47 protein-coding genes, 1 riboswitch and 1 other annotated feature (1 of these 49 only partly in view) are annotated in these 51,434 nt (G+C 39.4%); of the genes, 31 read left to right on the top strand and 16 right to left on the bottom strand.

The annotated features are described in order from the left end of the window. A protein-coding gene (gene ribD / locus KI363_RS09935) for a bifunctional diaminohydroxyphosphoribosylaminopyrimidine deaminase/5-amino-6-(5-phosphoribosylamino)uracil reductase RibD (RefSeq protein ID WP_212966241.1) crosses the window boundary here: on the bottom strand, positions 1–9 show its 5' end (the start). It extends 1,107 nt beyond the left edge of the window; 9 of the gene's 1,116 nt are visible here — the first part of the coding sequence; the start codon lies at positions 7–9; its stop codon lies beyond the left edge, outside the window. Between the two features lie 191 nt (positions 10–200). Further along, positions 201–349: riboswitch (FMN riboswitch) on the bottom strand. A 102-nt stretch (positions 350–451) separates the two neighbouring features. Next, complete coding sequence (locus KI363_RS09940; protein WP_212966242.1) at positions 452–892, bottom strand: YtoQ family protein; 441 nt, start codon at positions 890–892, stop codon at positions 452–454. Positions 893–1,040: 148 nt separating this feature from the next. Between KI363_RS09940 and KI363_RS09945 the strand changes: the two genes are divergently transcribed. The 7 genes from KI363_RS09945 to KI363_RS09975 all read left to right on the top strand — a co-directional run bounded on the left by KI363_RS09945 (position 1,041) and on the right by KI363_RS09975 (position 5,466). Further along, positions 1,041–1,553: a hypothetical protein gene (locus KI363_RS09945; protein WP_212966243.1), complete on the top strand. Its 513-nt coding sequence runs from the start codon at positions 1,041–1,043 to the stop codon at positions 1,551–1,553. A 134-nt stretch (positions 1,554–1,687) separates the two neighbouring features. Further along, the gene (locus tag KI363_RS09950) at positions 1,688–2,704 is read left to right on the top strand and encodes a PTS sugar transporter subunit IIC (protein WP_212966244.1); all 1,017 of its coding nucleotides are present in this window, start codon (positions 1,688–1,690) and stop codon (positions 2,702–2,704) included. 1 nt (position 2,705) lies between these two features. Then, complete coding sequence (locus KI363_RS09955) at positions 2,706–3,020, top strand: thioredoxin family protein (protein WP_212966245.1); 315 nt, start codon at positions 2,706–2,708, stop codon at positions 3,018–3,020. A 141-nt stretch (positions 3,021–3,161) separates the two neighbouring features. Then, a complete protein-coding gene (locus KI363_RS09960; RefSeq protein WP_212966267.1) occupies positions 3,162–3,968 on the top strand; it encodes a DUF1444 domain-containing protein in 807 nt (268 codons plus the stop codon). Continuing rightward, positions 3,969–4,571 carry a YtpR family tRNA-binding protein gene (gene ytpR / locus KI363_RS09965; protein ID WP_158321393.1) on the top strand — a complete coding sequence of 201 codons (603 nt, stop codon included), beginning with the start codon at positions 3,969–3,971 and terminating at the stop codon, positions 4,569–4,571. A 263-nt stretch (positions 4,572–4,834) separates the two neighbouring features. Further along, positions 4,835–5,008 (top strand): hypothetical protein, encoded by a 174-nt coding sequence (locus tag KI363_RS09970; RefSeq protein WP_246516827.1) that lies wholly within the window; start codon positions 4,835–4,837, stop codon positions 5,006–5,008. 38 nt (positions 5,009–5,046) lie between these two features. Then, the gene (locus KI363_RS09975) at positions 5,047–5,466 is read left to right on the top strand and encodes a universal stress protein (RefSeq protein ID WP_158321392.1); all 420 of its coding nucleotides are present in this window, start codon (positions 5,047–5,049) and stop codon (positions 5,464–5,466) included. 65 nt (positions 5,467–5,531) lie between these two features. On the opposite strand, the gene KI363_RS09980 is transcribed toward KI363_RS09975, so the two are convergent. Then, positions 5,532–5,993, bottom strand: coding sequence for a DinB family protein (locus KI363_RS09980; protein ID WP_158321391.1), 462 nt, complete (start codon positions 5,991–5,993; stop codon positions 5,532–5,534). A gap of 377 nt (positions 5,994–6,370) precedes the next feature. On the opposite strand from KI363_RS09980, the gene KI363_RS09985 reads away from it, so the two are divergent. From KI363_RS09985 to KI363_RS09995, 3 genes are all read left to right on the top strand, one after another. Then, complete coding sequence (locus tag KI363_RS09985) at positions 6,371–6,856, top strand: NUDIX hydrolase (RefSeq protein ID WP_212966246.1); 486 nt, start codon at positions 6,371–6,373, stop codon at positions 6,854–6,856. Positions 6,857–6,949: 93 nt separating this feature from the next. After that, the gene (locus tag KI363_RS09990) at positions 6,950–7,117 is read left to right on the top strand and encodes a hypothetical protein (RefSeq protein WP_191967387.1); all 168 of its coding nucleotides are present in this window, start codon (positions 6,950–6,952) and stop codon (positions 7,115–7,117) included. 99 nt (positions 7,118–7,216) lie between these two features. Next, positions 7,217–8,062, top strand: a complete 846-nt coding sequence (locus KI363_RS09995) for a cytochrome c oxidase assembly protein (protein WP_212966247.1) — start codon at positions 7,217–7,219, stop codon at positions 8,060–8,062. A gap of 50 nt (positions 8,063–8,112) precedes the next feature. Here KI363_RS09995 and KI363_RS10000 read toward each other — a convergent pair whose 3' ends face one another. Beyond that, a complete protein-coding gene (locus tag KI363_RS10000; RefSeq protein WP_212966248.1) occupies positions 8,113–8,730 on the bottom strand; it encodes a YhcN/YlaJ family sporulation lipoprotein in 618 nt (205 codons plus the stop codon). A 171-nt stretch (positions 8,731–8,901) separates the two neighbouring features. On the opposite strand from KI363_RS10000, the gene KI363_RS10005 reads away from it, so the two are divergent. The 4 genes from KI363_RS10005 (at position 8,902) to KI363_RS10020 (ending at position 14,236) form a co-directional block, all read left to right on the top strand. After that, on the top strand, positions 8,902–11,394 hold the full coding sequence (locus tag KI363_RS10005) for a DNA translocase FtsK (RefSeq protein WP_212966249.1): 2,493 nt from the start codon (positions 8,902–8,904) through the stop codon (positions 11,392–11,394). Between the two features lie 269 nt (positions 11,395–11,663). Further along, a complete protein-coding gene (murC, locus tag KI363_RS10010; protein WP_158321387.1) occupies positions 11,664–12,983 on the top strand; it encodes a UDP-N-acetylmuramate--L-alanine ligase in 1,320 nt (439 codons plus the stop codon). A gap of 218 nt (positions 12,984–13,201) precedes the next feature. Continuing rightward, a complete protein-coding gene (locus KI363_RS10015) occupies positions 13,202–13,690 on the top strand; it encodes a DUF948 domain-containing protein (protein ID WP_158321386.1) in 489 nt (162 codons plus the stop codon). A 21-nt stretch (positions 13,691–13,711) separates the two neighbouring features. Then, the gene (locus KI363_RS10020; RefSeq protein ID WP_212966251.1) at positions 13,712–14,236 is read left to right on the top strand and encodes a YtxH domain-containing protein; all 525 of its coding nucleotides are present in this window, start codon (positions 13,712–13,714) and stop codon (positions 14,234–14,236) included. A 346-nt stretch (positions 14,237–14,582) separates the two neighbouring features. Here the strand turns inward: KI363_RS10020 and KI363_RS10025 are convergent, their stop codons facing one another. Continuing rightward, the gene (locus KI363_RS10025; RefSeq protein WP_158321384.1) at positions 14,583–16,769 is read right to left on the bottom strand and encodes a cell division protein FtsA; all 2,187 of its coding nucleotides are present in this window, start codon (positions 16,767–16,769) and stop codon (positions 14,583–14,585) included. 363 nt (positions 16,770–17,132) lie between these two features. On the opposite strand from KI363_RS10025, the gene ccpA reads away from it, so the two are divergent. Beyond that, positions 17,133–18,131 carry a catabolite control protein A gene (ccpA, locus tag KI363_RS10030; RefSeq protein ID WP_158321383.1) on the top strand — a complete coding sequence of 333 codons (999 nt, stop codon included), beginning with the start codon at positions 17,133–17,135 and terminating at the stop codon, positions 18,129–18,131. 136 nt (positions 18,132–18,267) lie between these two features. Here ccpA and KI363_RS10035 read toward each other — a convergent pair whose 3' ends face one another. From KI363_RS10035 to KI363_RS10045, 3 genes are read right to left on the bottom strand one after another with little or no spacing between them, the layout of a single operon-like run. Then, on the bottom strand, positions 18,268–19,446 hold the full coding sequence (locus KI363_RS10035) for an acetoin utilization protein AcuC (protein WP_158321382.1): 1,179 nt from the start codon (positions 19,444–19,446) through the stop codon (positions 18,268–18,270). 1 nt (position 19,447) lies between these two features. Further along, a complete protein-coding gene (locus KI363_RS10040) occupies positions 19,448–20,095 on the bottom strand; it encodes an acetoin utilization AcuB family protein (RefSeq protein ID WP_158321381.1) in 648 nt (215 codons plus the stop codon). 29 nt (positions 20,096–20,124) lie between these two features. Further along, positions 20,125–20,757: a GNAT family N-acetyltransferase gene (locus tag KI363_RS10045; protein WP_158321380.1), complete on the bottom strand. Its 633-nt coding sequence runs from the start codon at positions 20,755–20,757 to the stop codon at positions 20,125–20,127. Between the two features lie 216 nt (positions 20,758–20,973). Between KI363_RS10045 and acsA the strand changes: the two genes are divergently transcribed. Next, the gene (gene acsA, locus KI363_RS10050; protein WP_158321379.1) at positions 20,974–22,692 is read left to right on the top strand and encodes an acetate--CoA ligase; all 1,719 of its coding nucleotides are present in this window, start codon (positions 20,974–20,976) and stop codon (positions 22,690–22,692) included. Positions 22,693–23,535: 843 nt separating this feature from the next. Here the strand turns inward: acsA and KI363_RS10055 are convergent. Next, a complete protein-coding gene (locus tag KI363_RS10055) occupies positions 23,536–24,465 on the bottom strand; it encodes a nuclease-related domain-containing protein (protein ID WP_158321378.1) in 930 nt (309 codons plus the stop codon). A gap of 144 nt (positions 24,466–24,609) precedes the next feature. After that, positions 24,610–27,564 (bottom strand): transglycosylase domain-containing protein, encoded by a 2,955-nt coding sequence (locus KI363_RS10060; RefSeq protein WP_212966252.1) that lies wholly within the window; start codon positions 27,562–27,564, stop codon positions 24,610–24,612. A 138-nt stretch (positions 27,565–27,702) separates the two neighbouring features. Then, positions 27,703–27,922 (top strand) — a binding site (T-box leader). Between the two features lie 47 nt (positions 27,923–27,969). Here KI363_RS10060 and tyrS point away from each other — a divergent pair. Both tyrS and KI363_RS10070 read left to right on the top strand, forming a co-directional pair. Further along, positions 27,970–29,235 (top strand): tyrosine--tRNA ligase, encoded by a 1,266-nt coding sequence (tyrS, locus tag KI363_RS10065; protein WP_158321376.1) that lies wholly within the window; start codon positions 27,970–27,972, stop codon positions 29,233–29,235. A gap of 200 nt (positions 29,236–29,435) precedes the next feature. Further along, a complete protein-coding gene (locus KI363_RS10070) occupies positions 29,436–30,359 on the top strand; it encodes a S66 peptidase family protein (RefSeq protein WP_212966253.1) in 924 nt (307 codons plus the stop codon). A gap of 96 nt (positions 30,360–30,455) precedes the next feature. On the opposite strand, the gene KI363_RS10075 is transcribed toward KI363_RS10070, so the two are convergent. The 3 genes from KI363_RS10075 to KI363_RS10085 all read right to left on the bottom strand — a co-directional run bounded on the left by KI363_RS10075 (position 30,456) and on the right by KI363_RS10085 (position 33,865). Further along, positions 30,456–31,817 (bottom strand): ABC transporter substrate-binding protein, encoded by a 1,362-nt coding sequence (locus tag KI363_RS10075; protein WP_212966254.1) that lies wholly within the window; start codon positions 31,815–31,817, stop codon positions 30,456–30,458. Positions 31,818–31,954: 137 nt separating this feature from the next. Beyond that, positions 31,955–32,779: a sugar phosphate isomerase/epimerase family protein gene (locus KI363_RS10080; protein WP_212966255.1), complete on the bottom strand. Its 825-nt coding sequence runs from the start codon at positions 32,777–32,779 to the stop codon at positions 31,955–31,957. 3 nt (positions 32,780–32,782) lie between these two features. Further along, the gene (locus tag KI363_RS10085; protein ID WP_212966256.1) at positions 32,783–33,865 is read right to left on the bottom strand and encodes an oxidoreductase; all 1,083 of its coding nucleotides are present in this window, start codon (positions 33,863–33,865) and stop codon (positions 32,783–32,785) included. 714 nt (positions 33,866–34,579) lie between these two features. Here KI363_RS10085 and KI363_RS10090 point away from each other — a divergent pair. From KI363_RS10090 to KI363_RS10100, 3 genes are all read left to right on the top strand, one after another. After that, complete coding sequence (locus KI363_RS10090; protein ID WP_158321371.1) at positions 34,580–35,449, top strand: sugar phosphate isomerase/epimerase family protein; 870 nt, start codon at positions 34,580–34,582, stop codon at positions 35,447–35,449. A gap of 414 nt (positions 35,450–35,863) precedes the next feature. After that, positions 35,864–36,844, top strand: coding sequence for a Gfo/Idh/MocA family protein (locus KI363_RS10095; protein ID WP_158324023.1), 981 nt, complete (start codon positions 35,864–35,866; stop codon positions 36,842–36,844). A 291-nt stretch (positions 36,845–37,135) separates the two neighbouring features. Further along, on the top strand, positions 37,136–38,218 hold the full coding sequence (locus KI363_RS10100) for a Gfo/Idh/MocA family protein (RefSeq protein WP_158324022.1): 1,083 nt from the start codon (positions 37,136–37,138) through the stop codon (positions 38,216–38,218). A gap of 270 nt (positions 38,219–38,488) precedes the next feature. On the opposite strand, the gene rpsD is transcribed toward KI363_RS10100, so the two are convergent. After that, positions 38,489–39,091: a 30S ribosomal protein S4 gene (gene rpsD, locus KI363_RS10105; RefSeq protein ID WP_158324021.1), complete on the bottom strand. Its 603-nt coding sequence runs from the start codon at positions 39,089–39,091 to the stop codon at positions 38,489–38,491. Between the two features lie 345 nt (positions 39,092–39,436). On the opposite strand from rpsD, the gene KI363_RS10110 reads away from it, so the two are divergent. Continuing rightward, the gene (locus KI363_RS10110) at positions 39,437–40,834 is read left to right on the top strand and encodes a sensor domain-containing diguanylate cyclase (protein WP_212966257.1); all 1,398 of its coding nucleotides are present in this window, start codon (positions 39,437–39,439) and stop codon (positions 40,832–40,834) included. A gap of 393 nt (positions 40,835–41,227) precedes the next feature. Here KI363_RS10110 and msrC read toward each other — a convergent pair whose 3' ends face one another. Beyond that, complete coding sequence (gene msrC, locus KI363_RS10115; RefSeq protein WP_246516828.1) at positions 41,228–41,707, bottom strand: free L-methionine (R)-S-oxide reductase MsrC; 480 nt, start codon at positions 41,705–41,707, stop codon at positions 41,228–41,230. 197 nt (positions 41,708–41,904) lie between these two features. Between msrC and refZ the strand changes: the two genes are divergently transcribed. The 5 genes from refZ to KI363_RS10140 all read left to right on the top strand — a co-directional run bounded on the left by refZ (position 41,905) and on the right by KI363_RS10140 (position 47,445). After that, positions 41,905–42,558 carry a forespore capture DNA-binding protein RefZ gene (refZ, locus tag KI363_RS10120; protein ID WP_212966259.1) on the top strand — a complete coding sequence of 218 codons (654 nt, stop codon included), beginning with the start codon at positions 41,905–41,907 and terminating at the stop codon, positions 42,556–42,558. Between the two features lie 262 nt (positions 42,559–42,820). Continuing rightward, positions 42,821–44,536: a septation ring formation regulator EzrA gene (gene ezrA, locus KI363_RS10125; RefSeq protein ID WP_158324017.1), complete on the top strand. Its 1,716-nt coding sequence runs from the start codon at positions 42,821–42,823 to the stop codon at positions 44,534–44,536. Between the two features lie 125 nt (positions 44,537–44,661). Further along, positions 44,662–45,804: a cysteine desulfurase family protein gene (locus KI363_RS10130; protein ID WP_158324016.1), complete on the top strand. Its 1,143-nt coding sequence runs from the start codon at positions 44,662–44,664 to the stop codon at positions 45,802–45,804. 4 nt (positions 45,805–45,808) lie between these two features. Beyond that, positions 45,809–47,017 (top strand): tRNA uracil 4-sulfurtransferase ThiI, encoded by a 1,209-nt coding sequence (thiI, locus tag KI363_RS10135; protein WP_158324015.1) that lies wholly within the window; start codon positions 45,809–45,811, stop codon positions 47,015–47,017. A gap of 227 nt (positions 47,018–47,244) precedes the next feature. Next, positions 47,245–47,445 carry an alpha/beta-type small acid-soluble spore protein gene (locus tag KI363_RS10140; RefSeq protein ID WP_158324014.1) on the top strand — a complete coding sequence of 67 codons (201 nt, stop codon included), beginning with the start codon at positions 47,245–47,247 and terminating at the stop codon, positions 47,443–47,445. Positions 47,446–47,563: 118 nt separating this feature from the next. On the opposite strand, the gene KI363_RS10145 is transcribed toward KI363_RS10140, so the two are convergent. After that, complete coding sequence (locus KI363_RS10145; protein ID WP_158324013.1) at positions 47,564–48,367, bottom strand: NAD kinase; 804 nt, start codon at positions 48,365–48,367, stop codon at positions 47,564–47,566. 128 nt (positions 48,368–48,495) lie between these two features. Between KI363_RS10145 and sppA the strand changes: the two genes are divergently transcribed. The 4 genes from sppA to ytfJ all read left to right on the top strand — a co-directional run bounded on the left by sppA (position 48,496) and on the right by ytfJ (position 51,210). Beyond that, a complete protein-coding gene (gene sppA, locus KI363_RS10150) occupies positions 48,496–49,500 on the top strand; it encodes a signal peptide peptidase SppA (RefSeq protein ID WP_158324012.1) in 1,005 nt (334 codons plus the stop codon). Between the two features lie 15 nt (positions 49,501–49,515). Then, positions 49,516–50,004, top strand: coding sequence for an RDD family protein (locus tag KI363_RS10155; RefSeq protein WP_212966260.1), 489 nt, complete (start codon positions 49,516–49,518; stop codon positions 50,002–50,004). Positions 50,005–50,114: 110 nt separating this feature from the next. Further along, positions 50,115–50,750, top strand: coding sequence for a DUF2953 domain-containing protein (locus KI363_RS10160; RefSeq protein ID WP_158324010.1), 636 nt, complete (start codon positions 50,115–50,117; stop codon positions 50,748–50,750). Further along, positions 50,743–51,210 (top strand): GerW family sporulation protein, encoded by a 468-nt coding sequence (gene ytfJ / locus KI363_RS10165; protein WP_212966261.1) that lies wholly within the window; start codon positions 50,743–50,745, stop codon positions 51,208–51,210. The genes KI363_RS10160 and ytfJ overlap by 8 nt, the downstream gene beginning before the upstream one ends. Positions 51,211–51,434 lie beyond the last annotated feature (224 nt).

The following is a 51,434-nucleotide window of genomic DNA, read 5'->3' on the forward strand; positions in this document are numbered from 1 at the left end:
CTTTAACACAACCTGTCAACACTCCAATATCTGTATTCCTTACGAACGAATGAAAATAAATAAGCCCCGCAAACATAGTAGCGGGGCTTTTAGACATACTTAAATAAACATAGGTCTACAAATGACTTTTAGAGTTTCCTAATAAAACAGAAAACTTCTAAATATATGCGTAAGAACGCATAGAAAAAAGACTTTGTTAGATTCTCCTTCTCCCATCCAGACTTTCACTGTCGGCTTTGGAATTTCACCAAATCCACCTTCTGCTTATCAAAAGCATCCGGGTCACGGACTAAGAGCATAATTGCTCATCACCGCCGGTAGGGAATTTCACCCTGCCCCGAAGGAATATATTCGATTGCAAATTAGTGTATCATAATATTGCTCAAAGAAGCAAAAGAAAAATGAACAGATCGTTACTTAGGTTCTTAAAAGGACAGAAAGACCTATTCGCTTATTCAAAAATATAAGACAAAGCTTTCACAGCTTGATCTACAGTTGCGACCGTTACATTGGCTTTCTCTGACAACTCTTTTAACGGGTGATGTAATTCTTCTGGTCGTATGAGGATAAGCGGTTTATTCATCGCTATCGCTGCACTTGCATCCATCGCGGTATTCCATTGTCGATACTTCTCACCAAGAAGAGCAACCACGATATCTGCTTTTTTCAATAAGACCTCTGTTCGGAGGTTATTAAAACTTGAAGCCGCGGCATCACGAAACACCGCATTTGGTTGTTCGCCAAGAATTTCCTCACCAATACCATCTGATCGATCATGATCCTCCATTGGTCCGACGAAATCAATTGGCAGCTTTAAAGCTTGTGCCTTCGCCTTTATTTCTGACCGCCATTCACTGTGAATTTCACCGGCAAGATAAACGGTTAATCTCACATTGATTCCCTCCTTATTTGGTATAACTTCCATTTTAGCAGTTTTTTAACAGCTATGCCTTCAAAAGGAATTTATCAATAAGGGGTTGTCAAGCTAATTTTACTAAGAGTATGATGGAACTAGATTTTTAGGTTTGGGGGGAAACAACATGTTTAAAAAAGCAATGACTGGCGCATGGATAATGGTTAGTATGCTACTCATTGCCGCTTGCGGAGCATCCATTGAAAAAGAACAGACTAAAGCCGTAGAACAAGTAGAAAAGGCTTTCAACGGAGATCCAGAAGTGGCAAATCAGGAGATCCAGTCGATTCAATTTTATTTACCTTCCGATATGACCATAAAGGACGATAAACCAAATAATATTATTCTCGATAAAAAAGACCATCCGTATATCCTTTTTTATAATCCAAACGAAAAAGAGGACAGTAAAGCATTATATAATCAGTTAATAGACTCAGAGAATCCTCTTATTGTCAATCAGACTTTTACGAAAGATCAGCGCTTTGGCTATCTCGTAATTACCGAAATCGAAGAAGCGGAGACTTACGAAGTAACAGCTGGAATTGGTGGAACAAAAGCAACGACAGAATCAGCTGTAAAGAATGTATCCGAAGACGCGAAAATCTTAATGGATATTGTTCGGTCAAGCCGGGTAGAATAGAGATGTTTACGGGGGAGGGCCTAATCGGAGGCCCTCTTTACGCATTCTAAAATGATTTTTTTAAAAAAAGATAGACAAAAACGGAAACTGTCTTTACACTAGTTAAGTATAATGGTTGACAAGGGGGCAGGGAGATGAGTTTTTTAGAAAAGAAGGGTATACGAATATCGGCTAAAACATATTTAGTGGATGCTTTAAGTTATATGGCGTTAGGGCTTTTTTCGTCCTTAATTATTGGCTTAATTATAAAAACGATTGGAGAACAATTACACTGGCCACTGTTTGTGGAAATGGGCAAACTGGCGATGGAACTTATGGGACCGGCAATTGGAGCGGCGATTGCGGTCGGGCTTGGCGCACCACCACTTGTGATCTTTGCCGCAGTTGCCACTGGGGCGGCAGGAGCTGCTCTTGGAGGAGGGCCAGCAGGGAGTTATGTGGCGGCTTTGATCTCGATTGAATTAGGTAAGCTCGTTAGCAAAGAAACAAAAGTGGATATTATTGTGACTCCTTTTGTGACGATTTTCACAGGTTTTCTTGTCGCCAAATTTATTGGTCCGACGATCGGCAAATTCCTAACCGTGTTTGGCAGCTGGATTGTCTGGGCAACAGAGCAGAAACCGATTTTAATGGGTATTCTTGTTGCGACTTTAATGGGGCTTGCTTTAACAGCTCCGATTTCAAGTGCAGCCATCGCCCTTATGTTAGATTTAAGTGGTTTGGCAGCAGGAGCAGCTACGATTGGTTGTTGTGCACAAATGGTGGGCTTTGCCGTTTCTAGCTATCGTGAGAACAAGATAGGTGGATTGTTAGCGATTGGAATTGGTACTTCGATGCTTCAAGTACCAAATATTATTCGCTACCCCTTGATTTTAATTCCGCCAACCGTTGCGGGGATTATCATCGCACCGTTTGCCACAACAATCTGGCCGATGACCAGTAATGCAGCAGGAGCTGGCATGGGTACAAGTGGATTTGTTGGTCAAATTATGACCTTCCAGACGATGGGATTTTCTGCAACAGTACTTGTCCAAGTCATTGTATTGCATATTTTAGCTCCAGCTATGATAAGCTTATGTTTATCAGAAATAATGAGGAAATTGGGCTGGATCAAACCAGGCCAAATGCTAATCAATACTGGAGGGAAATAAAATGGAAAAACTACAATCAATGGAACAATTTGATCAATTAAAAAAGGAAGAGCGTACAATCTTTATGTTCTCTGCTGATTGGTGCCCAGATTGCAAATTTATTGAGCCGTTCTTACCAAGACTAGAAGCCGATTATCCGGAATACACTTTTATTTATGTAGACCGTGATCAATTTTTGGATCTTTGCAGTCAATTGGACATCTTCGGAATCCCAAGCTTTATTGCCTTCCATAATGGCGAAGAAGCAGGCCGTTTCGTTAGCAAAGATCGGAAGACATTGGAAGAAATTGAAGACTTTATTAATGGACTTTCTTAGTAATTAAAATAGCGAAAGCCTGTATTCTCTTTCAGGGGATACAGGTTTTTACTATTTTATCCCTCAAACTTTGAGACTCTGCCTCATTTTGTGTAAAATAACAATAGTGTATTTTTCCCAAAGGAGGGGAGTGGTTTGAAAATGGATGAAAAGAAAATGAGGAGAGCATTGGAAGAGCGCCTCAAACAGCCAGGGCGTTCGCTCAAATATGATCGAGAAACGGAAACCGTGCGTGTTGAGAATGAAGAAACGGGCAAGGGAATGGATATCGCCTTATCTCCTTTAGTTGCGAAATGGCATGAGCGCAAGGATAAAGCACTGGATGAAGTGGTTTATTATGTGGAAGAGGCGCTCAAAGTGATGGGGAAAGACCAAGAAGTTGCGGGTCAGGAAAAGAAAATCTATCCCGTAATTCGTTCCACCTCATTTCCAAAAGAAACAGGGGATGGTGTGCCGTTTTTTACAGATGATCATACAGCAGAAACAAGAATTTATTATGCGCTCGATCTTGGTAAGACGTATCGTCTTTTAGATGAGCAAATCATTGAAAAAGAAGGACTTGATCCCCAAAAAGTGCGGGAAATTGCTCGTTTTAATGTTCGATCCCTTCCTGTGAAACTGAAAAAAGATACATTGCGTGGGAATGATTTTTACTTTTTGAATACCAATGATGGCTATGATGCTAGTCGTATTTTAAATGAAAAGTTTTTGCAGGAAAAAGCGGAAACAATTGAGGGAGACATGATTGTCGCTGTTCCGCATCAGGATGTCTTAATCATTGGCGACATTCGCAATTCCACGGGATATGATATTTTAGCGGAATTAACGATGAGCTTTTTCACTACGGGGAAAGTGCCGATTACGGCGTTATCCTTTACATATGAGGATGGAAAATTAGAGCCTATCTTTATATTGGCTCATGATCAAAAGAAGAAGGAGAAGGAATAAATGAATGTTTTTTATAATTTAAAAGGGGTGGGCGATACCTTATTAATCGCCATTCAAGATATCGAGCATCCAACATTTGAAAGAAAAGGCGATGTGGCGCGAATTTTTGATGAAAAGACCAAGCAAACAAGCGGCTTCAATCTCTTTCATGCTTCACAATATGTGCAAGTGGAAGCCAATGGCCAAGTGGAATTAACGGAAGAGCTGGTGGAAAAAATCAATGCTGCGCTTATGAAAAATGGCTTTGACGAACAGCTTGAAGCAGATTTCTCGCCAAAATTTGTCGTTGGTTACGTAAAGGAAAAAGCAAAACATCCGAATGCCGATAAATTAAGTATTTGTAAAGTCGATGTAGGAACAGAGGAACTACAAATCGTCTGTGGCGCACCGAATGTTGAGGCTGGGCAAAAAGTGGTGGTGGCGAAAGTCGGAGCTGTCATGCCAAGTGGAATGGTGATTAAAGATGCCGAGCTTCGTGGTGTTCCATCGAGTGGGATGATCTGTTCCGCGAAAGAATTGGATCTGCCGAATGCTCCTCAGGAAAAGGGGATACTCGTACTAGAAGCAGATACTTATGAAATTGGCCAAGCATTTCATCAATAATTACAAAGGGGGGCGTGTAGATTGCGCTTCTCTTTTTTAGTGTTGAATAAATATATAGAAAAGAGTTGCGAAGCTCTCTATTAGAGGATGTTCAAAAAGTCCGGTAAAAATGACACTGCGAATTTCTTCGTTGGCTTGTTTCTGTGCTGCTCATGTATTTAAAAGCATACATTCCGCTGCTCGAAACTGCGCCGCCTCGAACTTCTTGGTCCTTTTTATCCTCCTTTTTGAACACGCACTATTATGATGAAATTTTGAATTTCATGGTCGAATACAAGGTCATTGACTTTGGACAAGCTCATGTTTGGGATGACTCAGGAGTTGCGGCCATTGATAAAATTGTATTAAAATTGGAAGAAAGTGGTAAAAATATTCAGTTAACCGGTTTGAATAAACCGAGTTCAAATCTAGTTAACCGCTTGGCCATTCACAGTTAAGTGGATGTTTGAGTCTCATTTTGGAGGAGGAGAAGCACATGTATAATAGAATTTTATTAGCCGCAGACGGATCCGAATACTCGCTGCGCGCAGCCGGAGAAACGGTAAAAATAGCGATGCTCGCAAAAGAAGTTGAAGTCGAAATTGTGTTTGTGATGGATTATTCCAAAGTTAAATCTGAAGTCCTTCAAAGCAAAGATCCCGAAGTTTTAGAATTTGAAAGACGGCAAAAATTACTGCCTATAGAAGAATATTTTAGTAGAGAAGGCATTCAATATAAAATAACTATGTTGCATGGAGATCCGGGCCCTGTGATTGTCGAATATGCCAATAAGCAAGCCTGCGACCTAGTCGTTGTCGGAAGTCGCGGATTAAATAGTTTACAAGAAATGGTGCTTGGTAGTGTCAGTCATAAAATTGCGAAGCGGGTTGAATGTCCTGTGTTGATTGTGAAATAAACAAGATAGAAAAACTCTTCCGGCCTAAGCTAGAAGAGTTTTTGTGGTTATATATGTAGAGTATTCTATTCTGCGATCACTTTATCCATCGCTTGAATGATCCCAAGATGAGTCCCTTCATGCCATGTACCAAATTGAATCAATGCTCCAACGGTATCCATTAAATGCGATCCAATTGAAAAGGATTCTGAAGCTACTTGGCTTGTTTTTCCAAAAAAGTCTTCTCTTATTTTCGCTTTCTGATCCTTTAAAGCCTCGAGAACAGCACTAGGGAGAGGCGGCTTTTCGGTCCAGTCAGCTGGGGAAGTGCCTGGTGCAAAAAAAGCGGTCCATTCGGGATTTTTGATTGCATAGCTTGAATCGGATTTATTTAATAGAATTTCCGTCACGACAAAAATATGGCCGGCATTCCAAAGAATGGTATTGGAAAAGCCATCAGGTTGTTGACCCCATTTGTTTTCAGCAATTTTTTCTAATGTCCTAAGTGTGCTTGAGCGAGCAAAATTAAATTGTCGCAAAGTACCCAATTATCATCACTCCTATAAATTTCCTTATATTTCCATCATAGGCTAAATTTCAATTTATTGCTACAATAATTCAATTACAGTATGTTAACATTTTCAATATTAGTAAAATTAAGGGGAGAAAATGAAAAGGATGTCTTCGATTCTTGCTTGTGAAATCAATCCAAGAAATAAATATGCTAAAATATTCATAGATTCATACGGATTTATATGTCGAAAAATATTATGGGGATCAAGCACATTACATACCATCCAAGACGAGGGTTTAACATTTAATTCTATATTGGAAAAAAGAAGTGATTGAACGATTATTGATTTTGCTGAAGCACTTTGTGACGGTGAACAACCCCTTTTTGGGGGAATAGAAAGGAAGAAAGATGATGACAGTTTCCTACGTAGATTGGGGAGGAAGAGTAAAACTTACCTGGCTTCCTACTACTGAACTTCCAGAAAGAAAGTTAATTACAAGTGTTCACGCCTTTTGCTTTGATCATGATCAACTCCTTATGGTGGATCTGGAAGATAGGGGCTGGGATTTTCCGGGTGGGCATATAGAAGTAGGGGAAACCCCCGTAGAATGTGTGATGCGTGAAGTGATGGAAGAAGCGTATGCGAAGGGATTGTGTACGCTGCTTGGCGTGATTGAGGTCAATCACTCAGAAAATGATCAATGGAATGAAAAAAGTCTTTATCCTTTAATCGGCTATCAAGTTTTTTATCGAATTGATCTAACGGAGCTTCTTCCATTTGCGGGAAAATATGAATCGAATAGAAGAATGTTGATTGATCCCGGAAAGGTAGCTGACTATTTTAAGGGGTGGAATAAAACGTATCAGGCGATTATGGAATCAGCCTTATCATGCTGAGCCGAGGCAATAGGTGGAAACTGTTTGAATCTTTTTTATCCTTTCATTCGTATCTGTAAATAAGGAATTTCTTTTGGAAAAGGAGCGAATCGTATGGAAGGCTATTTCGTTGGCTGGGGAACACTAGCGTTAATTAATGCAGGGTTAGCACAAGGGAAAAATAGAAGTGGATTAGGCTGGTTTTTACTTTCCCTTTTATTAGGACCGATCGCAACCTTTCTGATCGTGGTCCTAGGGAAAAATCAGGCCTACAGGGAGTAGGTCACAAAGGCGATTTCCATTTTTTGCGTTAGAATAAGGTTAACACCTTGGAAAAATATAATAACATACCCAATAGCATTAGGCGAAGGAGCGAATAACTTGTTTACGGAACTTTATTCCCTATATTCGTGGTATGAATTATGGAACCCAGTCTTGCTTATGCTTCTCATTCTTTTGACATGGTTATATAAAAAAGCTGTAAGATCTGTTCGGAAAAATGTAACGAAAAGACATTTATTCTGTTATTTTGCTTGTATTGGCCTTTTGTATATAGTCAAAGGTAGTCCAATAAGAATAATTGGAAAAGATTTTTTATTTACTGCACATGTGTTAGAGCTTGCTGTTATGTATTTTGGAGTGATTCCTTTATTTGTTTTAAGTTTACCCACTCCTTTATTACAGAAGCTTTTCTGGGGCTACCGACTTCGGAAAGGGATGCAACTATTTGCCCACCCTTGGATGGCCGCTTTGATTTTTAATGGGCTTTTAACATTTTATTTGCTTCCGGTCTTTTTTAATGAAATTCATAGGCATAGTATATTATCATGGATTCTTCAATTCCTTTTAGCGGTGGCGGCCTTGCTTATGTGGTGGACGATTATCACCCCGGTGAAAAGCGTAGGGAGCTATTCTTATTTTGTACGGGTTGCTTACGTATTTCTAAATTCTCTTTTACTAATGCCATTGGGGATTTTCTTAATTCTTAGCATGTCACACGCTCATTACATGGTCTACGATCCAGCCCAATATCAACTCTTTTCTAACATAAATGGCATTGTCGATCAACAACTCGCTGGGGCTACATTAAAGTTTCTACAATTACTCGGGTACGGAACAGCTCTTTTCTTTTTGATTGTACGTTGGGGAAAAGAAGAAGAGCGAGAAGACGAAAACATTCGTGTGGTACAGGGAATTGTCATTCAATTGCCGGAAAAACATTCATAAATAAAACAGCCGACCATTGCAATCATAAAATTGCATAGTCGGCTATTGTTCTATCTTGACGATGGAAAAACGCGTTGTACGGTATCAGTAAATTGATCAAAGAAACCACTAACTGGGTTACCGTTATTAAGTTCATCACGGTATCCACGCATTTGTCCGAAGAAATCTGGGTTTTCGGAAACAAATACATTATCTAGATTGCGATCTGCTTTTCGAGCTTGGTCAGCAATTTTGTTTTTCACATCATTACTTAAATTGTCATTTTGATCATCCGTTAATTTTACGGCCACATACGCATTATTTCCTGTTGTTAGGACATAAGCACGATCGACTTCTTTCAAGTCTGCTACTTGATCAGCGATGTCATCTGCCACATCAACACGGCGATCATCGTTATTCATGTTGTTATCATTTCCGTCATTATTGCCAACATGATCGCGGTTATCTCTAACATTGGTTGCGCCAAATCCATCTTGGGTCCCATTATTTCTATCGGTTAGATTATTTCTTGTGTTATCCCAATCACGTGTATTGCGCGTATCATAATTAACATCAAGAGGGCCGTTATTATTATCTGCGACCCGATCTTTATTGTTATTATTTGCTCCACAGCCCATAAGCATCATCGAAGCGATACCGGCAACGGCAATTGATTTGACAATCTTCACTTGAAAACCTCCTTATTAATGTGATTCTTTTATAATGTTCCTTTTTCCTCAATTTTTATGCGTGAGATTTGTTATAATGGAACAGGCAGATTTTTTTAAAATAAGAAAGAAATTGGCTATATCAGCTCCGCGCTTACGCTTTTCTTATAATGACAGTGAAAGAGGGATAGGATGTCCTGGCTTAAAAGATTTATTTCAAAATTTATGACTGAAGAGATCGATGAACAAGAACAACCTAGAAAAATGGACAATAAGAGTCATTCCCCATCCACAATGGAGACAAGGATGACTTATCAATATCCGAAAGGTAATTTTCGTTTTCCATTAATGCAAGACCCATCTGACAAACAAGTTCCTCCTAACAAAGGAACTCCAAAAAGTGAACAAAGAAATCGAAATGATCGAAAATATGAAAAGCCCTTTGTGACGGAGACAGAAAAAGAAGTTCCAAGGAAGAAAATCAGTCGGGAGAAAGTGGAAGACAAGAAAAATAAAAAAGTGGAAAGTCAATTAAAACAACCTTTCCGTCCAACTCATATACCATCACCCATTTTTGGTTATCAACGACCTGAAAAAAGTAGTACGGAATATGAGTTACAGGATTCTTTTTTAAAGAAACCAACCGAAAATAAAATAAAAGCGGAAAAGTTTTTTGATACAGAGGAGAAGGAAAAAGTAATCCCATTAACATTTTTATATCCTGAAACAGAACCACAAGTGGAGGATAAAGAGAAGGCAACAAAGGATAAACAAGAAGGGTTCGAAGTCCTAGATCCTGTACAGCACCAAGTAGAAGAGGATTCTGTAGGAGAGATAGAAGCTCCGGAGCTTTATATCGAAGAAGATCCTATCGAGGAGCAAATTTTTGAAGAGGCAGAGGATGAAAAGCTAGAAGAGACTATAGAACCAGAGCGACAGGAACAAGCGTCAGATGAACAGGGACCAAATCGTTCTGAAGAGGAGCCGAGTAGACCATCTTCTAGGAAAGAAAAGGCTCGTGCTGCTATGCCGTTTAATGTACTTATGTTAAAAAATGACCGGAAAAATTGGCAGGAAAGACAAGCAAAGAAGATGGAGCAGCCATTAAATGAAAAAGAAAGCGAGCCAAAGGAACAATCTTCGTCGCAAGATGTGAGGGGAGATGTGGAAGACCGTCAAATAGAAACAGTGGATCATTCAAAGGAGAGAGACACCATCCAAAGGTCGCCTATTTTGCCAGAGGATGAACAGAGAAAATATCAAGAAACCTATGATTACCCTGATTTATCTCTCCTCCATCCACCTGTAACAAAGGCGGACAATGGGAAATGGCTTGAGGAACAGAAGGATTTGTTAAATGAAACACTCGCGAATTTTAATGTTCAAGCACAAGTAGTTCAAGTCAGCCAAGGCCCCTCTGTGACAAGATTTGAAGTCCAACCTGAACGGGGTGTAAAAGTAAATAAAATCACAAATCTCAGTGATGACATTAAGCTAAGTATGGCGGCGCGGGATATTCGTATGGAGGCGCCAATCCCAGGGAAAAGATCGATTGGAATCGAGATCCCCAACCAAGATAGTAGGCCGGTGCAATTAAGTGAAATCATTGGTGATCCTATCTTTTTAGAATCTGAATCGCCCTTGACTGCTGCACTTGGGTTAGACATTTCAGGGAATTCGATTGTCACGGATTTACAAAAAATGCCACATGGCTTAATTGCAGGTGCCACAGGTTCAGGTAAAAGTGTTTGTATCAACTCGATTTTGGTTAGTTTGTTGTATAAAGCAAGACCCGATGAACTAAAATTGCTTCTAATCGATCCGAAAATGGTTGAATTGGCACCATATAACCATATTCCGCATTTAGTCAGTCCAGTTATTACAGATGTTAAGGCCGCTACAGCTTCTCTTAAATGGGCTGTCGAGGAAATGGAGCGAAGATATGAATTATTTGCTCATACTTCTGTTCGTAATATCGGCCGTTTTAATGAATTGGCTGAAGAAAATCGTCGCTTTAATGAAAAGTTACCTTATATCGTCATTATTATTGACGAACTTGCAGATTTAATGATGATGGCGCCACATGATGTAGAAGAATCGATTTGCCGAATCGCTCAAAAGGCGAGAGCTTGTGGAATCCATTTAATTATTGCGACACAGAGACCATCTGTCGATGTGATTACCGGACTGATCAAAGCAAATGTACCAACAAGAATTGCCTTTTCTGTTTCATCCCAAGTCGATTCAAGAACCATTATTGATATTAGTGGTGCTGAAAAATTACTTGGCCGTGGGGATATGTTATTTTTAGGAAGTGGCTCGTCTAAGCCAGTTCGACTCCAAGGGACTTTTGTATCTGATGGAGAAATCGATCGTGTGATTGAACATGTTCGTTCACAAGGTGATCCCGATTATCTTTTTGAGCAGGAGGAATTATTAAAGAAAACACAAACTCAAGATGAAGAAGATGAATTATATCTTGAATCTTGTGAGTTCGTGGTCAAACAAGGTAGTGCTTCAACTTCTATGATTCAGCGGCAATTTCGGATCGGCTATAATCGAGCAGCAAGATTGATTGATATGATGGAACAGCAAGGTGTGATTTCAGGGGCGAAGGGCAGTAAACCTCGAGATGTTTTAATAACAGAGAGTGAATTGGAATCCTTGCAAGAATCTATTTCATAGCTTTTTGAACATCCTCTTATATAGGGATACGTGGATTTTTGTTGTGATAGTCATCTACAATGAATAATGTTATAATGTTGGAATGGAAATGAATTTCATGACGGTTTTTTACATACAACCTAATGAACAGTTGGATAATAATAAGTAAATAAAACGGGAAATTTGTTGTTTGTCTAATTGGCTAATCGAGAAGAGCGTGAAAGATTTTAGCCAATTTAGGTTTTAGTTCATATGATAAGAATAGAGATACGTATGTTGGAGGTTCTAAAATGACGATATACCATTTTGTAGGTATTAAAGGCTCAGGTATGAGCGCACTCGCACAAATCCTTCATGATAAGGGATATCATGTACAGGGTTCAGATGTGGAGAAGTATTTCTTTACTCAAGCATCTTTGGAAAAATCAAATATTACTATTTTACCCTTTAGTCGTAAAAATATTAAACCGGGGATGAGAGTGATTGCAGGAAATGCTTTTCCGGACACGCATGAAGAAATCGAAGAAGCGGAAAGGTTAGGAATCCCTGTGATTCGCTATCATGCGTTTTTAGGGGAATTTTTAGAAAAGTTTACAAGTATTGCGGTGACCGGTTCACATGGAAAAACATCGACAACGGGATTGATGGCCCATGTGATGGGGGGTGCTAAACCAACTTCGTTTTTGATTGGGGATGGAACAGGATCTGGGGTGAAGGAAGCAGAATATTTTGTGTTCGAGGCATGCGAATATCGCAGACATTTTCTAGCCTATCATCCGGATTATGCGATTATGACCAATATTGATTTCGATCATCCAGACTATTTCACGAATATAGACGATGTATTCTCAGCATTCCAAGAAATGGCTATGCAAGTGAACAAAGCGATTATTGCTTATGGGGATGACGATTACTTACAAAAGATCCAAGCGAAAGCACCTGTCTTATATTATGGTTTTAGAGAAGAAAATGATTTTCAAGCTCGCAATGTACAGACGTCATCGAACGGCACATCCTTTGATGTTTATGTAAGAAACAATTTTTATGCAAATTTTGAAATTCCTTTGTACGGTGAACATAATGTATTAAATGCCCTATCTGTTATTGCTTTATGTCAATACGAGGATATTGATGTCAATATTTTGAAGGAACAATTCAAAGCTTTCAAAGGGGTTAAAAGACGGTTTACAGAGAAAAAGGTAGGGAATCAGGTTTTGGTGGATGACTACGCCCATCACCCAGCAGAAATAAGCGCGACGGTTCGAGCTGCACGGCAAAAATATCCTGAGAAGTCTGTTGTCGCTGTATTTCAACCACATACTTTTACAAGGACACAAACCTTTTTACAAGAATTTGCTGAAAGCTTAAGTGAAGCAGATAAAGTTTATTTATGTGATATTTTCGGTTCTGCTCGTGAAAATCATGGGAAACTGACCATTGAGGATTTACGAACGCAAATCAACGGGGCAGAAATCCTTGATGAGGAAGATACCTCCCCACTTCGTTTTTATGATCAAGCCGTGATATTGTTTATGGGCGCTGGAGATATTCAAAAGTTTCAATTGGAATATGAGAATTTCTTAGCAAAACAATTGAAAAAAGCCCAATAAGTTGTCTGTTTACAATTAAAACCTGGAGCGATTTTCCAGGTTTTTTATTTAACTGAATAGATTGAGTTAAAATAACATAAATTAAACAAAATATGACCATTTTCACAAATTTAATGAAACGGCAGGAATTTTATCTATTTATGACGAAGATTTAGTTGGGAAGAAGTTTGAATTTCGCATCAAAGGGTATTCAAATGTACATGGGAGGTGTTGGACGCGTGATAATCATTTTATATTTAAGTGTAGCTGTGATTGCGATCGCCTTTGTTATCCTTGTAATCAGTTTGATGAGAACAATGAACGAATTGAAGGGTACGATGGCAAGTGTAACACACACATTAGACAGTCTAAACAAACAACTTGAAGGTGTAACAAGTGAGACAACAATGTTGCTACATAAGACAAACAGCCTTGCGGAAGACATTCAGGGCAAAGTAGAGAGGTTGGATACCGTCGTAAATGCAGTACAGGATGTAGGGGGAACGGTCCAAGAGTTAAACCATTCTCTGAGAAAAGTCACTACCTCGATTTCATCATCAATGAATCGAAATCAAGAGAAAATTGCCCAAGTGGTACAATGGGGAGCAGCTTTTAAAGAAATAAAAGATAAATGGTTTGGTGAGAAAGGTAAACATAGGTCTTCACGAAAACAAAGATCGACTTCTCAAAAGGCGATCCCTGCTCCGAAATGGGAGCGAAGTCATTAAAAAATAGGGAGGAAGATTAAAATGGCAAATAACCAAAACGATACAAATAAAACCGGTAATTTTATGATTGGAGTTGTAGTAGGAAGTATTGTAGGAGCAGCAACCGCACTTCTAATGGCACCAAAATCTGGAAAAGAATTAAGAAGCGATATTGGAAGCCAAGTTGAAACCTTAAAGGATAAGTCCGATGAATGGAAAGAAACGGTTATGGAAAAAGGATCAGAATTAACCTCTACTGCGAAAGAAAAGACGGATCAACTACGTCAGGTTGCGGCAGAAAAAAGTAGCAATGTTGCCGATACTGTGAAAGAAACAACGGATAAGCTTCGAGGCGCCGTAAAGGATAAAACAGAGCAAGTGGCTGAATCTGTGAAAGATATGACAGACGGTTGGAAAGAGACGGTTAACGAAAATGTAGAACAGACTGCCGACCAACTAGAAAAGCGCGTCGACCAAGCCGACTCAGCGGTACAAGCGAATAGTGATGAAGTCGCAGAAAAAGCGGAAGAATTGGCTGATAAAGTAAATTCCTCTATGAATAATTAAGAACAAAAGCGCAAGCGCCCGTTTAGCGACGTACAAACTTGGAGAATAAGGTTCAAAGGCTAAATACGCGCCGTCCTGGCGGCAGACTCAATCGCGACGTCCTGTCGCTTCGTCTGCACTAGTACATCCTTGTACGTCGCAACGCCTTTGTGACCAACGTCCTGTTGGCCTGAGATAAAGGAAACACGATGAACCCAAAGGGTGAATCGTTGTTGACTTATCGTAGGAAGGCACCGAAAGTTTGCTAGTCGCTGGGCGCTGGAGCTGGATGTCAAACCGCAACGTAAACAGTTATCCACAAGCGACAAATTTTATAATTTCCTTAACCACAAGAAAAGCAGGCAGCTTATAAATCGCTGTCTGCTTTTTTCTTTCTGATATTATTGAGAGTGATTGGCCAAACAATTTCGAGTCGGTCTCCATCGTGAATAGGCGAGTAGAAAGTCGCCTCATGGCCATTAATCCTTAAGGAAAAGTTGCCTTTTGCCTTTTGTGGTTTATGTACTTCTACATATTTAAAGATATCTTGAAAGATAAAGCCATCATTGAGTCCCTCTTTATATTCAATTTCATCTCCATTATTTATGATGTTCTCAGAATCTAAGCGCGTTCCATTCTTAAAATATTCCATTGCGACTTTTTGGACAGTAACCGGCTGTTCTTCATAAAAAACAGTGATAGAACGTTGAATGGAGTGTTGCAGAAGTAAGGCAAGATTTTGAATGGATGGGATCATTTTTTGCACAATGGTTAATTCGATCTGATTTGGAAGTTTTTCGTTACTTTTAACTTCATTGCCATTAAGTAATATTTGTCCGGAAAAATACGGAAAAAACATTTCTTTTCCATTCAGTTTTATTCTAAAAGGATGGAGTAAAGACTGCAGCTCATCCAATTGCAGTATTTGGACAAGTTCATCAATCGTTTGCGGATATTTTGTTTGGATCACATCTCCATCTTGAATAACAGTATCTGAATCGACCTCTTTCCCATTTCGAATGATCATCATTTGAACAGGATATTTTTGTCCGTTAATGATCGCTGTTTTCTTTGGCACTTCGTCAAGTAAGTCTTTGATTTTTACTGAGGTGCGAACGCCATCTGCGCCTTTTTCCACTTTGAGTTGATCTCCATCTTGCACAATGTCATCCAATTGACATTCTTCCCCATTTTTTATAATGGTAGGTTCTTTTCCATACGTACCTGGTATTGTTAACGATTGTCCATTTAATGATATAAAGCTAGCTAAGCCCGGTTTTCCGTAAAGTTTTTTGATTGTGAGGCCGGAAGCTAGGAGACAATCGGAAACGGTTAGTTCTTTCACTGCAAACATATGACTAGGTTGTTCGTTTATCGTGAAAGATACATATTGAATCGGCATATTACGAGCTGAAATCGCAATCCCAATGGGCGTGATATTTTCTGGGCCATTCGAAATATGTTCAGAAAAGGTTAATCCTTGAATCGCATCAGCGCCTCTAATCGCCACTCGATTTTCCGGTAAAGCTAGAAGGTGGGCGATTTGTTTAGGGAGTTCCGGAGTCATACTCCCGCCACCGACAAGCATAACAGCTTTTGGAGGATGACCGTTATTTAATAATTTCACTTCATGGCTAATTTCTGTTGCCAATTTGTCAACAGCCGGTAAAATTTGTCCGATCACTTCTTCTTTTGAAATTTCTGTTTCAAAGCCTAGAATATCTTTTACTTTAACAAATTCTTGATCCCATAATTGTCGCTTTACTTGTTCCGCAACTGGAAAGTCTAATAGAAGCTGCTCACTAACGGCTTCTGTGATCTCATCACCTGCATTTGGAACCATGCCATAGGCGACAACAGTGCCTTCGTTTGTAATGGCTATATCGGACGTTCCTGCACCTATATCAATGAGTGCAACATTTAGCCTCCGCATTGAAACGGGAACAAGCACATTGATGGCAGCAATCGGTTCAAGTGTTAAGGCATCTAATTTTAGATGGGCTCTATTTAATGCTTTGATTAAGGAATCAACAACAGTCCTTGGTAAAAAGGTTGCAATAATTTCGACGGAAGCAATCTCTCCTTGTTGATCAATAAGACTTCCGATTACATCTTGATCAATAAAATAATGGAGGACGGAATAGCCAACACAATAGTAGGAATGCCTATGATCGCTATTCTGTTCTTGTGCCGCAATCGCCTGAGCGTTTTGGACAGCTGAAAGTTCCAAGTAAAGAACATCTTCTTTTGTTAGCATTGGTTTACCGGTAATATTCACTTCAGCTTTAGCTCTTTCTGTTTTTAAAGAACGACCAGCAGCAGCTACGCAAACCTTTGTTAAGCTTCCATGTTGTTTTTCTAAGTGCTTTTTTACTTCTGTAATCACTTCTGCCACAGCGACAATATCATGAATTTGCCCATCATGCATGGCCCTTGCTTTGTGCTCTTTCATAAATAAGTCTAGTACTTTATATTGATCAGCGGTTTGTTCGAGGATAAGGCCAACGACCGAACGAGTTCCAATATCTAAAGCGAAAATCCGCTCCTTTTTCATTGATAAATCACCTGCTTCTCTTTTTAAAAAATGCTTTTAACGTCAAAATAATGAATAAAATAAGAAGTTTTCAATCTTACATCACTTTTCAATACTCAATTGCGCGATTTTCTGCTATTATAAGAAATGTACCATAATCGGTTGCGGATGAGAAGAATGGTCAACAGATTGATACTATTTTTAAATATGTGTAATTTTCGTTGTGAAATAGTTCACTTGAGTGACAAAATTTGACAAGAAGAAATGATTTCATTTGCCTGATAATGAATCATTAGCGTATGATAATAAAAATGGGATATTTTGTTTAAAAATGGTTAGTTTTTAAGTTTTTTGTTGACAATAAATAAGAGGAGTGTGAGACCAATGAATATAACAATATATGATGTCGCAAGAGAAGCCAATGTCTCCATGGCAACTGTTTCTCGAGTGGTAAATGGTAATCCAAATGTGAAACCCGCGACACGCAAGAAGGTAATGGAAGTAATCCAACGTTTAGAATACCGTCCAAATGCTGTAGCAAGGGGTCTTGCAAGTAAAAAGACGACAACCGTTGGAGTAATTATCCCTGATATTTCGAGTATTTTCTATGCAGAATTAGCTCGAGGAATTGAAGATATTGCGACAATGTATAAATACAACATTATCCTAAGTAACTCTGATCAAAATTTGGATAAGGAAATGCGTCTGCTGAACACAATGTTAGGGAAACAAGTGGATGGAATTGTTTTTATGGGTGGTCATATTACGCAAACTCATATCGATGAATTTAAACGTTCTCCTGTTCCCATTGTACTAGCAGGATCCATCGACCCATCTGGAGGCGTTCCTTCGATTAATATTGATTATCGTCAAGCAACGTATGATGCAGTTTCTTATCTTATTGAACAAGGTCATAAAAATATTGGCTTTATGATTGGGCCTTTAAATAATCCAATTAATCTTGAGCAAAAATTAGTCGGTTATAAGGATGCGCTAGAAGCGGCAGGCATTGGATTCCAGGAGGAATATGTCATTGAAGGCGATGAAACGTATGAATCAGGCGTTGAGGTTTGGAAAAAATTCCATGATATGGAAGAGCGCCCAACCGCTATTATCGCAGGAAATGATGACATGGCCATTGGCATTATGAATGGAGCACAAGATGAGGGAGTTTCTATTCCGAATGAATTAGAAATTATTTCCTCTGATGATACGAAATTAGCTACTATGGTACGACCACAACTTTCTTCTATTTCTCAACCTCTTTATGATATTGGTGCAGTCGCGATGCGATTACTAACAAAATATATGAATAAAGAGGAAGTCGATGAGGGAACGATTTTGCTTCCACATCGAATTGAATATCGTGACACAACGAAATAAGCAAAAGTACGATTAAATAACCATTTCTTTTCATAAGTAGTAGAAAGATCCAAATCGAAGTGATTTGGATCTTTTTTACCTGTGGATAAGTTTTAACAGGAAGGTTTGTCGTCCGGCTCCAGCGCCTTTGTTCTAACTATTTTTTACCTTTTAGCTGCTCATTCTGTTGCCTAACAAAGTATAACGCCCGGTCTAAAGTTTGCTTGTTTTTGTCCTCAATGTCTAAGCGACGAGGAATAGGCTCGTACATACCGATTGGATCTTCCCAGTCCTTGATCAAGGGAAAGGGGGCCTTCTCTTGCCAGCTTTCAATCCACTCTTTCGGTAGGGGACCGGAGACTTCAGCCTGTTCCGTCATTTCTAACCAAATAAGCGACCAGGCTCTCGGTACTACTCTCCATATGTCATATCCGCCACCACCGACGGCTATCCATTTTCCAGCACAATATTGATGGGCAATTTTATGAGCAATTTTGGGAATTTCCCGATACGTCCTCATCGTAGTCGAAAGATGGGTTAATGGATCATAATAATGAGCATCAGCTCCATTTTGAGTGAACAAAATATCAGGCTTAAAATATTCTGCTATTTCCGTAATAGCCGTTGAGTAAGCGTTTAAAAAGGAGTCATCCTCAGTAAAAGCATCTAGCGGAATATTGAAAGAATAACCGTATCCACGATCTTGTCCCCATTCATTGACATTTCCTGTCCCTGGAAAAAGGTAGCGACCTGTTTCATGCAAGGACAATGTACAAACGGCATCATCATCATAGAAAGACGCTTGTACACCGTCCCCGTGATGGGCATCTGTATCAACATACATCACTCGCGCATTATATTTTTCGCGTAAATATTTGATGGCAACTGCACTATCATTATAAATACAAAAACCAGATGCTTTCCCACGAAATCCGTGATGCAGTCCGCCGCCAAGATGAAGGGCATGTAAGGCTCTCCCTTGCATGACTTCATCGACTGCTGTTAAAGTACCACCGACCAATCTGCTACTGGCTTCATGCATACCTGGAAAAATCGGCGTATCTTCTGTACCAATCCCATAGCTTTCCGCTTGATTACTAGGAAGTTCACCGACACTAGCTATTTTGACCGCTTCGATATAATTCTGCTGATGGTTGAGCCGTAATTCTTCCTCAGTCGCTATGCGTGGAGCCACAATATCCTCTGGGCTAATCGCGTTTATCTTTTTTAGTAAATCTAAAGTTAACACCAATCTTTGCTGGTTGAACGGGTGATGTTTGGAAAAACGATAGGTGAGTAACTCGTCAGAATAAATAAAAACAGAATCCTTTTTCATTTCATTCATCCAAACCAGGCATATTTGGCCAAATCACATCATGTCCAAATTCTTTCAAAGTTTGAACAAGCTTAAGTGGATTCATAGTAGCAACTCTAAATACCAGCACTTTATGGTCCATACTATGAGAATCAGGATAAAGCAAAACACTTAAGACATTGATTTGGTTATTTTTAAAAACAGAAGTCACCTCATGTAAAATACCAGCACGATTGGGGACTCTAATTTCAATCTGTGAACCAGGTTGGTCCGCGCCAGTTAACTTAACAAGCGTATGTAATAAATCAGTCCCAGTTACAAGCCCAACAAGTTTTTTGTTTTGAACAATGGGAAGACAACCAATTCGATGGATGAAGAATAAAGATGCCGCCTCTTCAACAAAATCTAGGGGGTGACCTGTGATTAGGTTTGTGACCATGATCTTTGATAAAGGCTGTTCGAGTAGTTCCTGGGCTTTATCTCCTTCCAATAAAACAGGTGTGGCTGCTTTAATATCTCTTTCCGTTACAAGTCCAACGATTTCGTGCTTTTTATTCATTAATGGTAAATGCCGAATTCTAGCTTCATGCATAAGTTCAATCGCTGATCTTAAAGAATCATCGGGAGTAAGGGTTATCACATTCTTTTTCATTATTTCTTCTACAATCAATCTAGTCAACTCCTTTTATAGAGGAATGTTTAATACATAAAACGGTTGATAAAACGAATATTATCAAATTTCTGGATAGAATCTGGGGAAACTCTTTTGCCTATACGGACCATTAAGCAATTGGCGGGATGAGAGGTGATCTCTGGATCATCTGTTGCATACCAAACAAGACCGCCTGAGCTCATCATTTTTTCCATCACTTTTCGGTATTCCCATACATTTAATCCAGTCCCTTTTAAATCCCAATGCCAATAATATTCTGTCGTGATAATAATATAATCTTCCATTGCATCATCCATCATGGATACATCCAACAAAGCCTTTCCAACACCTGCACCGCGGAAATCAGGAGCAACTTCAATCGCCCCAAGCTCAATTAAATTATCTAGACCACCTTGTGACCAGCGTTCAAGTGGATCAGGATATAAGAAGGTTACATAACCAACAACTTGATCTTCCTCCCGAGCAATAATAATTCGACCTTCTGGAAGATCGGCTATTTCCACTAACGCTTCCTGTTGCTGTTTAGCAGGCCTAAAAGCGACTAAGCCTTCATGAAAATCTAGACTTGCAAGCATATCCCCCGATATCGGACCCTCAATCAGCAATGTTCCATTTTTACTTTTAAGCTGTCTAGCATTATATGTTTTTTTGTGTTCCATTCAATTGCCCCGCTTTCAGCTATATGTATGATCATTAAAAAACTCTTAAATATATTGTGAAAGAATTGTGAATGAGTGACTCTTATATTATAATAGTATACACCATTTGTAGAAAGCGTATACAGCAATTGCTATCTTAAAATAAGAGTTTTATATAGCGAATGCGAAGCTACAGAAATGGTGAATGTAAATCGAACAAAAGGGAGTTGTCAAGAAATGGACTTGCAAGCGTTACCAGTTGTTCAGGGAAAATACAATCTAGAAAATTACGAGGACACTTGTGCAAATTTTGATTGGTCTGATACCGAGAAACAATTCTCATGGTATGAAACGGGTCGAGTGAATATGGCCTATGAAGCGATTGATCGCCATGCAGAATCCTTTAGAAAAAACAAGGTCGCTCTTTATTTTCGTGACGACAATCGGGAAGAAAAATATACATTTCGCGAAATGAAATTATTAACGAATAAGGCCGCCAACGCTTTGAAAACACATGGAAATGTTGAAAAAGGGGATCGAGTCTTCATCTTTATGCCCCGTTCTCCAGAATTATATTTTGCTATATTGGGATCAATTAAGCTAGGTGCGATCGTCGGTCCTTTATTCGAAGCCTTTATGGAAGGAGCTGTGAAAGATAGATTAGAAGATAGTGAAGCGAAAGCCCTTGTCACGACTCCAGAATTACTTGAAAGGGTTCCTGTCGAAGAATTACCTAATTTAAAGAGCGTTTTCCTGGTAGGGAAAGATATCGAAGAATCAGATACGATCATCGACTTTAATAAACGCATGGCAGAGGCTGATCGCAATTTAGAGATTGAATGGGTTGATCGGGAAGATGGTTTAATTTTGCATTATACTTCTGGTTCAACTGGCCGTCCCAAAGGCGTCCTTCACGTTCATAATGCCATGATTCAGCAATACCAGACAGCCCGTTGGGTATTAGATTTACAGGAAGAAGATGTCTATTGGTGTACTGCTGATCCAGGGTGGGTAACAGGGACATCGTACGGAATTTTTGGTCCATGGTTAGCAGGTGCGTCTAATGTGATTGTAGGAGGAAGATTTAAGCCAGAAACCTGGTATCAAACCTTAGAGGATTTTGGCGTGACGGTGTGGTATAGCGCCCCAACGGCGTTCAGAATGTTGATGAGTGCTGGAGATGAGTTAGTCAAACAATTTGATCTTTCCGAACTTCGCCATGTGATGAGTGTGGGGGAACCGCTCAATCCTGAAGTAATTCGCTGGGGATTGAAAGTTTTCAATAAGCGCATTCATGATACATGGTGGATGACAGAAACAGGTGCACAATTGATTGTGAATTTCCCTTGCTTAGAAATTAAACCAGGCTCCATGGGCAAACCAATTCCAGGTGTGGAAGCCGCCATTGTAGATGATCAAGGCAATATCTTACCACCTAATCGAATGGGGAACCTAGCGATTAAGAAAGGATGGCCATCCATGATGCGTGAGATTTGGAATAACCAAGCAAAATATGACTCCTATTTTCTACCAGGAGGCTGGTATGTGTCAGGGGATTCCGCCTATATGGATGAAGATGGATACTTCTTCTTCCAAGGGAGAGTAGATGATGTGATCATGACCTCTGGAGAGCGGGTTGGTCCATTTGAAGTGGAAAGTAAAATTTTGGAGCACCCGGCTGTGGCAGAAGCAGGTGTGATTGGAAAGCCTGATCCTGTTCGTGGTGAAATCATTAAGGCGTTTGTTGCGCTACTTGAAGGAAACGAACCAACAGATGAATTAAAAGAGGATATTAGACAATTTGTGAAAAAGGGGCTTGCCGCCCATGCCGCTCCGCGTGAAATTGAATTCCGTGATAAGCTACCTAAGACGCGAAGTGGGAAAATCATGCGTCGCGTATTAAAAGCTTGGGAACTTGATTTACCAACGGGTGATTTATCGACAATGGAAGACTAGAAAAGCGGAAACGCCCGAGAATAGGGAGAATGCTGAAGAGGTACGACAACAAGCGTGCTGTTCTAACTGACCTACATTATGTAGGCTTGCGCCGTATTAATAGAAAAGTGGCTACTCTATCAAGGAGTAGCCACATTTTTATTAGATAAGCAATATAAAATTGGGAAGTGTCTAGCCCGAGAGGCTTGCAAGATGCGAGTCCATCAGAAAAAGAGCAAACCGGGCCAAACCTACGGGTAATCCAAGAACCCGGTAACGATTGAGAGAGAATCGTGCCCGAAACTATGATTCTGCGAGAACCTTGTAACGATTGGGGTAGAATGATGCCCGAAACCGTGATTCAGCTGAGAAACTGGTAACGATCGAGAGGGGATCGTGCCCAAATCTATGAGTTAGCCAAGAACTAGGTAACGATCGAGGTAGAATGGTGCCCGAAATCGTGATACAGCTGAGAAACTGGTAACGATCGAGAGGGGATCGTGCCCAAATTTATGAGTTAGCCAAGAACTAGGTAACGATCGAGGTAGAATGGTGCCCGAAACCGTGATTCAGCTGAGAAACTGGTAACGATCGAGAGGGGATCGTGCCCAAATCTATGAGTTAGCCAAGAACTCGGTAACAATCGAGGTAGAATGGTGCCCGAAATCGTGATACAGCCTAGTAACCAGTAACGATCGAGATAGAATCGTACCCAAAACTACGCTTTAGCCAAGACCCTGGTAACGATTAACGTTGAATCATGTTCGAAACTACGGCTCTGATAAGAATATACTCATATAGGAAGTCTCATAATGATTACGGGTTTATCGTTAACTTGGAATGAAGTAGTTTTATCACAAAATACTACTGTTTATAAAGAAAATGTGAGGCTTTTGCCCTTTTGACGAGTGTTAAATGCTTTGTTAAAATCCTTCTTATTGTTTTTTTAGAGAGAATAAAGCCACACCACTCGTGTATTGCATTCGTCGTGATTTTTCTATCTGGAAATAGAAGGTGGAATTCCTCCAAACTTTGCATGACAGCCGCTTCTAAATCTTCTTCGCACCCACATTTTTCACACCGGAGCTTTTTATAAGTAAAAGGGGTTAGTAAGCTTGTACAGGTTGAACAAAGGATTCCTTTTGTCAATTGCTCGTGTTTATATTGGGGCAAACGTTCAAAAATAGACTGGTCCTGATGATTCTTCACGAATTGTTCTGCCATTTTTATCTGCTTTTGTGTGACGGCTGTAGTGGAGGTTGTTAGTTTTTCGATAAATCGCTTAAGTTGTGTTGGGAAAATCATCGGTTGGTTCAGTGGAGCGTGATATAAGGTGAATTCTGGATTGATGAAGATGATATAGGACTCTATCGATACATCATGTCCCCAATTTTGGAGTAATTGACGGAGTAAAAATTCACTTCTTTTGAGTTGAAGTAGAGGATTTCTGATTTCTTTCCGTGTTGTAGCTACGTACCATTGATCCTGTTGAAAATAAAAATCTCCTTCGTAATTTTTGATTTCAAACATAAAAATCTTTTTGCGCTGCATAAGAAGACTATCGATTTGAAATTCTGTTTGGTTCGCTTGTAAAAGTAAATCATACAGAATGAGCTGGTCCTTTAATCCTGTTTGTTGGAGAAGGCTGTAAAACGCTAGTTCTCCCTCATAACCTTTTTTGAGATTTTCATAGTGTTGTTTTTCTTGTGGGGATAACTCCATTCGTGGAAGTAAAGATTGAAAAATGGCCAATTCTTTTGGGGGGAGAGGTTTTCTATGAGGCTTTGTTGACATTGAATCATTCCTTTCCTAATTTTGAAAAATTCCATAAATTCATAGTAAGCGATTTTCCATTTGATTTCAAGCATAGAATAGTATTTTCTAGTTATAACAAATAAACGGAGAACATTTTAGTTCTCCGTTTGTTATGTCTTCATCCTATTGTTCTTTTTTCTCTTTATTTTGATCGTCTGGCTCGACTTTCTCTTGTTTCTCTTTCTCTTGTTCCTTATCCTGCTTTTCTACTTCTTTCTTCTCTTTTTCCTCTTGCTTTTTTTCCTTTTCCTGTTGCGTATCTGCTATCTTTTGCGGATTTTCTTTTTTCGGATTGGCATCTTCATTTTTCTTTGCAACATCTTCCTTTTTTTCTTCTTTCTTCTCTTGTCCTACACGATTAGATGGTTTAGATTCTCTTCCCGCAATATCCACTGCTACAACATAGAATTTACCATTTCCGACATTTTGAGAGAGTGTACCATCAGAGAGAACGGAGGCAATTTTTTTACCAGCTTCATTATATACACGATAACCGACTACATCATGACTTCCTGATCTACTCCATGTAAGGGTATGACCACTCAATTTTGCAGAAACAGCCGCCGGAGCTTTCCCATCGTCCTGTAATTTCGCATCGGCTACAAGCAGATTTCCCCATTGAGAATTGGCTGGAACAAGTTGGGAAAAGTCATTCACATAGCCGTATGTTATACGATTCAGAAAACCTGGGTTGATGATTAATCCAGTCTTAGTAAATTCTTTTGGTGTAGAAGGCAAAGCTGCATACTTCTTACCATTAGCTAAAACATAGCGTCCACCAGCACCTAAGCTATCATCGGTTTTGTTCGGCACATATTTCGCATTATATATATCGGTCCGAACGAGCCCAGCCTTTTGACAGGCTTCAGATGGAGCCATTCCAGATACGGCACAGTAAGAACGGCTTACAATCCCACCAGGGGCTTTAAAACGTTCCTTTGGTGCAATTAATTCTGGATCTACATCGTAAGCGGCATTCATCAAGTTTGCCCAAATTCGATAATTCCGTTGACCATTATCTGTATTTGATGTTCGATTAGAAGCATAACCAAGCCATGTTCCAAATGTGATATTTGGATTTGATCCTATTAACCAAGTATCTTTATAATCATTCGTTGTCCCTGTTTTTCCCGCCCAATCTGTAGAAAACTTTAACATACCGGGAACCGAGGAAGCTGTAGCTCCTGGACGGTTAAATACGCCGCGCATCATATCAATCATTAAGTAGGCTGTTTGCGGGCTGAAAACTTCAACAGGTTTCTTTTTATGTTCATAGACGATATTGCCATCATGATCTGTAATCTTATCAATCATATAGGCATCAACGAATTTTCCGCCATTGGCAAAGGTTGTATAGGCATTGGTATTCTCTTCAACCGTCACCCCGTGAGTAAGTCCGCCGAGTGCAACGGAGGGATATGTTGCTTCGTCTTTACTTACAGTAGTGATCCCCATCTTACGCAAGTATTGACCAGGATCTTTGTCGCGAATTTTCCAAAATGTACTAACGGCTGAGGCATTATAAGAATTGGCTAAAGCCTCCCGTGCCGATACAAGGCCATAATATCTCCAAGAGGAGTAGTTTTTGGGTGTGTACGTCCCACCGGAACCATTAGGGAAATTATACGGTAAATCTGCAATTACGGCGCCTGGAGCACTTTCTCCCATTTCGATCGCAGGTCCATAAACAAGTAATGGTTTCATGCTTGATCCATTTTGTCTTGGCACACTTGTTGCGTAATTCCATTGATCTAGTTTAAAATCTCGGCCCCCAACAAAACTTAAGATTTTCCCAGTTTTATTGTCAATTAAAATCGCGCCGATTTGCATCGGATCATCGACTTCTTCCATTTTGCCTGTCTCTGGATTTTTTCGTTCTCTTCTATAAGTAGGTCCGAAGTTTTGATAATCATTTTTTGCTTTCTCAAAAGCCTCATATAATTTTTTGTCAATCGTTGAATGAATTTGATAGCCATTTTGGCGAATATCTCGATCAGCTAATGTCAAATATTTCCTTTTTAGTTCTTCATCTTCCCGTAAATCTTTTGGTTTATAGTCATCTTGTTTAGCTAGTATTTCAGCTAATATTTCAATCGATCTTTCTTCAATTTCCTCCATTAAAGCAGGGTACTTATCATAAGACCGTGGCTGTTTAGAGATGAAATCTTTGGTGATGTCATATGCAATGGCATCTTGATATTCTTTTTCCGTAATATATTCCTCTTTTTTCATTCTTTTTAAAACAGTTTTCATGCGGTTTAATCCAGGTTCTAATAGCTCCTTTTCCTTCAGCTCACCTTGGTTTGTAAAGGGAGTATACCTGAATGGACTCTGAGGTAAACCAGCAATGAATGCGGCTTGTGGAAGGGTAAGATCTTTTGCATCTTTACCAAAGATCCCTGTTGCAGCCGCCTGTACACCTCCAACATTTTGTCCAGTGGAATTCCGGCCAAAAGTCGTGACATTCAAATAGGCTTCTAGAATTTCATCCTTATCCATAAAACGTTCGATACGAAGGGCAAGTAAAACTTCTTTTGCCTTCCGATCAAAAGAAACTTCATTTGTAAGAATTTGGTTTTTAATTAACTGCTGTGTAAGCGTACTTCCCCCTGATTGCACAGCTGAATTGGTAAATTCTTGGAAAACGGCTCTAAAAAGAGCTTTTGGTACCACACCTTTATGTTCATAAAAATATTCGTCTTCCGTCGCAACAACAGCTTTCTTTAGATAATCAGACACTTGATCAATCTTAATTTCCTCGCGGTCAATATCTGTGCGTAATTTTCCTAATTCTACCTTATTGGCAAAATAAACAGTAGAAGTTTCCTCATATTGGTGAACACTTTTTACCATCTCATCTTTTGCTAACACCTTTTGGTCTTTGACAAGCGATGCAAAATAACCTAATCCAATCCCACCAGCAAAAGCTCCCCCAATAATAAAGACAATAATAAATAAAAGCAGAAGATTCCACGTCACACCATATGTAACCCTTACGCCTCTTAAGATCGACTTATAATGAATTTTGGAAGCAAATGTTTTTATATTCTCCCAAATTTTATGCATCTGGTCTTTCATTCTTTTTCATCCCTCCCAAAAATCATTCCTATTATAGCATAATTCAGGAATAGGAATGGTAGAGTAAACGAAAATTTTATAGAAATTTGACAACCAAGGGGAAATATGGTTAAAATACTTTAAAGTTCATTTAAAAAAATACTTGCTTTGATAGGAATAAGTAGTGGGCTGTCCCTGTTATAAGAGAATCGATGGTTGGTGCAAATCGATACACACAGTTTAACGAATTACCTCCTTGAGCATTTGTCGTGAGAAATCAAAAATAGCGACAAACGGTAATGCCGTTATAGATGAGAGTGGGGAAGAGAGTAATCGATTCCCAAGTTGGGTGGTAACACGGTGATGAATCGTCCCTTCGTTTTTACGAAGGGGCGTTTTTTATTTTTTAGGAAGAGAGGAACTTGTATGAGTACATTAATGGATGATTTAAAGTGGAGAGGGTTAATTTATCAAGAAACCGATGCAGATGGATTAGCGGATACATTAGATAATGAAAAAATTTCTTTATATTGTGGGGTGGACCCAACCGCAGATAGTATGCATATAGGACATTTATTACCATTCTTAACCTTAAGGCGGTTTCAAAAACATGGTCATCGCCCGATTGTTTTGGTTGGCGGAGCAACAGGATTGATCGGCGACCCAAGTGGAAAAAAAGAAGAAAGAAAGCTGCAAACGATGGAACAGGTTGAGAAAAATGTGCAAGGACTTAAAAAGCAGCTAGAACAAATCTTTGACTTTCAAGGTGAAAATGGAGCGATTCTGACAAACAACTTTGAATGGGTAGGATCAATGGATCTGATTACCTTCTTAAGAGATTACGGAAAAAATATTGGTGTCAATTATATGTTGGCCAAGGATATTGTTTCATCACGCTTAGAGTCAGGCATCTCATTTACTGAGTTTACGTATACGATTCTTCAAGCGATCGATTTTTATCAATTGTACGAAAACTGGAACTGTAAAATGCAGATTGGTGGAAGTGATCAATGGGGAAATATTACGACCGGATTAGAAATGATTCGGAAAATGGCTGGAGAAGGAGCAAAAGCCTATGGTATGACGATTCCTCTAGTGACGAAAGCAGATGGAACAAAATTCGGTAAAACAGAGAGTGGCGCAATTTGGCTCGATCCGGTCAAAACGACGCCTTACGAATTTTACCAATTCTGGATTAATACATCTGATGCCGATGTGGTCAAATATTTAAAGCTGTTTACCTTTTTGGATCGAACAGAAATCGAAGAGTTGGAGAAATCGGTCCAATCAGAAGCACATTTACGAAAAGCACAACGGACATTGGCAGAAGAAATGACACGGTTAATTCATGGAGAAGAGGCCTTACAACAAGCGATTCGCATAACGGAAGCTCTATTTAGTGGAAACATTGCTTCTTTAAGTGCAAGGGAAATTGAACAAGGCTTAAAGGATGTCCCTACATTTGAACATGAAGAGGGAATGGAAGCTGGACTAGTCGAAATTCTAGTGCAGGCAAAAATCTCTCCTTCCAAACGTCAGGCAAGAGAAGACATACAAAATGGGGCAGTCTCCATTAATGGGGAGAAAACGACAGATCTACATTATAAGTTAGAGGAAAAAGACAAATTGGACGGAAAATTTACCGTCATCCGCCGTGGAAAGAAAAAATATTATTTGATTCAATATAAATAAGTATGGAATAGGCCGGCTTTTCTAAAGTCGGCTTATATTTTGCAGGAAGTTGAGATCTTGACAGAAAAGATATATTAGCAAGCTTCAACCCTTAGAAGGTAACCCCATTTCATATTTTGATTCTTTAGGTCATGAATGTTTCCAACCTCTAATATACTGTTATACAGAGATGGTATGACACTTCTCAAGGGGGAGAAACTATGGCAACAAGGCCGCCTATTTTGCAACCAGGTGATACAATCGGCATTGTGACATTGGGCAGTCCATTAGAGGCAAGTGTGATTGATGCACGGATCAGTACACTCTTAGATATGGGGTTTACTGTTGTGTTAGGTCAATTTGTCTATGCTCAAAATGGGTTTCTCGCTGGCACGGATCAGGAACGGGCCGCTGATCTAATGGCTATGTTTGAAAATGACCAAGTCAAATTAATTTTAGCTACCCGGGGTGGCGTTGGGGTCGCCGGAATTCTTCCTTATCTTGATTATGAATCAATTAGGCGTCATCCAAAAATTATAACGGGCTATAGTGATATGACAATATTATTGAATGTCCTCTATCAATATACCAATTTAATCACTTTCCAAAGCCTCATGTTGATCGACTTTCAACTGGAGACACCACCTTATAATTTCGATCAGTTTTTTACAGCTACGTCTACCCTTTTGTCACCTCGGTTGATCTCTAACCCACCGGATATCCCGCTTGTAAGTCGAGTGCCTGGAAGTGTCACGGGGCCAATTGTAGGAGGCAATCTGGCGTCTTTTGTTGACAACTTAGGAACTCCTTTTGAAATTGATACAAGGAATAAAATTTTGTTCTTAGAGGAAACGCATGAACCGATAAATAAAGTCTACAGATATATGAATCACTTGAAACTTGCTGGCAAATTTGCTGACTGTATCGGCATTATTTTAGGAGAGTGTACAAATTGTCAACTTGCTTACGGGAAGTCCTATGAAGATTTGATCAATGAATTCGTTGTTCCGCTTGGAAAACCACTTATGACGAATCTCATGACTGCACATGGCACTTATAAAGCTGCTATCCCAATCGGCGCAATCGCCAATCTGAATACAATCAACAATACATTAACCATACTTGAACCGACTGTTAGCGTGTAAGGGGAATCCAAGCATTTCTAAAAAGATGTGACAACTCCCATAAATAGCCATTCAAGAATCAAATCCTGAAGGAACTGTCCCTCAGGATTTGAGTTTTTATTGTGAATTTTTGGCATCTTGGATCTTTGCGGCAGATTCCTCTTCAATCACACGAAGGTACTCATTGCTATCCATATCTGATTCAGAATATCTTTTAAGGTCCAAGTCTACGTATTGATCCCACTGACTAATTTGTTCTGGTGGTGTTGCGGGTGGATGGGCAAAAATGGAAGCTACATTTTTATCGTGAGTTGATTCATAATCTTGAAAAAATTGATCTAGGACACTTTCATCCGAACTTGAAGGGCCAATTCCATTGCGGGAAGCCCATTCCTGGTATTCATTCTCTGTAAAATAGGTGATTACGTCAAAAGCAGCATCTTTATGTTCACTCTCTGGGTTGATGCTTAAAGCAATAATACCGCCATCTGGTCGGTGACTTACCGCCGGACCATTATCCCAAACTGGTAGAGGAGCGACATCCATATTTAGGCCTTCGACATCTTTCCACCAGTTTAATCCTTGCACAAATGCCGTCACCATGGCTGTCGTTTGATCCCCGTCAAACCGGCCTTGATCGAAGGCCTCCACATCGCTTTTTCCTTGAATATCTAATATTTGATCAATTAGGTCAAAATATTGGCCAAATTCTGGTTGATCAAATAGTACTTCACCAGTTTCTGGATCTGTTTTATTCACTGCTAACTGCTGAAGAGGCGTCTCAGCATTTCCTAAATCAAGCCCTCGATAATGGACTCCATTTCGTTCGCCAGTTAAATTGCGGGCAAGCTCTAGTGCTTCGCTCCATGTCATATCAGCGGTTGGGTAAGGCTGCCCAAATAGATCAAAAATATCTTTATTATAGAACAAAACATGGTAAATAATTTCATAAGGCAAGGCTAGTAATCTACCTTCTTTATCCTTCGAGCGAATCGAATCAAGAAAAACAGGGTTGATATGACTTACATCATACGAATGTTTTTCAATCAATTCACTTAAATCATAATCAAGCTCTAGATATTCCATCGTTTGCTGAGAAAGCTCAAAGAAAATATCGGGAGATGTCCCACTTGCGAATACCTCTTCTAAATCTTCTTGTCCAGAGCCTGATCTCACTTGTTCTAACGTAATATGGGGGAACCGCTTTTCAATCGGCTCTTTAAAGCGTTCATTAAACATATCCTCTTCCCAATGGACAAGTACTGAGATCGTAACAGGTTCCTTTTCATCCGCTTCATCCCCAGATTCCACGGAGTCAGAAGAATCTGCTGAACCTGCTTGCTTTGAACCAGTCTCCTTCTGGTCAGAACAAGCTATGCACAGTAAGCTTGCACTTAAGATCACTAGCAAAAGAATTATCAATTTGGAAATCGCTTTCATTTCTTTATCCTCCAATATGGTAAATTTGAAATCTTCCATACACCTCCTAAGTCAAAACATATTATACGAAGGAGGGAGTATGTGTCACAAATATATGCACGTATATATAGATATATACACTATATCTACCCTATCAAGAAGTATTTTTGAAGGTTTGCCAGCGTATGAATGATTTATCATCCAACGTAGGCACTTTTTAATGTATTTAAGCCATGTTGGGCGACTTCAAGAGCTGATTTATTTTTATAATCAGTGATAAATAATTCTAAGGATAAATAGTCTTTATACCCTATTTCTGCCAATGCATTTCCAATTGCAAACGTATTGGATATACCTTCTCCAGGAAAAACGCGATCCGCATCCTCTAGTTCGTCTTTCGGTGGAGAGGGAGGGTAATCATTCACATGGACAATGCCAATTTGATTTGCTTGTAAGGATTGTAAATTTGCAAAGTTACTCCCCCCGATATACATATGAAAAGGGTCAAGCAGCAATTTTGCATTTCTCACCTGGAGCTTTTCCAGCACTAATTGGGCCTGCTCTAATGTAGAGAGTTGTGGCGATTTTCCCCAAAATTCAAGCAGCGGTTCTACGCCTATCTTGCGACCAAGTGTGACTAGCCGATCAAAGTGCTGAGCCATTTCATCTAATGTAACCGATTTTACTTCACCAAAGGGAGGAGCAGCAATTGAAAGACAGCCTAACGAGGCTAGAAGCTCCATTTCCTCTTTCGCTTGTTTGAAGGCTGCTTCTCGAGTCTCATGGTCCTCATCCGCCCATTTGAAAAAAGCAATCGCATTGATCAGCACGAGATCATTTCTCTTTAATGCCGCTTGAATGGTTTGGATACTCCCGCCCTTCTCCAAATAGGTTTCAATATCACGTATCCATAGCTCGATACCATCGTAGCCTGCTTGCTTTGTTATTTCTATTTGTTGAATAACATCAAGTTCAAAAGGGAACAAGGTTGAGGCATTGAGGGCTGTTTTAAATGGAAACATGATTCATACTCTCCCTTTCAGTGCGTTTTTATCATGGACGAATAACGTGCGCCCTTCTTGATTGCTTTGTAAGGCTCGTTCAATCAATTGAATATTCATTCGAGCTTCCTCTGGTTTTACTTCAAGTTCGGCGCCCTCCATAATATGCTCATAAACATTTTGATAATAAGCTTGATAAGCACCAGGAAGTGTTTCGATTTTTCCTTTTACGGTTAATTGTCCGAGTGAGGTATAAATATCTCCCCATAGTTCTTCCGCTTCCTTTCCCCAGTGATTACTAGTAGCTGGGGATTGCCCATTGATTAACGCCCTTTCCTGAGGATCAACCCCAAATTTAATGAAGGACCCATTTTCTCCATGTAAAATATAGCGTGGACTTTCAATCCGCACAAAGGGGGAAGACTTCAATCGTACTTGCAAGTTCCCTTCATATCCAAGCGTGACGTCGAAATAATCATGGGCCACGCTATTTTCACGTTGGCTCTCAATTTTGGCTGTAATGGTATCAGGAGTTCCAAAAAGACAGACAGCCTGATCAAGGAAATGGACACCTAAATCATAAAAAACGCCCGTTCCTGTTCCAGCTTGCTCTCGCCAATTATTTCCTGAAACAATCGGGTTAAAACGATTCCATTGAAACTCACACTCTTTAATTCTTCCAAGTAAGTTTTTTTGCAACAATTCTTTAATGGTCATGAAATCGCCGTCCCAACGACGATTATGAAAGACGCTAAGCATCTTATTCTTTTCCTTTGCCAATTGTATTAATTCGTCTGCTTCAGCTGTTGTTGCTGTAAACGGTTTCTCTACAACGACATGTTTTCCAGCATTCAATGCATTACGAACAAATTCTACATGATGCGTACTTGGCGTTGTCACGATAATCAAATCAATCTCTGGATCAGCATATAGAGCTTCAGCGGATTTAACAACTTCTACCCACGGATAGCGCTCCTTTGAATGCTCACTTCTTCGTTCCACCACTTTCCTTAGACGTAAACCAGGAACAGAGGTAATGACAGGGGCATGAAACGTTCGACCTGCAAATCCATATCCAATCAAACCAACCTGAAGCTGGGGCTTCACAGCGAATCACTCCTATATTTGTAATTGAACATTCGGTTTTTTGTAACATTTCTAACTATTTCAAGGAAAGGACAGCTACTATTCTAAGACCTATTTTAAAACACTCAATATCTCACCTGCTTTCCATAAAGGACTCTTTGACCTTGCTCCAAGCACTTAGCAGATTATACGATTTATCATGGATGTTAAAAATAATATAGCACAGAATGGAAATTTTATGTAGGGAAAATAATATTAATATATATTTTTAGAATTTCAAGCAGTTCTTTCCGATTTTTAAAGTTGATATACCAACAACTATTAAAGAGGTTGACTATGGGAATTTTCGTGCAGAACTATGGATAAAAGGATATTCAATTAATGGCTTATCCAAAGGGGTCTAATAAAATGAACTACTACCAATGAAAATTTAATAATAAAATATATTGAACAAAAGAGCAGCCCAGGAACTACTAGACATAGGCGTTAGCGAGGTGGTAATTTCCTATTGACATATTAATATGATTAATATAGTCTAGCATAAAGTAAGCGCATACTTACACAGCGGTATGAGTATAATATATTGAATGGAGAGTGATGTTGTATTGGTATATTCAGATTTTCTCTTATCATTGCAGTCATGATGACTCTGGAATAAAATGATAAGCATCGTAATATATTTATCTTTGATGAAAAATTAGGATGTGCTATTTTAATAAAATTGGAGATGGTTCTATGAATTTTCAAATTGGGATGCGGATTCCCCCGCACATTGGTAAACAAGGAATAGAAAGGGTAGCTCATTGGGCAGCTGAAATTGGACTAGATGTGATTGATGTACCAGTTTATAATGCGGAGGTAAAAAAAGCCTTACAGGATGCTGGACTTCAAGTTGGTTCAATAGATCTTAGAAATACATCTGCTCTACTTAATCCAGATGAATTAGTTCGTGCAGAGGCAATCGAGTCCATCAAGCAACAAATGACAGAGGTGGCTGAGCTAGGTGGTAAGATTTTATTTATGGTGCTTGTTCCTCAAGATGCGAATCAGTCACGCGAGACCAGTTTCTCCATTTGGAAAGAGTCGTTTCCAGAAGTAGTAAAACAGGCCGAGGAGACGGGACTTTACATGGCCTTGGAAGGGTGGCCTGGACCAGCCCCACAATATCCTGCACTTGGGTGTACGCCTGAAACCTTAAGAGCGATGTTCCAACATATTCCATCCGAACATTTTGGGCTCAATTATGATCCATCTCATCTAGTTCGCTTAGGCATCGATCATTTGCGCGTTCTAACTGAATTTGCGGATCGCATCCATTATTGTCATGGGAAAGATACTGAAATCCTACCGGAGGAACTGTACGAATATGGAACGCTGCCGGCGACTTTTGGAGCAAAATACGGTTTTTCTGACGGTTCATGGCGTTATACGATTCCTGGTCATGGAGAAGTTGAATGGGACAAGGTAGCAGTTCGTCTAGAAACAATTGGATACCAAGGGGCAATCAGTATCGAATTAGAAGATCAGCGGTTTTGGGGATCATTAGAAGCAGAACAGCAGGGAATTACGAAAGCAAAAGAGCATCTTTCTTTGTATTTTAAGTAAAAGACTCTTTAAAAGGATGTTCAAAAAGTAAGGATCAAGTGGATGAACAGCTAAAGAACAAAAGCGCAAGCGCCTGTTCAGCGACGTACAAATTTAAAGACTTCTGACGAGATAAAGGAAACACGGCGACGAAGGAGCCGATGTTGACTTATCGTAGGAAGAAGGCGTAAATTTGCTAGTCGCTAGTCGCTAGGCGCTGGAGCTGGATGTCAAACCGTAACGTAAACAGTTATCCACAAGTCGAGAATTTTATAATTTCCTAGACCACAAGGATAAACGGCTAAGTTCGCGCCGTCCTGGCGCAACGCTGTTCTGACCAACGTCCTGTTGGCCTAAATTCGCGACAACAATCGCAACGCCTTTGTGACCTGCGTCCTGCAGGCATAATCTATTTATGAGGGGAAGAAGGATAGCATGGAAAAAATTCGCGTTGGTTTTATAGGAACAGGTGGTATTTCGAATTTGCATGGAGACCATTTAGTAGTACTTGATTATGTAGACGTTGTGGCGGTTACGGATCCCAATCCCAAAAATAGAGAGAATTTTATCACGAAGTATCAACTGACTGATGCAAAAGAATTTGTCCATCATAAAGATATGCTGCAGGATATTTCGTTAGATGCTGTTATTATTTGTTCCCCACATACGCTACACTTTGAACAGGCCATGGATGTCATGAATCATGGATGTCACGTACTGATCGAAAAGCCAATGGCTTGCTCAAAAAAAGAAGCGGAGGAATTGATCGACACTGCTGAAAAACTAGGAAGAGTATTACAGGTATCGTATCAACGTCACTTTGAACCAGAGTTTATGTATATCCGCGATGCAATCGCCAATGGAGAAATCGGGAAGCTAACGTCTGTTACGGCCTCCTTATATCAACAATGGGGACATGGCCCTAATAATGTATGGCGTAAAAATCCCGCGTTATCTGGTGGTGGGATGTTAATGGATTCCGGGAGCCATATTTGTGATGTACTGCTCTGGACAACGGGATTATCGCCAATCGAGGTATCGACACAAATGGAAAGTCATCATTCCCCAGTAGAATTAGATTCATTTACAGCCATCCGGCTTGAAAATAATGTGATTGCTGGTTTGAATATTGTTGGGTATGCCCCTATTTGGCATGAGACGTATGCATATTGTGGTGATAAAGGTGGGATCTTCTTTGATAATGGAAAGATTACCCTTCATCGATTAGGCGAAGAACCGATTACACCAGAGCTTCCGAAAAAGACAACGAACCAAGACCAAAGCTTTTTTGATGCAATTTTAGGAAAGCATGAGGTGAAGGTCCCAGGGAAATTTGCTAAAGAAGTTGTCAATCTTACAGAAATGATTTACGAGGCAGCGGGGTATCATCCATTAGAAGATGAAATGGTAAAGTAAGAACGAGAGATTTTTAGTATTATTTGGAAAATCATAGCCCATTAAGTTCTAATCTTTTCAAGGGCTATGATTTTTTGAAATGGATAAGCAGGATATTTCCTAGAAAGATAGAAATATAGTAAGATGTGGGAATTCACACAAAAAAGAATGCGTTGTCTTTGTACAAGAGAGGAATGGAATAGAAAGTTTGCGAGCAGCCAGTAATTTAGCGACTGAGGCAAGCATGAATATTCTCCCGTACATTGTAACAGGACAAGGCTTTTTAAAAAACTGATTAAAGGGTGGAAACATATGGATAGGAAAGTAAAAATAGGAATTATTGGCAGTGGAGGCATCGCTGGCGCACATGTTCGTGCATACAAACAAATGCCTGATGTGGAAATTGTGGGAGTTGCAGATGTGATTCCAGGAAAAGCTGAGGAATTTGTACATAGGCATGAATTATTGGATGCCCAGGCATTTGATAGCCATCTAGAGTTGTTGGAGCTAGACCTTGACGGTGTAAGTGTTTGTACTCCTAATATTGCCCATCACCAAACAAGTGTGGATGCTCTTAACGCTGGAAAACATGTTTTGGTAGAAAAACCGCTTGCGATTACGCTTGAACAAGGGATTGAGATGGTGCAAGCAGGTAAGAAAGCGGAGAAAATATTAACGGTTGGCTTTCAACCGCGATATGATCCAAATATGAAAGCTGTGAAAAAAATCGTTCAATCTGAATTAGGAAATGTCTACTATGTCCAAACTGGTGGAGGCCGCAGAAGAGGAATGCCTGGTGGCACTTTTGTCAATAAGTCATTGGCTGGTGCTGGAGCCATGGCTGATATTGGCTGTTATTCTCTTGATTTGGCTTTGAATGCTTTAGATTACCCAAAACCACTTAGTGTGTCTGCTTTCACTTCTAATCACTTTGGGACAAACCCTAAATACCATCCGGAAGCAGAGAAATTTGAAGTGGAAGATTTTGGTGTGGCCCTCGTTAGGTTAGAAGGTGGAAAGGTTCTTAATTTTAAAATTTCATGGGCAATGCATGCAGATTCCCTTGGCCCTACACTCTTTTTGGGAACCGACGCCGGTTTGAAACTGACTCCGGCGGGAAGCGGACCTTGGAGCGGTGTTTGGGATGGGGGCATTGGTTCGATTACGATGTTTCATGATGTTCAAGGTCATCATACAGAGAGCACCATTCCAGTCCAACAACATCAATATGATATCTTTTATGAAAAAGTTCGTGACTTTGTTGTGGCAATTAAGGAAGATAAGCCTGCACCAATTCCTGGTGAAGAAATCCTGATTAACCAAGCCATTATTGATGGAATCCTAAGGTCTTCTGAAATAGGGAAAGAAGTAGACATTGAAATCCCGGAAGTGTGAAGTGCTAGGTTCAAGAACAATTAAAAATTGATTTTTAACCTAGAAATAACCCCAAAACCTTTGTTATATCAAGGTTTTGGGGTTTTTATATGGATGCACGATATAGTTGCTAAACAAAAGATAATTTCATTCATTGAAGGGATTAAAAGTAGATAAATTGTGTGAACTGGATTTACATTTGTTGGAGTACAAACCTCATAAAAACAGAAAAACCCTAGAAGCGTTGTTACAACGCTTCTAGGGTTTTTCTTAGTTAGCTTAGCTCTGAACTTAACGTGAGTAGAACTCAACGATAAAGGCTTCATTGATTTCAGCTGGAAGTTCAGAACGTTCAGGCAAACGAGTGAAAGTTCCTTCAAGCTTGTCTGCATCGAAAGAAACATATTCAGGAACAAAGTTTGTTGCTTCAATAGATTCTTTGATGATAGCAAGGTTGCGAGATTTTTCACGTAGGCTGATTGTTTGTCCAGGTGTAACTTTGTAGGAAGGAATGTCTACACGACGTCCATCTACAAGGATATGACCATGGTTTACAAGTTGACGTGCTTGGCGACGCGTACGAGCTAGGCCAAGACGATAGACGATATTATCAAGACGCTGTTCTAGAAGGATCATGAAGTTTTCACCATGTTTCCCTTTCATCTTACCAGCTTTGATAAAAGTATTATGGAATTGACGCTCATTTACTCCGTACATATGGCGTAGCTTTTGCTTTTCTTGAAGCTGTAAGCCATATTCAGAAAGTTTTTTACGTTGGTTTGGACCATGTTGTCCAGGCGCATAAGGGCGCTTTTCAAGTTCTTTCCCAGTGCCGCTCAAGGAAATACCAAGACGACGAGAAAGTTTCCAGCTTGGGCCGGTATAACGAGACATAGAAGTCTCCTCCTTTGGTTTTATTTTTGTAAAATAAAAACCGATGAGACAGCAGTAATGGGTATTTTATTTTCATGTACCTTCGCCCTAGCAGCAGCGGGTTACACGATACACCTCATAAAGAGGAATAAAATACAAACATTATGTGTTCATTTAGGCTGCATTATTTTACACAACGACCATTATATATCGATATAACAAGGAAGTCAATATGGAGAAATATTTCTGTATTTATATAGGTAAAAAGTTCTATTCGTGGTACAATGATTATAATAGCATTTTCATAGAAAAACTAGTAGGTAGAAAAAGAAAAGATGTTTTGGGGATTGCATGGAGGGGGTTTACATGGAAGAGAAACCAAAAAATGTGCAAACTTTAGAAGAAAGGATTTTTAGGGAGTTGTTCAGAGTGACAGATAAATGTCATTCGTCTATGGACACGAACTTAGTACTTGCCGAAATCATTGATACATTGAAAAAGGTTTTTCCTGAAAACGATTACTATCTTTTTTTGTCTGATGATGAGGAAGTAGATGAGGAATTGCCAGTGAAAAGTCTTGAATTTGACACGGCCCATCACCTTGCGATTACGGCTTATGTCAACTCGACAATTGAAATAGAGTTAGCGGATTATCCATCCATTTATGCACCATTGCAAGGGAAGCAAGGGGTATATGGGGTTTTACAGGTGACCTCTCCATTACAATCGGTATTTGAAGATCTCCAAATTGATTTTATTCGCTTGTTGGCCAAGACTGCTGGAAATGCAATCGAAAATGCTAAGCTTTATCAACAATCTCAAAAACTAATTGGCAATTTACGCTTGATCAATGAAATTGCCCAAGCATTAAACACCATTTCTAGTTACAAAGAGGCGCTCCATTATTTGCATAGACAGATTACCCAAATATTTCAAATCTCTGAAGTAGGATATGTGATCTTGATGGATAAAAGACCGATCGTTTTACTTGAAAGTACTCCATTCTTTAAAGGAAGGATAGGAAAACGCCTCGTCCATTTTATCTTTGAACAAATTGGAAGTAATGAAGAAAGTTTATTTATGGGGAAAACAGAAAATTTGCCTGACAAGCTTGAAAGCAGTGTAGGCTCTATGATGGCTGTCTATTTTCATAATCAGTCTTGGAAAGGGTTTGTCATTCTAATTGGGGAAGAGCCATATACATTCACATTTGAAAATTTTCGCTTGTTTCAAACCCTTGTGCAGCGCTCATCTTTAAGTATTACCAATGTGTTTTTACGCGAAAAATTGGAACAAATGGTGATGACAGATCAGCTTACACAGTTATTTTCGAGAGGTTATTTAGATGGGATGATCAAAACATCCATGCAAAATGACCGTGAAGGTACCTTTATTTTAATTGATTTAGATGATTTTAAAAAAGTGAATGATACCTATGGTCATCTAGTAGGGGATAAAGTATTAATTCAGGTAGCGAAAGTGATTCAATCGAATCTCCGAACAACAGATACAGCAGCTCGTTGGGGCGGGGAAGAGCTTGCTGTTTACCTCCCCGGTATTTCTTTGGAAAATGGATTAGTTGTTGCTGAACGATTACGAAAGCATATTCCAGAGAAGACTAATCCTCAAGTAACCATATCTTGTGGGATTGCGAATTGGGGAACAGATCAACCTGGTGATGTATCCGATTTATTCAGACGTGCCGATACAGCTTTATACGAAGCGAAGAACTCTGGCAAAAATCAAATTAAAATTTCATCTTAAGAAAGAAAGAAGATCCGCCTTACGATTAGGCAGATCTTTTTTTATCTAGCCCTTATAGAGGATGTTCAAAAAGTCCGGTAAAAATGACACTGCGAATTTCTTCGTTGGCTTGCTTTTCCTCTGCTCACGTATCAGGTGATAAGGATCTTCCGTTAAAATCGCCCACGTCCTGTGGGCAACACGGAAGTCAGTACATCCTGTACAAGTCCGCTCCTTGGAAAAGAAAACCACTTTTCCGGCGTGCGATGCGGATTCAGGGAAGCCTTCCTTGTGCTCAAAGCTACGCCGCCTCGAACTTTCGACGTACAGGATGTACTAGTGTCGGTGTTGCTGACAGGACGTCAGCGCCTTTAGCCGACTTGGTCCTTTTTATCCTCCTTTTTGAACACGCTCTTATAGAAAGCTTTCCAATGTTCGGACAAACTTTTCTAAATAAATTTGATCGGTATGATCAAAGCGGTTTTTTTTCGGACTATCAATGTCTAGCACACCAAATAGTTCCCCGTCCTTAAAAATAGGAATCACTATTTCTGATTGGGATGCTGCATCACAGGCGATATGTCCAGGAAAGGTATTTACATCTTCTACCACAATCGTTTTTCCCGATGCGGCCGCCGTTCCACAGACTCCTCTCTCGAAAGGGATTCGAACACAAGCTGGTAATCCCTGAAAGGGTCCTAAAACAAGTTCATGATTTTCCACTAAATAAAAGCCTACCCAATTAATCCGGTCTAAAAATTGATTAAGGAGGGCAGACGCATTACTCAAGTTTGCAATGGAATTTGTTTCCCCCTCTAAAAGGGCCTTAAGCTGTTTTATGACAAGTTCATATTGTTCCTTCGTATTGCCTTCATAGGTTTGCGTCTTAAACAAAATCATCGCTCCTTTTCTCTCTTTCGACATTTTCAAAAGAAACTGTCGATAAGTATTGAAAGGAATTATTCATAACTTACCGAAATGGTTTGTATCGGCAAGATTTCCAAATCATAATGGACTGAAATCCTATCAAAAAATTTTATAATATTTTCTCATATTTAACTAAATTGTTCAAGAGATCGGGGGACGGAATAATGGCAACTCGGCAAGGAACAACAAAAGAAGCAATTGTAGAAGCGGCAATTGAATTGTTTTATGCTAAGGGGTATAAGGGAACAACGATCCGTGATATTGCATCAGAAGCAAATATCAATCCTGCTAATATCTCTTATTACTTTAAAGGTAAACAAGGGCTGTTAGAAGAATGTCTGATACGATTTTTTGAGCCATACTTAAAATGTTTGGAAGAAGAAATCGGAAAGTTGGATAAAGATCAAGCAGATCATTGTCTGAAAAGAGCGATAAAGCGAGTTTTAGTCTTTCAAAGTGAGCATAAATTACTTGCACGTTTTGTTTGGAGGGAAATCAGTATTGATTCCCAAACCTCCCGTGAAATCATATCATCTTATTTAATGAAAGAACGATTCTTTTTGAAAAATTTGATTCATGGCACTTTGAAAGAGCAAAAAATGGCCTTTCCCATTAGTATGTTAATCATTCAATTAAAAGGAATACTTATGATGCCCTATGTAAATAGTGTATATGTATCTGAAGTTTGGGGAATGGGGCCACATGAACCTTATTTTATTGATAAATATCATTCAGTGATATGTAAATGGTTAGAATCATGGTCAGGTTCCCAAACATTTGTAAAGCCGATCGAATCCGCTGCTTCAATCGGCTATTAAACAGCACCTTTATACCTATTAAGGTAAATAGAAACCAGCAGGACTTTGTTTGGAATGCGCGACGAAATTTGTCGCGCATTTTGCCATTCATTCAAAAAACCTACCTTCTTCAGCAACTATTCTTTTTTTTATCGTAAAAAAAATGCTTTTCATAGTCAAAAATTGTCGTTGACATGGTATTATAGAGGAACATAACATAAAATTTAATTTTCATTATTTATATAAATGCATACAGGAATGACTGAGAAACAGGGGGCTTACAATGAATTACGGTGTGGAGATTTTAATATCTGCAATTTTGATCATACTGATTTTATTCGTAGTTGGATACATAATAAGGAAAAAATATTATAAAGAGGTTGATCAGCTAGATTCTCAAAAATTAGAATTGATGAACCGTCCGATTGCGGAAGAAATGGCAAAAGTGAAGCAATTAAATATGACGGGCGAAACGGAGGAAATGTTTGAACAGTGGCGTAACGCTTGGGATGATATTTTGACTGTGCGTTTACCTCATGTCGATGAATTGATTTTTGCCTCCGAAGAATTTGCTGACAAATATCGTTTTAAGCAAGCGAAAGAGAGTAATCTCAAAGTAAAAGAATTGCTAAACGATATTGAAAAGGACATGGATGCCATTCTTAAGGAATTAAATGAAGTCGTTGGTAGTGAAGAAGAAAATAGAAAAGAAATGACGGATGTATTCAAACAATATCAAGAAAATAAAAAATATCTTTTAGCCCACCGCCATCTATTTGGTATAGCAGGTGAAAAGCTAGACAATTTACTAAAATCAGTTGAAGCGAAAATCAAGCATTATGAGGAACTAACAGACCAAGGTAATTATTTACAAGCCCGAGAGGTTGTTCTAGTTCTTACATCAGAAATGGAGGAATTAGGAGAGAGAATGGAAAAAATTCCTGATCTTCTAACGGAATGTCAATCCATTCTTCCAGCGCAAATCGATGATCTGAAAAGTGGTTATAAGGAAATGAGCCAGCAAGGCTTTATACTGGAACATCTGCAAATGGAAAAACAAATAGAAGAATTATCGAAGGAAATCGAACATTATCTGGGATTCTTAAAAGATGCGAAGGTAGCAGCTGTTGAAGAAGGACTTCAAGATATAAAAGACAAAATCGAAACTCTTTACGATTTGCTAGAAAAAGAAGTGTATGGGAAACATTATATTATACAAGAAGTTGAAAATGTCGAAAGTACACTTGAACAATTGTTAGAAAAAAATAATGCAATGAACCATGAAATTAAGATTGTCCAAAATAGTTATCAATTACAAGATAACGATCTTAAAATACCGAAGAAGTTAGATAAAACCTTCAATCAATTGGTGAAACGATACGAACTTTTAAAAGCAAAATTAACGGATCAAATGACTCCCTATTCGCAATTGGAAGAAGAACTAAAGGATATTGATGAGCAATTGAAAAATATAAAACAAGATCAAGAAAAATTTACGGAGCGTCTTCATAATTTGCGAAAGGATGAATTGGACGCTAAAGAAAATGTTTATGCATGTCAGAGAAAGATCAAAGAAATCATCCGGCTTGTCCATAACAGTCATATGCCTGGACTCCCGGCTGATTGTGAATCTCTATATGACCATGCAGAAGAGCAAATTGAAAATGTTTTTAAAAGCTTAAATGAAAAACCTTTGAATATGAATTTAGTTCAGAAACATCTCGATGAAGCGAGGGATACAGTTGATCATCTTTATGAGAAAACGGAGGAGCATATTGAAACAGCCCAATCTGCAGAACGTGTGATTCAATATGCAAACCGTTATCGTCGGCAAAGTGCTGAATTAGCAGCCAATCTCGAAGAGGCAGAACAGGCCTTTCGAGGCTATGAATATATGGCCGCACTGGAACAGGCAGCAACTGCACTAGAAAAGGTAGAACCTGGCGCCTTAAAACGCATTGAGGAAATCTACGAGAGCCATGAATATTCTCGTTCTTAGCCGAAATCGTTATGAATAGAAGTATAGGGTAAAATAAGAGGAGCTTAAGCTCTTCTTATTTTTTGTGAAAAAATATGGTATGATTATTAACTGGAAAAATAATTAATAAAATAGAAGGTGTCATGTTGATATACTTTGATAATAGTGCGACAACGAAGCCGTATGAAGAGGTTTTAGATTCTTATCTAAAAGTGAATCAAGATTTTTATGGGAATCCCTCATCCTTGCATAATTACGGCGGAAAAGCTGAGCAGTTGATTACAGGAGCAAGACAACAAATCGCGGATGGAATCGGGGTAAAACCAGCCGAAATTATTTTCACTTCAGGAGGTACGGAAGGGAATAACCTGGCAATTAAAGGAGCGGCTTTAGAATATCAAAACAGAGGAAATCACATTATTACAAGTGAGGTGGAGCATTCCTCCGTTACGAATACGTTGAAGCAATTAGAAGAAAAATTCGGTTTCCAAGTAACTAGATTACCTGTACGGGCGGATGGACTCCTTCATCCTGATGACATCGAACAAGCCATCACAGACCAAACTATCCTTGTCTCTTTGATTCATGTGAATAATGAAGTGGGAACCGTCCAACCAGTCAGAGAAATAGGTCAGCGGCTAAAAAAATATCCGAAAATCCTCTTCCATGTTGATCATGTTCAAGGGGCCGGAAAACTAGCGCTGCCATTTCATGATTCAGGGATTGACCTATGCACATTTTCAGCTCATAAATTTCACGGTTTAAAAGGGACTGGCTTTCTATACAAACGAACCGGCATTAGACTTGTTCCACTTTTAACTGGCGGAAATCAAGAGCAAACATGGAGAAGTGGTACAGAAAATACGGGAGGCATTGTCGCGATGGCCAAAGCATTCCGGTTAGTGGAACAGAAACGTCTTCATAAAGCTGAATCCCTTTTACAAGTAAGGGAATATTTATACGATGAATTGAAAAAAAATCAGGAGATTATCCTGCATACACCTGAGACTGCGGCTCCACATATCATCAATTTCTCTGTCGTAGGATTAAAGGGAGAAGTACTTGTCCATGCCTTAGAAGAAGCTGGATTTATCATTTCGACCACTAGCGCTTGTTCTTCTAAAGATAAAACGCCGAGTTCGACATTAACATCAATGGGGATTTCGGATGATGTTGCATTGGGAGCTGTTCGGATCAGCCTTACCTACGAAAATACAATCCAAGAAGCTACTCAATTTATAGAGGCACTAACACAAATCATCATAAGATTAAAAAAGGTAATGGGGTGATTCGATGAATTATGATAGAATCATGATTCGTTATGGAGAAATGTCGCTTAAAGGACGGAATCGAAAACATTTTGTCCATAAGCTAAAGAAAAATATCCAATTTATGTTACGAGACTTTGAGAAAATTCACATCGAATCTGGTTGGGATCGCATGTATGTAGTACTAAATGGCGAACCTGTAGAGCCAATTATAGAACAATTAAAGAATGTATTTGGGATTCAATCTTTTAGTCCCGTGATCAAAACAGAAAAGAAGATTGAGGCTATTCGGGCAGCTGCCTTGCAGATCGCGAAGGAAGTCCATTCTCCAGGAAATACGTTTAAGATTTCTGCCCGTAGGACAGATAAGACATTTGAATATGATTCGAATGAGTTAAATCATGCCGTCGGTGCCCATATTTTAATCCATCTTGACGATATTAAAGTGGATGTAAAGCAGCCTGATTTGAACCTTATTGTAGAAATTAGGCAGGATGCGGCCTATATTTCAGGTCAAATCATTCACGGTGCTGGAGGCTTTCCAGTTGCATCTTCCGGAAAAGCCATGCTGATGCTATCAGGTGGGATTGATAGTCCTGTTGCAGGATATTTGACGATGAAAAGAGGCGTTGGAATTGAAGCTGTTCATTTCCATAGCCCACCTTTTACAAGTGAGCGGGCCAAACAAAAAGTGTTGGACTTAGCAAGAAAACTGGCTCAATATTCAGGGAGTGTAAAAGTTCATGTTGTGCCTTTCACAGAAATCCAGGAGATCATTCATAAAGAAATTCCCTCTGGTTTTTCTATGACAGCGACTAGAAGAATGATGCTTCGAATTACAGAAGAAATTAGAAAAAGACAGGGAGGATTAGCGATTGTAACAGGAGAAAGTTTAGGGCAGGTAGCAAGTCAAACAATGGAAAGTATGCTCGCTATCAATGCTGTAACGAACACCCCGATTATTCGACCTCTTATTGCAATGGATAAATTAGAAATTATTCAAATTGCGGAAGAGATTGATACGATCGAAATATCTAACCGACCTTATGAAGATTGTTGTACCATTTTCACTCCACCAGCGCCAAAAACAAAACCAAAATTAGAGAAAGTGGAACAGTTTGAAGAGAAAGTGGATTGGAACCCTCTACTTGAAAAAGCGGTGAATGAGACTGAAACCATTATGATTAGTGCGAGGGCCCAATCCTCATCTGTAGATCTGGATAGTCTCTTATAGGGGATGTTTCATCCTCTTTTTTATATAAACTTTAGGCCTAGTTTCTTCCTGTGGTGTCTGCTAGACCGTGGTTGTTTGAACACGCACTAATCATTCTGATCGTTAAGAATATGAAGGGGTTAAAACGAGAAAACCAATTCTTTTGCGAATAACAGCAATTACCAATAAATTTTTGAATGGAGGCATGTGTTTTTGCACAATCTACACTTACAGGGAGGTGAAGACACATGCCAAATAATAATAGTAACCAACTTCTAGTTCCTGGAGCTGAACAAGCTCTAAACCAAATGAAGACAGAAATTGCTCAAGAATTCGGTGTAAATCTTGGGGCTGATACAACTTCACGTGCCAACGGATCTGTTGGTGGAGAAATTACAAAGCGCCTTGTTCAAATGGCACAACAACAAATGGGCGGTCGTGGACAATAAACGCATATAATATGGACCTGAGAGGCGGGATTCCCCGCCTCTCTTCATTGTCCTTTTATAAATCCTGGTTTTCACTCCTCATGCTGTCTGCTAAGACATGGTTGTTTTGAACACGCACTCACAGGAACGTTCTTTTTACTTTTTCCCAGAAGGAATTATTTTTTAATTTGATTGTTTTAATGCGGTGCTCACTTAATTGAATATCTACTTTCTCAACATGCTGAACACTTAAAGCTTCGTTATCCATGCCCATGGATGGATAATCATTGCCATCCTGGACAACTTTTAGTTGGAGGCTGCGCTCGCCACTTAAAATAAACGGGGAGCCTAAAGTACGATAAGTGTTATTGTTCAAGGAGGCTAGCTCCGTCACTTGTAAACAAGGCAATAACGGATCTACAACCGCTCCGCTAACGGACTTATTATACGCCGTACTTCCAGTTGGTGTGGCAATCACAAGCCCGTCACCACGGAAGGTTTCAAAGTGTAGACCGTCAATATATACTTCCATTACAAATGTTTTGATGATACCTGAGCGAATCGTGAACTCGTTCAAACAACGAAAAGAAGCTTCCCCATCAATGTTCACCTGGATTGTTGGATAACGTCTAACTTCCACTTGTTCCATTGTCGCCGCATCGATCATCTCGTGAATATTATCAATATGAAAATCGCAATAAAGTCCTTGATTGCCGCCAACAGCAATCCCAGCATACAGACAATCTTGCCTAAATCCTGTTTTCCGCACAGCTTGGAGAAACATTCCATCTCCGCCAATACTTGCAATGACATTGGCTTTTTGATGATCACTCACAATATTAAATCCATGTCGTTCTGCAGCTTCTTGTAAATTCATTATTTTTTCTGCTAGTTCTGTATCGTTCTTATGAAAAAAATAGAGATTATTTCTTTGGTCATTCATGATGACGGCCTCCTTCATGTAATTCAATGTTTGGAAATCGGTTTCTCTTTAGTTTATCATGACAATGAAACTTTTTAAAAGCATAGAACGTATGAAAGATTAGGCACATTTAGAAGGAGGAATTTTATATGAATGGGAAAAGGTGGATTGCTCTTGGTGTAGCAGCATTTGTGTTTTTTGTTTCCACCATTGTGAATCTTGCAAGTAGCTTTCTTTTTACAGACTTCACAAAACTGATCAATGAGGGTGTCGGAGTTAATCAGGCTTTTGCTGAGGAAGTGTTGGAATCTGGTAGCCCGTCGCAAAAAATAGCCGTGTTAGAAGTAGATGGGGTGATCCAGGATGTTGGGGAAGCATCGATTTTCCAAACAGCAGGCTATGTACATAAGGAGTTTATGAAACAGCTTAATCATGTAAAGGACGATAACACAGTAAAAGGGATTATCCTGCGCGTAAATTCTCCAGGTGGAGGAACGAATGAATCAGCAGAAATTCATCATAAACTCGTGCAAATTCGCGAAGAAACCGATAAACCAATCTATGTTTCCATGGGATCAATGGCAGCGTCAGGTGGATATTATATTTCGGCTCCGGCCAATAAAATTTTCGCTAGTCCAGAGACGATGACAGGTTCATTAGGAGTAATCATGCAAGGAGTCAATATTTCAGAACTAGCCGACAAATTAGGGATTGATTTTACAACGATAAAGAGCGGCCCATATAAAGACATTATGAGCCAATATCGTGACATGACAAAAGAAGAAAAAGATATTCTTGATTCCATGCTAAAAAATTCTTACGATGAGTTTGTGCGAATCATTTCAGAAGGTCGAGATATGCCCGAAACTAAAGTTAGAGAGATTGCAGATGGAAGAGTATATGATGGAAGGCAAGCAAAGGAAGTGGGGCTCATTGACGAATTTGGTTATCAAGAAGATGTGATTGAACAAATGAAAAACGATTATAAACTGAAAGGTGCTCAAGTCATTCGTTATAACGCTAGTGCTGGTTTTGGTTCATTATTCGGTGTTGTTGCTCAACAATTCGGTGGAAAAGAAGCAGAGATGCGGGGAATTACGAAATTGTTAACTCAGCCGAATGCGCCAAGGTTAATGTATCTTTATTCTGAATAAGAGGAGGCGATGTTCATGACGGAGAATTACGAGGAATATACAATTAATGGTAATGATGAGCTAAAGATTCAGCCAACAAAGATCATGAAGCAAAATCCCGCCTATGCTGGATTTTGGATGCGGTTTTGGGCCTATCTCTTAGATTTGATTATGATCTTTAGTATAAATGGAATACTCATTAAGCCGATTTTTCGCGGATTAGGATTTTCTCTCTCAGATGGGGGAATGTTCTCCGCGTATAGCATTGTGTCAGGGATCGTCTTCTATGCTTACTTTATTTTCATGACGAAATTTTTTCAGCAAACCATTGGAAAGATGGTTTTTGGTTTAAAAGTTGTTCCTTTGAAAGGAGAAACACTAGGATGGGGAACGATTATTTTCAGAGAGGGGATAGGGCGTTATATATCAGCCACGATTACTATACTTTACACTGTAGTGGCCTTTACACCGAAAAAGCAAGGATTGCATGACATCTTTGCTGATACATCTGTTGTGCATGCATGAGCGCAGACAAGTGACAGAACCCGCTTATTGATAAGCGGGTTTATTTTTTTCTTAGGTGGAAATAATGAATCTTTAGTTCCAACGCGTTATTTTCTTCGGAGGGATCGACTATGTCGTGGTTCGTTGTTTCAATTCTATCCTTTGTTGTTTTCATTTTTGTTATCGTTCCTTTATTGACAGTACAAATCTCCTTATCAGCCATTTTAAGTTCCTCTGTTATAAAAACGTACATAAAAGGAACCACTTTTTTTGGGTTGCTTCGTTTTCAAAAAGAATGGAGTTTAGCCGATGTTTTATCCATAGAAAAGGATGAAGTCGAGGAGCAGGTCCCTATTCATTTCTCTTCCTTTCTGGATGAATGGAAAAATATCCCGCAAAATATCAGGCCTTTTCAAAGGATCATCACTCAATTTTTAATAAAAATTAAAATGAATCAGTTTGAATGGAAGACAATCATAGGACTGGGAGATGCAGCCGATACAGGGATCGCATCTGGCATCATTTGGTCTATAAAGGGGTCTTTTGTTTCATGGTTAAGAAATTATCTTTCCTTTTATAAAAATCCAAACTTATCTGTGCAAGCAAATTATCAGCAAACAACTTTTGAATCGAATTTTCAATGTATGATGAAAATAAAAGTAGGAAATGCTATGTTAACAGCCTATAAATTAGCTAGAGAATGGAAAAGACAGAAAAAACGATCATTTGCACAGACTGAAAAAGACAGGAGGACATTCAATGCCTGATCATCCGATTCAAGCCCTAATGACAACCGCAATGGAAAATTTGAAAGATATGATAGACGTGAACACCATCGTCGGAGAACCGGTTGAAACACCAGATGGCGGTGTTATTTTAACCGTTTCAAAAGTTGGTTTTGGTTTTGCGATGGGAGGAAGTGAATTTAAAGGAGGTTCATCGGGAAGTAGTTCAGGTGGAAGCTCCTCTGATGAAGAATCAGGCGATGGCTCCCAATTGCCTTTTGGCGGTGGAAGCGGTGGGGGTGTATCGATTACACCAATTGCCTTCCTCGTTGTTAATAAACATGGAGTCAATATGCTTCATTTAGAACAAAATACGCATTTACTTGAGAAATTGATTGATAACGCACCTTCGGCTATTGAAAAGATTCAACAAATGGTCAAGAAAAATAGCCAACAACAACAAAATAAGGGGCAGAAAAGCGATTTAGACTTCGATATTTAGGCCAACAGGATGTTGATCACAAAGGCGTTGCGACGTACAGGAAGTACCAGTGCAAGGGAAGCGACAGGACGTCGCGTATTTAGCCTTTGACCTTACTGGGGATGTCTAAAAAGTCCCTAAAATAAATCAGGTGGAGAGAAACGATTTGTTTTTCTCCACCTGATTTTGTGTTTTTATGGTTTTTCCCTGAAAATAGTAGGCGAGTGCCTGCCACTTTCAGGAGA

It is taken from the genome of Lederbergia ruris, assembly GCF_018332955.1.
GTDB lineage: Bacteria > Bacillota > Bacilli > Bacillales > Bacillaceae_C > Lederbergia > Lederbergia ruris.

Coding starts and splice junctions, on each gene's coding strand:
- KI363_RS10075 (WP_212966254.1), bottom strand. CDS start 31,817: ATGGAAGATTTCAAATTTACCATATTGGAGGATAAAGAAATGAAAGCG.
- KI363_RS09950 (WP_212966244.1), top strand. CDS start 1,688: ATGAGTTTTTTAGAAAAGAAGGGTATACGAATATCGGCTAAAACATAT.
- KI363_RS10155 (WP_212966260.1), top strand. CDS start 49,516: ATGACGGAGAATTACGAGGAATATACAATTAATGGTAATGATGAGCTA.
- KI363_RS10110 (WP_212966257.1), top strand. CDS start 39,437: ATGGAAGAGAAACCAAAAAATGTGCAAACTTTAGAAGAAAGGATTTTT.
- murC (WP_158321387.1), top strand. CDS start 11,664: ATGACGATATACCATTTTGTAGGTATTAAAGGCTCAGGTATGAGCGCA.
- tyrS (WP_158321376.1), top strand. CDS start 27,970: ATGAGTACATTAATGGATGATTTAAAGTGGAGAGGGTTAATTTATCAA.
- KI363_RS09955 (WP_212966245.1), top strand. CDS start 2,706: ATGGAAAAACTACAATCAATGGAACAATTTGATCAATTAAAAAAGGAA.
- KI363_RS09975 (WP_158321392.1), top strand. CDS start 5,047: ATGTATAATAGAATTTTATTAGCCGCAGACGGATCCGAATACTCGCTG.
- KI363_RS10140 (WP_158324014.1), top strand. CDS start 47,245: ATGCCAAATAATAATAGTAACCAACTTCTAGTTCCTGGAGCTGAACAA.
- KI363_RS10045 (WP_158321380.1), bottom strand. CDS start 20,757: ATGGAACACAAAAAAACATATAATGCTAGACAGCTTAAAAGTAAAAAT.
- KI363_RS10145 (WP_158324013.1), bottom strand. CDS start 48,367: ATGAATGACCAAAGAAATAATCTCTATTTTTTTCATAAGAACGATACA.
- KI363_RS10060 (WP_212966252.1), bottom strand. CDS start 27,564: ATGAAAGACCAGATGCATAAAATTTGGGAGAATATAAAAACATTTGCT.
- KI363_RS09970 (WP_246516827.1), top strand. CDS start 4,835: ATGGTCGAATACAAGGTCATTGACTTTGGACAAGCTCATGTTTGGGAT.
- KI363_RS09945 (WP_212966243.1), top strand. CDS start 1,041: ATGTTTAAAAAAGCAATGACTGGCGCATGGATAATGGTTAGTATGCTA.
- KI363_RS10160 (WP_158324010.1), top strand. CDS start 50,115: ATGTCGTGGTTCGTTGTTTCAATTCTATCCTTTGTTGTTTTCATTTTT.
- KI363_RS10005 (WP_212966249.1), top strand. CDS start 8,902: ATGTCCTGGCTTAAAAGATTTATTTCAAAATTTATGACTGAAGAGATC.
- refZ (WP_212966259.1), top strand. CDS start 41,905: ATGGCAACTCGGCAAGGAACAACAAAAGAAGCAATTGTAGAAGCGGCA.
- sppA (WP_158324012.1), top strand. CDS start 48,496: ATGAATGGGAAAAGGTGGATTGCTCTTGGTGTAGCAGCATTTGTGTTT.
- KI363_RS10035 (WP_158321382.1), bottom strand. CDS start 19,446: ATGAAAAAGGATTCTGTTTTTATTTATTCTGACGAGTTACTCACCTAT.
- ytfJ (WP_212966261.1), top strand. CDS start 50,743: ATGCCTGATCATCCGATTCAAGCCCTAATGACAACCGCAATGGAAAAT.
- ccpA (WP_158321383.1), top strand. CDS start 17,133: ATGAATATAACAATATATGATGTCGCAAGAGAAGCCAATGTCTCCATG.
- KI363_RS09985 (WP_212966246.1), top strand. CDS start 6,371: ATGACAGTTTCCTACGTAGATTGGGGAGGAAGAGTAAAACTTACCTGG.
- KI363_RS10090 (WP_158321371.1), top strand. CDS start 34,580: ATGAATTTTCAAATTGGGATGCGGATTCCCCCGCACATTGGTAAACAA.
- KI363_RS10025 (WP_158321384.1), bottom strand. CDS start 16,769: ATGAAAAAGGAGCGGATTTTCGCTTTAGATATTGGAACTCGTTCGGTC.
- KI363_RS10080 (WP_212966255.1), bottom strand. CDS start 32,779: ATGTTTCCATTTAAAACAGCCCTCAATGCCTCAACCTTGTTCCCTTTT.
- KI363_RS09990 (WP_191967387.1), top strand. CDS start 6,950: ATGGAAGGCTATTTCGTTGGCTGGGGAACACTAGCGTTAATTAATGCA.
- ezrA (WP_158324017.1), top strand. CDS start 42,821: ATGAATTACGGTGTGGAGATTTTAATATCTGCAATTTTGATCATACTG.
- rpsD (WP_158324021.1), bottom strand. CDS start 39,091: ATGTCTCGTTATACCGGCCCAAGCTGGAAACTTTCTCGTCGTCTTGGT.
- ytpR (WP_158321393.1), top strand. CDS start 3,969: ATGAATGTTTTTTATAATTTAAAAGGGGTGGGCGATACCTTATTAATC.
- KI363_RS10020 (WP_212966251.1), top strand. CDS start 13,712: ATGGCAAATAACCAAAACGATACAAATAAAACCGGTAATTTTATGATT.
- KI363_RS09960 (WP_212966267.1), top strand. CDS start 3,162: ATGGATGAAAAGAAAATGAGGAGAGCATTGGAAGAGCGCCTCAAACAG.
- acsA (WP_158321379.1), top strand. CDS start 20,974: ATGGACTTGCAAGCGTTACCAGTTGTTCAGGGAAAATACAATCTAGAA.
- thiI (WP_158324015.1), top strand. CDS start 45,809: ATGAATTATGATAGAATCATGATTCGTTATGGAGAAATGTCGCTTAAA.
- KI363_RS10055 (WP_158321378.1), bottom strand. CDS start 24,465: ATGTCAACAAAGCCTCATAGAAAACCTCTCCCCCCAAAAGAATTGGCC.
- KI363_RS10070 (WP_212966253.1), top strand. CDS start 29,436: ATGGCAACAAGGCCGCCTATTTTGCAACCAGGTGATACAATCGGCATT.
- KI363_RS10100 (WP_158324022.1), top strand. CDS start 37,136: ATGGATAGGAAAGTAAAAATAGGAATTATTGGCAGTGGAGGCATCGCT.
- KI363_RS10095 (WP_158324023.1), top strand. CDS start 35,864: ATGGAAAAAATTCGCGTTGGTTTTATAGGAACAGGTGGTATTTCGAAT.